Origin of the sequence: Stenotrophomonas sp. NRRL B-14846 (assembly GCF_050473585.1) — a bacterium.
GTDB lineage: Bacteria > Pseudomonadota > Gammaproteobacteria > Xanthomonadales > Xanthomonadaceae > Stenotrophomonas.
In genome coordinates this window covers 1,188,137-1,245,807 of sequence record NZ_JBFLUN010000022.1, presented here as the reverse complement: position 1 = coordinate 1,245,807, position 57,671 = coordinate 1,188,137, and the positions used below count along the sequence as shown (strand labels likewise).

The following is a 57,671-nucleotide window of genomic DNA, read 5'->3' as shown; positions in this document are numbered from 1 at the left end:
GTGTGCACCATTGTCTACATCATCGTCTGTGCCGTGCTGACCGGCATGATGCCGTACCACCTGCTGGGCACCGACAAGCCGGTGGCCACCGCGCTGGAACCCTACCCGACCCTGTCGTGGCTGAAGACCCTGGTCGAGATCGGCGCCATCGCCGGCCTGTCCTCGGTGGTGCTGGTGATGATGATGGGCCAGACCCGCATCGCCTACACCATCTCCCGCGACGGCCTGCTGCCGAAATTCTTCGGCAAGGTCCACGCCCGCTTCCGCACCCCGTACGTCGCCACCATCGTGGTCGGCGTGATCGCCGCCGCACTGGCCGGCCTGGTGCCGCTGAACGTGCTGGGCGAACTGGTCTCGATGGGCACCCTGCTGGCCTTCGCCACGGTCTGCATCGGCGTGCTGGTGCTGCGCTATACCAAGCCGGAGATCCACCGCCCGTTCCGCGTGCCGGCGGTGTGGATCATCTGCCCGCTCGGCGCAGCCACCTGCCTGTTCCTGTTCTGGCAGGCGTTCGTGGTGCACTGGCACCTGTTCGTCGGCTGGACGCTGCTTGGCCTGCTGATCTACCTGGGCTACGGCATCCGCAACAGCAAGCTGGCCAAGTCGCCCTGATCCGCCTACGGGCCGGCCTCGCGCCGGCCCGTCCGTTTTCCCCGCGCGCCGGTCATGGCGCGCTTCGACAAGACCACCACACATGTTCAAGCAACTGTGGGCCACCAAGCACCCGCATGCCGCCCATGAAGACGCCAACGGCCTGAGCCTGCGCCGCCACCTCGGCCCCTGGGGGCTGACCGCCCTCGGCATCGGCGCGGTGATCGGCGGCGGCATCTTCGTCATCACCGGCCAGGCCGCCGCCAACCACGCCGGCCCGGCGATCATGCTGTCCTTCGTGCTGGCCGCCATCTGCTGCGCCTTCTGCGCGCTGGCCTACGCCGAATTCGCCTCGATGGTGCCGGTTTCCGGCAGTGCCTACACCTATACCTACGCCACCTTCGGCGAGCTCTCCGCCTGGTTCATCGGCTGGATGCTGGTGCTCGAGTACGGCGTCTCCGCCTCGGCGGTCGCGGTCAGCTGGACCGGCTATTTCCTCAGCCTGCTCAGCCAGTTCGACATCCATCTACCGGCGGCGCTGGTCAGCGCGCCACTCGACGCGCAGCTGCGCCCGACCGGCGCGATCGCCAACCTGCCGGCCGCCGCGCTGGTACTGCTGCTGACCTGGCTGTGCTACGTCGGCATCAGCAAGTCCTCGGCGATGAACATGGCGATGGTGGTGCTGAAGACCGGCCTGATCGTGCTCGTCATCGTGGTCGGCTGGAAGTACGTGGACACCAGCAACTGGACTCCGTTCATTCCGGCCAATGAAGGCCCGGGCAAGTACGGCATGGAAGGCGTGCTGCGTGGAGCGGCGATGGTGTTCTTCGCCTACATCGGCTTCGAGGCGGTGTCGGTGGCGGCGCAGGAGTCGAAGAACCCGCAGCGCGACATGCCGTTCGGCATGATGCTGTCGCTGGTGATCTGCACCGTGCTGTACATCGCCATGGCCGCAGTGATGACCGGCCTGGTGCCGTTCCAGCTGCTGGGCACCGACGAGCCGGTGGTGACTGCCGTGGCGGCGCATCCGCAGTTGGGCTGGCTGCGCTGGGTAGTCGAGGTCGGCGCGCTGGTCGGCCTGTCTTCGGTGGTGTTGGTGATGATCATCGGCCAGCCGCGCATCTTCATGATCATGGGGCGCGACGGCCTGCTGCCGCCGGTGTTCACCAAGATCCACCCGAAGTACCGCACCCCGCACATCAACACGGTGATCACCGGCATCGGCATCGCGCTGCTGGCGGCGCTGTTCCCGCTGGACATCCTCGGCGAGCTGACCTCGATGGGCACGCTGATCGCATTCGCAGCGGTGTGCGCGGGCGTGCTGATCCTGCGCCGCACCCAGCCGGACCTGCCGCGTCCGTTCCGCATGCCGATGGCGTGGCTGATCTGCAGCCTGGGCGTGCTGAGTTGCCTTGCCCTGTTGTCGGCGATGACGATGCACAACTGGATGTTGATGGGCGTGTGGACGTTCGTCGGCTTCGTGATCTATTTCTGCTACGGGTTCAGGCACAGCCGCCTGCGGGTGAAGTAGTGTTTTTGCATTGCAGGGCCTGCGGCCCTGCACCCGCCGGAGCAACGTCAACAGCAACAGCTGGACTGAGGGTTTGGCGGGACGGGTTGGGTTCGCGGGGGACGCCGTGAACCCGTCCCTGGGGGCTTGGCCGCGGCATCCATGCCGCGGACACCCCCGCGAACCCAACCCGCCCCACCTCCGACAGTCTCCTGGCACGTCCAGTAGATCCACGCCATGCGTGGATGCATTCTGTCCGGGGAATGGATCTTCTGTAGAGCGGAGCCATGCTCCGCTCCGAGCAAGCGCAGCGAAGCGACCCGCTTTTGCCTTTCCTTCTTCACTCCCTGGCTGGCCGTACGCCGGAACCTGTCAGAGGCGGGGCGGGTGGACCGTGCAGGGGCGTTGGCGCCATGGATGGCGCCATCGAGCTTACATGGACGTACTTGCAGCGTCCCCTGCACGGCCCACCCGCCACGCCCCGCCCATGAACCGCTCTACACGACCCGCCACGAGGGGCTCAGCCGTTGGCCGAATCCAGTAAAATCCCCGGCATGACCACCCCCACCTTCCCCTACGACACCGCGCGCCTGAGCGAACTGGCCCAGCTGCTGATCGACAACGTCCGCGAACTGGCCCATGCCGGCTGGACCCCGGCCACCAGCAGCAACTTCTCCCACCGCCTGGACGACCGCCACGCCGCGATCACCGTCTCCGGCAAGGACAAGGGCCGCCTGATCGAGGACGACATCATGGTGGTGGACTTCGACGGCCTGGCTGTCGGCCGCCCGCTGCGCCCGTCCGCGGAGACCCTGCTGCACACCCAGCTGTACCGCCGCTTCCCGGAAATCGGCTGCGTGCTGCACACCCATTCGCCGGTGCAGACCGTCGCCTCACGCCTGTACGCGCCGCAGGGCCACATCCGCCTGGAAGGCTACGAGCTGCTGAAGGCCTTCGCCGGCAACAGCACCCACGAGATGGCCATCGACGTGCCGGTGTTCGCCAACACCCAGGACATGAACGTGCTTTCGAAGCAGGTCGATGACCTGCTCGACCGGCAGAACCTGTGGGGCTACCTGATCGACGGCCACGGCCTGTATGCCTGGGGCCGCGACATGGCCGAGGCACGCCGCCACCTGGAAGCGTTCGAGTTCCTGTTCCACTGCGAGCTGGAACTGCGCAAGCTGCGCGGCTGAACCCGCACGCAGGTGCAGATGCCGATCCGGAATCTGCACCTCGTGCCCACCCTGCTACCCTGTCTTCCCCCCGAGACGTTCAAGCTGCCGCCATGAGCCGACTGCGAATCTACGACGACACCCGCCCCGAATCGCCGCTGCTGGACACCCAGGACGGCGCGGTCATCGCTGCCGAGCTGCAGAAGATCGGCGTCACCTTCGAGCGCTGGCAGGCCACCGCACCGGTCGCACCGGGCGCCAGCCAGGATGAGGTGTTCGCCGCTTACCGCGTCGACATCGACCGCCTGGTTGCCGAGCGCGGCTTCAAGAGCGTGGACGTGGCCTCGATCGCCCCGGACAACCCGAACCGCGCCGAGCTGCGCAAGAAGTTCCTCGACGAACACTTCCACAAGGAAGACGAGGTGCGCTTCTTCGTCGCAGGTTCCGGCCTGTTCACCCTGCACGTGGGTGACAAGGTCTATGAGATCGAGTGCGTGAAGGACGACCTGATCGCCGTGCCCGATGGCACCACCCATTGGTTCGACATGGGCGACGAGCCCAGCTTCGTGGCGATCCGCTTCTTCACCGAACCGGATGGCTGGGTCGGTCACTTCACCGGCACCGACATCGCGCAGAAGTTCCCCCGTTACGTACCCACCCAGGCGTCCTGATCCATGCAGCCCCGCGTCATCCTGACCGACATCGAAGGCACCACCAGCAGCATCTCGTTCGTCAAGAACGTGCTGTTCCCCTATGCCCGCAAGGCGTTGCCCGCGTTCGTCGCCGAACATGGCCAGCAGCCGGAGGTCCGCCGCTGGCTGGATGCAGTAGCCACCGAGATCGGTGGCGCCTGCCAGGACAGCCTGGTAGCCGAGACGCTGCAGGGCTGGATCGACCAGGACCGCAAGCACACCGCACTGAAGGCGCTGCAGGGGCTGATCTGGGACGAAGGCTACCGCCGTGGCGACTACACCGCGCACTTCTACCCGGAAGTGGCGCCGGTACTGAGCGGCTGGCACGCCTCCGGCCTGCCGCTGTACGTGTACTCCTCCGGCTCGGTGCCGGCGCAGAAGCTGTTCTTCGGCTTCAGCGATGCCGGTGACCTCAGCCCGCTGGTGTCCGGCTGGTTCGATACCGAGATCGGTGGCAAGCGTGAGGCCGACAGCTACCGCCGCATCGTACAGGCCATCGGCGTACCGGCCGGCGAGATCCTGTTCCTGTCGGATGTGGTGGAAGAACTGGATGCTGCCCGCGAAGCCGGCCTGCAGACCCGGCTGATCGATCGCCTGGATGACTACCCGCTGCCGCGCACCGGCCAGGCCGCTAACGGCCACGAACGGGTCGAGAATTTCCAGCAGATCCAGCTGTAAGCAAGAAAAAGGGGACGGAGGGGATTAAGTCGTTTGTGCCCATGTGTGCCACAAACGACTTAATCCCCTCCGTCCCCTTTTTTGCTCAACGGTCGTTGAGGGTCTTCATCTTCAGCGCTTCGCGCAGGGTAACCAGATCCACCGGGCCGCGTACCGCGATATCGCGCGTTTCACCCGGTAGCAGGTCCAGCAGGTTGTCTTCGACCTGCACATCCAGCGCGCCGAAATCGATCCACGTCGCGCGCACATACGCCGTGCTTTCCAGCCGCAGGCGATAGTGGTCACCTTCGATGGACAGCGTGGCCTTCAGCGTCTGTCGCGGAAATACCTGGTCCTTGGCCTCGACGAAGCCAATCACCTGGCGCGCACTGACCTTGCCATCCTGCAGCAGTTCGAACACCACCACGGTGCGCTTCGGGTCGGCACCGGCCAACAAGTCGGCATCGCGGAAATCACCGATCGAGGTCACACCCGACGCCGCCAGCGTCACCGCTTCCTCGCGACGGCGCAGCACCTTCCCTTCCACGTCCATCACCCGCAGCCGCCAGCGTGCATCCAGTGCGGCACCGTCGTTGATCAGGCGCACCCGCGTGCTCCCCTCGTCGCGCAGCGCGGCCACCGTCACTGGCGCGAAGAAGCGCCGCGCGGCGAAATGCAGCGCCTTCCAGCGGCCGAAGTAATCCACGCTGGACCACGAGGCGCCCGGCCAGACATCGTTGAGCTGCCAGTACAGCGAACCCATCGTGTATGGCCGCGAGGCGCGATGATGCAGCGCCGCCAGCGCGATGCCATCGGCCTGCATCACTTGGCTGAGGTAGACGAAGTCCTCGAAGTCCTTCGGCGTGCCGTAGCCCAGTTCGATGTAGTGCAGCAGGCGGCTGTTGCCCTCGCCGGCCATGAACTTCTGGTGCGCGCGGATCACCGGGCTGTCGATGCGCTGCTCGGCGCGGGTGGCGATCTGGTCCACCGTCGCCACCGACGGCCACGCCTGCAGCCCATACTCGGACATGAAGCGCGGGGTCTCGCGCAGGTAGGCCTGCACCGGCAACGCCGGATTGCCCCAGACCTGCCAGTAGTGTTTGTCGCCACGCGTTGAATCGTTGGCCTTCTCGTCAAGGTCGTTGCTGGGCGAGCTGGACCAGTACGGTACGCCCAGCCCTTCCTCGCCCACCACCTGGCGCAGGTCGTTGCCGAACAGGTCGACGTAGCCCTGCCAGACCTTCGCCGCAAATGCCGGGTCGGCCGCCTTCAGGTCGCGGCCGTGGCCCCAGTCCTTCCAGGCGGTTTCTTCCTCGTTGTTGCCACACCACAGCACGATGCTGGGGTGATGACGCAGCCGGCGCACGTTGTCGCGTGCTTCAGCCACCACGCTTGCACGGAAAGCCGGATCGTAGCCCGGCTGCATGCCGCCGCCGAACATGAAGTCCTGCCAGACCAGCAGGCCCAGCTCATCGGCGATGTCGAAGAACGCATCGTCCTCGTAGTAGCCGCCGCCCCAGTTGCGCAGCATGTTCATGTTGGCGTCGCGCGCGGCGGTCAGCACCTGGCGCAGGCGTGCGGCATCGACGCGTGCGGGGAAGGCATCGAACGGAATGACGTTGGCGCCCTTGGCGAAGATCTCCACGCCGTTGATGACGAAGGCAAAGCCCTGCCCGCCCTTGCGGTCTTCTTCGCGGCGCAGTTCGACCGTGCGCAGGCCGATGCGCTGCTCGCGCGCCAGTGCTGCATCGGCGCCATCATCCAGGCGAGCCTGCACGGTATAGCGATCCTGCGCACCCTGGCCCACCGGCCACCAGCGCCGCGGCGTGGCCAGCTCAACCGGCAGCTCAACCGTGTTCTGGCCGGGCTTCAGCAGCACCGTGCGTTGCACCTGGGCCACGTTGCGGCCTTCCGGATCACGCACATCCACATTCACCAAGGCCGAACCCGCAGCAGCACCCTGCTCCACCTGCAGCAGCACCACCAGCTTCGCCTGCTCTGCACTCAATGCATCGGTTCGCACGGCAAGATCGGTCAGACGGTGCGCGTCCCAGGCCTGCAGGTCGACCCCGCGCCAGACCCCGGCGGTGACATAACGCGGGCCCCAGTCCCAGCCGAAGTGGTAGGCCGGCTTGCGCGCGAAGTTGCCGACCATCGCGTCCTTCGGCTCATCGCCATACGGCGACGGGTAATTGCCAGCGATCTTGTGCGGCATTGCCTGCACACTCGGCAGCAGGGTGCGGATCGGCGAACGGAACACGATCTGCAGTTCATTGCCCCTGGCACGCAACCGCCCGTCCACGCGTGCACGCCAGGTACGGTGTGCATTGTCCGCACGCAGCAGCGGCTTGCCGTTGAGGCTGACCTCGGCATAGGTATCCAGCCCGTCGAAGCGCAGCTCGGCATTCGGCTTGGCCAGCGTCGTGGCGTCCACGTCGAAGCGGGCGCGGTATTCCCAGTCAGCCAAGCCGATCCACTGCAGCTCGGCCTCGGGTGCACCGACATACGGATCACGGATCAATTCGTGAGCGAGCAGGTCGGTGTGCACGCTGCCCGGCACCTTCGCCGCACGCCATTGCTGAAGACCCGGATGCGCAGCGCCCTGCGCGTCACCCGGCAGCATGCGGAACTCCCACTGTGCCTGCAGAGGCGCTGCAGTTGCCGGGAAGGCGGAGGCTGCGACCAGCAGCAGGAACAGACGGACAACGAGGGAAAGGCGATGCACGTGATGCTCCTGTTTTTCCGCCGGGCTCGGCCCGGCGCTACCGATTCCGATTCATCATGCGTACGGCGACACGCGCCTCAACGCACCACGTTCAACACTTCGTAGCACGCGCCCATGGTGTGGTAATCCACCTTGCCGGCCGGGCTCTTCTCGTCGCTGTACTTGCGGTTGTCGGCATCGAGGATGCGGAACCAGGCGCCGTACTGGTGGTCGACGAAGTGCTCCCACGAATACGCCCAGATGCGCTCGTACCACTGCCAGTAGCGGTCGTCGCCGGTGCGCTTGGCCATCAGCGCGGCGGTCGCCAGCGTTTCGGCCTGCACCCAGAAGTACTTGTCGTCGTCGCAGACGAAGCTGTCGCCGCCGATCGGGGCGCCGTCCATGCCGGGCTGCCGGCGCGATTCCGGTGCGAAGCCGTAGTACAGGCCGCCCCGGGCGTCGTCCCAGCTGCGCGCCACGGCCACGTCGAACAGGTGCTGCGCGGTCGGCACCAGCCAGTCGGCCTGCACGTGGCGATCAAGGATCAGCAGCAGCTTGGCCCACTCGGTCTGGTGGCCAGGCTGGAAACCCCACGGGCGGAACAGATGCTTGGGATCGTCCAGGTTGTAGTCCCAGTCGATCTCCCAGTTGGAATCGTAATGTTCCCAGACCAGGCCACCGGCCTTGGCGGCCTGGCGGCGCGTCATGTTGTCGGCCAGCTGCAGCGCGCGCTCGACATAGCGCTGCTCGCCACTAGCCTCAAACGCGGCCAGCATCGCCTCGCACATGTGCATGTTGGCGTTCTGGCCGCGGTAGCCGGTGAAGTTCCACTGGCCGTCGGCTTCGTCCTTGTACAGGCCATGCTGCGGCTCCCAGAAGCGCGCTTCCAGCAGCTGCCAGGTCTCGTCCATCCAGTCGCGCGCCTGCTCGACACCGGCCTTCAATGCGCAGCTGTAGGCCAGCAGCACGAAGGCCACGCCGTAGCAGTGGTTCATGTCGTCCTCGACCTTGCCGTCGCGCAGGGTCCAGGCGTAGCCGCCGGTGGCCGGGTTGCGGTGCACCTCGCGCAGGTAGCGCACGCCGTGCTCGACGGCCTCGCGGTACTCGGCGTTGCCGAATTCGCGGTAGGCCATCGCATAGTTGAAGACGAAGCGGGTGCTGCTCACCAGGTGGCGGTGGCCGGCATCGTAGATGCTGCCGTCATCGCGGAAGTAGTGGAAAAAGCCGCCGTCCGCATCGATGCAGCGCGGGTGGTAGAACGCCATCGTATCGGCGATATGCGCGCGCAGGAACGCGGGCGAACGGAAATCGGGCGAGGTGCTCATGCGGTAATGTCCTGTGCCTGCAGCAGCTGCTGCACTTCATCAAGCGAGGGCATCGCGGCGAACGCGCCCTTGCGGGTAACAGCCAGCGCACCCACGGCGGCACCGAAGCGCAGCGTGGCGGTGATCGCCTCCGGGTCCTGGCAGAACGCAGCGAAACCAGCGCCCGCCCCACCCCGCTCCAGCAGGCCGACCAGCACGCCACCGACGAAGGCATCGCCGGCGGCCGTGGTATCGACCGTGGCCACGCGGAAACTGGTCACCGTGCCGTGGTTGTCGCGGGTGTACCAGTGCAGCGTGGCCGCGCCATCAGTGACGATCACCCAGCGCGCCTGCGCGGCCAACAGGCGCCGCAGCACCGCCGCCTCGCCATCGGCGCCCATCGGCGCGGCCAGGTAATCCAGTTCCTCGCGCGACAGCTTGACCAGGTCGGCGCGCTCCAGCGCCTGCCACAGGCGCGGCGTCGGATCGACGTCGGCGGGCCACAGTGCCGGGCGCAGATTCAGATCGAGGCTGACCACCGCACCGGCCGCGCGCGCACGATCCATGCCGGCGAAGGTCGCCTCGGCGATGGCCGGCTCGGTCAGGCTGTTGGAACAGACGTGGAAGCACTGCGCGCTGTCGAGGCACTCCGCCTGGAAGTCACTGTCACGGAACAGCAGGTCAGCCGCCGGCGGGCGGTAGAAACTGAAGCTGCGCTCGCCACTGGCATCCAGCGCGACGAAGGCCAGCGCAGTCTTGGCCGCGTCGGTGCGCACGATGTAATCCGTGCCCACGCCGTGCTCGACCAGGCTGCCGGCCAGGAAGTCACCGAACATGTCGCGGCCAAGCATGCCGACGAACTGGGTCTTCGCCCCCAGCCGCGCAGCCGCCACCGCGACGTTGGCCGGCGCACCGCCGGCGTACTGCAGGAACGCGCGCGGGGTGTCGGCCGAGGCCGGCGGCTGCGCTAGTAGATCGATCAAAATTTCGCCGAAGCAAACGATGGCACCCATTCCGGACTCAGCCTCCCTGCGTTGCGGAGGCCGGCGTACGCGCGCCGACCAGTCCGTAGAAAATGATGTAGCCGTAGCACAGCAGCGGCAGGATGAAGCTGGCCTGCACACCGATGTGGTCGGCCAGCACGCCCTGCAGGTACGGCACCACGGCACCGCCGACGATGGCCATGATCAGCAGGCTGGAGCCCTTGTTGGTCAGCGGGCCCAGGCGCTCGATGCTCAGCGCGAAGATGGTCGGGAACATGATCGAGTTGAACAGGCCGATGGCCACCACCGAGTACAGCGCGACGTTGCCGGAGCTCAGCATGGTCGTGACCAGCAGCCCCACGTTGACCAGCGCGAAGATCGCCAGCAGGCGGCTGGGCGAGAAGCGCGCCAGCAGCGCCGAGCCGGCGAAGCGGCCGATCATCGCCATCGTCCAGTAGGCCGACACGTAATGCGTGGCCTGCTGTTCGCTGAAGCCGCCGATGTTCGGCATCGACAGGTAGTTGACCAGGAAGCTGCCGATCGACACTTCGGCGCCGACATAGAAGAAGATGCCCAGCACGCCCAGCAGCAGGTGGCGCTTGCGCAGCGCATCCAGGTAGCTGTGGTGGTGGCCCTGGTCAGCCTGCTCGGTGGCATCACTCAGCGCCGGCAGGCGGAACAGGAACACGAACAGCGCCAGCAGCACCAGCGCCACCGCCAGGCCCACGTACGGGCCCTGCACGGCCTGCGCCTCGGCGGCACGGTAGGCCAGCTGCTCGGCGGCCGGCAGCGCCGCGATGTCATCGGCACTCTTGACCGTGTTGGACAGGATCAGCATGCCGCCGAAGATCGGCGCGATGGCCGTGCCCAGCGAGTTCAGCGCCTGTGCCAGGGTCAGGCGGCTGGAACTGGTCTGCTCCGGACCCAGCAGCGCCACGTAAGGATTGGCAGCGACCTGCAGCACGGTGATGCCGCTGGCCAGCACGAACAGCGCACCGAGGAAGGCGCCATACACGCGCAGCTCGGCCGCCGGCCAGAAGCCCAGCGCACCGATGCCGGCGATCACCAGGCCGGCCACGATGCCCTTCTTGTAGCCCAGCGCCGCCACCAGCCGACCCGCCGGCAGCGACATCAGGAAATAGGTGCCGAAGAAGGTGAACTGCACCAGCATCGCCTTGGCGTAGTTCAGCTCGAACACCGCCTTCAGGTGCGGGATCAGGATGTCATTGAGGCAGGTCAGGAAGCCCCACATGAAGAAGATCGTGGTGACGACAGCGAGCGCCTTGCCGTTGGTGACGGCGGGTGCGTTGCCCGAAGAACCCGATGGACGGGGCGTTGCGGAGATCGGCATGCGGTACGCGCCTCGATGCGCGGAAGGTCGTTGTTGCGTGGAAGGGGTGTATGGAAGGAATCAGTTCGGACGTGCGGCACTGCTTTCGCGGATGCGCAGCTGCACCGGCGCGACCGTGCGCCGTGGCGGCGCGTCCGGTTCATCCAGTCGTTGCAGCAGCAGCGCGGCAGCTTGCCGGCCCCGCTCGCGCGGGTCGGCGGTGAGCGTGGTCAACGGCGGCACCGCGACCGACGCCTCGGAAATATCATCGAAACCGGTAACGGCGAAGTCGCCACCCGGGCGGATGCCACGCGAGTTCAAGCCCAGCATCAGGCCCAGCGCGACGGTGTCGTTGTAGCAGACCGCCGCACTCGGACGATGGCCATCGGCAAACAGCTCATCGGTGCGCGCCGCGGCTTCCAGGCGGTTCGGTGCCGACTCGATCATCCAGCCCGGCGGCAGCGACAGACCCGCCTCGGCCAGCGCCTGCTGGAACCCGGCACGGCGTTGGTGGCACGAACTGGACGCGGCGTGGCCACCGAAGAAGGCGATCTGGCGATGACCACGCTCGATCAGGTGACGCGTGGCCAGATAGGCGCCGTGCTGGTTGTCCAGGGTCAGGAAGTCCCAGTCGGCCCCTTCCAGTTCACGGTTGAACAGCAGCACGTTGGCATTGGCGCCCAGCGCCTGCCGCAGCAGCGCGGTGTCACTGCCCTCGGCCGGCGACAGGATCAGGCCGGCGGGCGTGTGCTCCATCAACGTGGACAGCACCGCCTGCTGTCGCTCCGGCGATTCGCCGGTGCTGCCGAGCAGGGTCACGTAACCGCGTCCGCCCAGCGCCTCGTCCACGCCGGACGCGAATTCGGCGAAGAACGGGTTGGACAGATCGTTGATCACCAGCGCGATGCTCGACGAGGTCCGCCGGCGCAGGTTGGCCGCCGCGCGGTTGTAGACATAGCGCTGGCGACGCAGCTCGGCCTCGACCTTGGCGCGGGTATCGACGTTGACCAGCGGGCTGCCGCGCAGCACCAGCGACACGGTTGCCCGTGACACGCCGATCGCTCGCGCGATGTCGGTCACCGTCACCGCCTTGCCGGCGCGCTTGCTGGGACTGCTGCCGTTGTCGTTCATCGTCTTCCCGGACTCCGCTGGATGCTCAAGCCTAATGGATCAGGGCCCCGTCGTGCCGTGCCGTTCGCTGGGTCACCGCGAACGGCACAGTCCGGCTCAGCGCAGCTGGCTGCCCGGTGCCGCGCACCAGGACACCGGCAGGTCCTTCACCGCCGTACCCCAGCCCTGCTCCGGCGCCTTCGCGTCGAGCGCGAACTGCAGGCGCGGGCCCTGCTGCAGCTGGTTCCAGTCCAGCCACACCGGCGCATGCGCCTGGCCATCGACCTTCACGCCCTGCACGTACTGCAGGCGGCGGCCATCGGCGCCCGGCGCGTCGATGCGCAGCGTGCGGCCATTGCCCAGGTCCACTTCCACCTTGCTGAAGCGCGGCGTATGCAGCAGGAACTGGCCGCTGCCCGGCACCGCCGGATACACGCCGATGGCGCTGAACAGGTACCAGGCCGACATCGTGCCGAGGTCATCATTGCCGGTCACGCCGTTCGGCGCATTGGTGAACAACTGCTGCGCGGCACGCACCACCGCTGCGGTCTTCCACGGCTGGCCGATCAGCGTGTACAGCCACGGCGAGTGCAGGTCCGGCTCGTTGTTCGGGTTGTAGCGGAACTGGTTGTAGTAGCTGTACGGCCCGACCACCCACTCCTTGCGGGCGGCATTGAGCGGATCGGCCTGCAGCGCGTCCATCGCGAAGAACGCATCGAGGCGGCGACCGGCCTGCTCGCGGCCATCCATCGCTTCGACCAGGCCCGGCACGTCCTGCTGCGCCAGCCACTGGTACTGCCACGCCGTACCCTCATGGAAACCATGGTGCGAGCGTGGGCTGTAGTGGCCATCGGCCGGCGTGTACCACTGGCCGTCCTCGGTACGCGGGCGCGGGAAACCGGTGAAGCCAGTCTCTGCGTCGCGCACCTGCGGGTCCCACACCTTGCGCCAGTTGCGGCCGCGCTCACGCAGCGTCGCCGCGTCCTGCGCGTGGCCCAGGCCGTCGGCCATCTGCGAAAGCGCACAGTCGGCCAGCGCATACTCCAGCGTCGCCGAACCACCGTGATGCGGATCAACGTCCATGCCCTTGGAGGGGAACGCACGGTCGTAGACCACGTAGCCCTTGTCCAGGTAGGTCGGGTTGCCGGAACGGCCGGCCATTCGCGAGTTCAGCGGCGGCGTGCCGAACGCATTGCGGCGCAGCGCATCCCACGCCTGCGATTCACGGCCCTTGAGCGCACCGAAGCGCCACAGGTCGACCATGAACGGCGTGACCGGATCGCCGGTCATGATGTTGGTCTCGAAGTTGGCATAGCCCCAGCGCGGCAGCCAACCGCCCTGCTCGTCGATTGCCAACAGCGTGCGGCCGATGTCACGCGCCACGTCCGGGCGGGTCAGCGCCAGCCACTGGTTCTGCGCGCGATAGGTATCCCACAGCGAGAAGTACTCGTAATAGGTCCAGCCATCGGCGCGGTGGATGCCATCGTCGTAGCCACGGTAGCGGCCATCGGCGTCGTTACCGGTCATCGGCTGCAGCAGCGCGTGGTAGACCGCGCTGTAGAACACGGTGCGGTCATCAGCACTGCCACCCTGCACGCGCACCCGGCCCAGCTGATCGCGCCAGGACTGCTGCGACAACGCGCGCATGCGGTCGAAACCGAGCAGCGCCCCACCCTGCATGCCCTCCGCACGCAGGTTGGCGCGCGCACCTTCGGCATCCACATGCGAGATCGCGCTGACCGCCGTCACCGACTGGCCCTTGGCCAGGTCGAAGCTGAGCCAGGCACCGTTCGGCTTCTGCTCGCCTTCCATGCTGTGGCGCGCACCCGGCAGGCCACCGCCCTCGCCCCAGGTGCCATGCGCCTTGAACGGGCGGTCGAACTCGATGCGGAACCAGGTGGTGTACTGATGGCCGCCACAGAAACTCTTGGTGACCAGCTTGCCTTCAACCACACGGTCGCCGACCACATCGACCACGCTGCCGATCACCGAGTGGCGTTCGTTGGCCTGGCCGACGTTGACCAGCACGTGGCCCTCGCCGTTGCGCTGGCTGAAGGTGTAGCGCTCGGCCGCGGCACGGGTGCGCGCGGTCGCCTCGGCGTCGATGCCGCCGTAGCTGGTCAGCCGCACCTTGTAGTAGCCGGCCTGGCCGACCTCGCCGTCGTGGGTGTAGGACGCGGCATAGGCCTTGTGATCGAACTGCTTGGCGTTGCCGGTATCGAAATCGCCGCCTGGGCCGATCGAACCGGTCACTGGCAGCACCGACACCTGTCCACCCTGCTCCCAGCAGCCGGCGCCGGAAATGAACGAATGGCCGAAGCCACGGATCTTCTCGTCGTCGTAGCGCCAGCCCGAATAGTGGCTGCCGATCGGGCTGACCTGGATCAGGCCGAACGGCGCCGACGCGCCCGGGAACGTATTGCCATCGTCCTTGCTGCCGATGAAGGTATTGACCTCGCGTTCCAGCGCGGCCGGTGCGGCCTGCAGCAGCACCGGCACTGACGACAGCGCGAGCAGGCAGGCCAGGCGCACCAGCGGGCGCGAGGACAATGGGACGGCGGGAGCGGACGGCACTGGACGCATGTCGGGTTCCTGTAGTCGATGACGCGGAGGCAGACGGCCGGGGCCATCCGGCACCGTTCCGCTGAGCCCTGCCCTGACCTGCAGAGAGCTCCCCCTGGAATGACGCCCGACCCACCAGACCGTGAATTTAGATCGATTCAAGTAGAGCATGCAGGTTCAGCCGAATGCATTCTGCGGCGCAGCATGAGAGGGGTGTTCGGCAGGGCTGCGCCCTGCACCTGCCGAAGCCGAAGCCGAAGCAAAAGCCGGCTGTCCGTGGGATGGCGGGGTGGGTCCGGTTGCGGGGGACGCCGTAAATACGTCCATGTAGGCTCGGTCGCGCCATCCATGGCGCTCACGCCCCCGCAACCGGACCCACCCCGCCTTCGACAGATTTCCGCGATCTGTGAATCCACAGCATGCGTGGATGAATCTCTGTCAGATAACGAAATCAATTGGGGTCAGATCCGTTTTCCAAAGGAAAACGGATCTGACCCCACGACCCCATGTCGTTCCAGGATCAATCCAACCGTCACCTGGAAACTGTCGAAGGCGGGGCGGTGTCGGATTGCGGGGTGTCCGCGGCATGGATGCCGCGGCCAAGCCCCCATGGACGGGTTTACGGCGTCCCCGCAATCCGACACCACCCCGCCCAACCCACAGACAACCCAGAGCCGCTTTGGCTTTGGCTTTGGCTTTGGCTCTTGCCGGCCAGCGGCCGGCACTACCGCAGGTGCAGGGCGCCGCCCTGCCGGCCCACCCTTCCCTGCGCACGAAAACGATTTCACTGATTTCAGCAAACCGTCATCCCTTCGCCACGCCAGTACCATATTGCGGAGCAGCATGCGCCCAAGGGCGACCCATGCTAAAAATCGCCCGCCCATCGCTTAGATCGATCCAAGACGACGCTGCGATGGCCGGGAGTTGGGGGAGCAGCAACAGGACGTACCAGGCCACGCGCGCGGTGCTACTGCCACTGCATGGCGACAGCGACAAAGTCACTTCAAATTAGATCGATTCAAGTTGTCCGTGCCACGTCACCGGATCAATCCAGGAGAGAGGGAGAGATGGGAATGAAGCATTCAACACGCACGCATGGCCAGGACGCACTGGCGTTGGCCATCGCGCTGGCATTGGCCGCCGCCGTCATTCCGGCTGGCGCCGCCGCGCAGCAGGCCACGTCCACCGGCGCGCAGGATGCCACCACCCTGGACAGCGTCCAGGTCACCGGCTACCGCTACGCCATTGAAAAGAGCCTTGAGCAGAAGCGCGATGCCAACGCGGTGGTCGAAGTGATCACTGCCGAGGACGTCGGCAAGTTCCCCGACAAGAACGTCGCCGACGCGCTGCAGCGCGTGCCCGGCGTGGTCATCACCCGCAGCGGTGGCGAAGGCAAGAGTGTCAGCGTGCGCGGCCTTGCGCCAGACCTGACCCTGACCCAGTTGAATGGCAACTTCGTCGCCTCCTCGGAAACCAACAACGAAGCCACCCGTTCCTTCAACTACACCCTGCTGCCGTCGAACATGCTGTCCAGCGCCGAGCTGTTCAAGTCGCCGGAAGCGCGCATCGACGAAGGCGGCATCGGCGGCACGGTCATCCTGCATACCCGGCGCCCGCTCGACATGGAATCCAACTCCGGCTACGTGAACCTGGAGGGCACCACCTCCGACACCAGCCACGATGTCGATCCGCAGGTGTCGGCGCTGTACTCATGGCACAGCAAGGATGAGCGCTTCGGCGTGCTGGTCGGCGTGACCCAGCAGAACCGCACCACCCGCACCATGGAAGCCAGCACCGAGGACTACCAGTGGTACGGCAACGGCACCACTGCCCGCGATGCCAACGGCAATCTGCTGGAACAGGATGGCATTCACTACTGGTGGGGCCAGTCCGGCTTCAACAACCAGGCCGGCAAGAACTACAGCGAGTTCTTCATGCCGACCTCGGTGAACTTCGCAGTGAAGGAAGAGAAGCGCGAGCGCAAGGGCGGGCAGCTGACCTTCCAGTTCAAGCCGGTCGACAACGTCACGATGACGGCCAACTACTTCCGCTTCGAACTGCAGGGCGACTACACGCAGAACATGCTGAAGGTGCCGGAGTGGAACCTGGCCCGTTACAACCAGGACGGCAACTGGGCCGGCGGCCGCCTGCTCAACGGCCTGGACTTCGACCCAAGTGGCAGCATCGTTACTGGCGCGCAGTACCAGAAGCTGGCCGGAAAGACCTACTACTGCAGCGAGGATGAAGCGGCGGCCGCCGGCCTCAAGCCCGGCGGCTGGGGCCCGGACGACTGCACCATCCCCACTCCGCAGCTCACCGGCGGCTACAGCAAGGAGAAGGCGCTTTCGCAGACCGCCGACCTGACCATCGACTGGGACATCAGCCCGCTGTGGAAGGCCTCGTTCACCGGTGGCCGCACCTGGTCCGAAGGCGGCCCGTCGATGAACTTCCGCATGTCGGCCAAGCCGCGCCGCAAGGTCGGCAACCAGTGGCAGTCCGGCAACCAGTACACCGCGTGGGACCTCACCGGCACGCCGTCGGTGCAGTTCTCGCCGGACCTGCAGCAGCAGTTGATGGCTGGCGTCGCGGAAGTCGATACCGGCTCGACCGACTCGTCGTGGATGCAGACGGAGGTCAAGCAGAACTACTTCCAGGCAGACGTCACCAAACTGTTCGAGGCCGGCTGGCTGGACTCGATCCAGTTCGGTGCCAAGTACCGCGATGGCAAGGTCCACCGCAATACCGGCAACACCTACTGGGTATGCCCGGGCCTGGACCCCTCCGACTATGACAACAATCGCTACCAGGCCGGTTGCGATCCGACCGCAGGTGATGCGCAGCCGGGCTTCTTCCTGTCCAACCCGATCAGCAACATCACCGGCGCCTTCAACGCCAACGTGTTCCCGGGCATCAACTACCCGGCCTACATCGATTACCTGAACAAGACCTACGGCGGCTCGCACAATCGTACCGAGGAAGACTTCGTCTACGACGTCAACGAAAAGATCTACTCCGGATATTTCCAGGCCAACTTCCGCACCGAGCGCGTCCGCGGCAACATCGGCGTGCGCGTGGTGCGCACCAAGCAGTTCGCCCAGTCGAGCGATTCGGTCGAGCGCTTCAACGATTACTTCGTCGACAACGCCAGCGGCGCGCCGATGAGCTGCGATGATCCGGCCGCCGATCCGAACCTGCGCTGCCAGGGTGGCTTCGTCCGCCTCCCTGACCCCCAGGTACGCGACAAGGTGTACGCCCTGTCGTCGCTGGAAAAGACCTATACCGACGTGCTGCCCAGCTTCAACATCGCCTGGGACATCACCGACAACCTGGTGCTGCGCGGCGCGGCATCGAAGGTGGTCGCACGCCCGAGCTACACCAGCATCGCCTACCCCGGCGGCCTGCGTTACATCAGCGAGGAGTACGCCAACGACCGCCGTGTCACCGGCGGCACCGACACGCCCGGCTGGTACGGCTCGGGCAGCAACAAGGCGCTGGAGCCGTTCAAGGCGGTCCAGTTCGACCTTGGCCTGGAGTGGTACTTCAAGCCGGGCGCGGTCGCAGGTGTTTCGCTGTTCCGCAAGAACGTGGACAACTTCACCGTGCCGGTGGTGCGCGACCAGCAGATGAATGTCGGCGGGCAGTCGGTGACCGTGCAGAAGTACGAGACCCAGGCCAACGGCCGCGATGGCGTGTCGCAGGGTGTGGAACTGTATGGCCAGTACACGTTCGACTTCGGTCTGGGTGTGCAGGCCAACTACACCTACAACGACACCAACCTGGCCTCGATCGTGCTGGACGGCGAGGAAATCGGCTCATCGCCTCTGGTCGGCAGTGCCAAGAACCAGGCCAATGTGACCGTGTTCTACGAGAACGACAAATTCCTGGCACGTGCTTCGTACAACCGGCGTGGTGAAGTGGTCGGTGGCCTGAACAATGGCATGACCACCTACACCAAGCCGTACAGCCAGCTTGACCTGAACGTGGCCTACAACCTCACCCCGGACTGGACGGTAACGGCTGCCGTGCTGAACGCCACCAAGTCCGAGCTTCGCAGCTACATCGGCAACGACAGCCAGGCCCGCCTGCTGTCCAACCTGTACGCCGGCCGCCAGCTGTATTTCGGCGTGAACTGGAAGTTCTGAGCCTGTACCGGGTTGCCCGGGCCCGCCCCGGCGCAACCCACGCCCCGCCCCGGCGGGGACGTTCCTCCACGGCAGCCGCGCTGGTACAGGTGGCTGCCGTTTTCATTGGTGCGTGTTCATTGGTGCGTTTTCGTTGGTGCGTTGCCATTCAGTCCAGCGCTTGACCCTGCCATCGTTGGAAGGTGCACACTGGTCCCATCCCAAGAGCACCGAAGGAGCTACAGATGAAATTCCATGTCGACGGCATGACCTGCGGCGGCTGCGCACGCAGCGTGACCCGCGCGATCCAGCAGATCGATCCGAACGCCAGCGTGGTGGCCGATCCGCCGACCGGCCTGGTCAAGGTGCAGACCACCGCCTCGCAGGAACAGGTGTTCGCCGCGGTGAACGATGCCGGTTTCCCGCCGCGCACCGCCTGATTCCCTGCCCTGCGTCCACAACCAAGCCCGCCCCGTGCGCTGTCACAGGGCGGGCTTTTCAGTGCGTGCGATATCGATTCAATGCTTCTGCGCGCGCCGCCGCACCGCGCCGGTCTTCGCGGCAACGACCGGCACCGGAGCCTCATCGCCTTCGCCCAACCGCTCCAGGATCGGGCATTCCGGGCGCTCATCGCCCGCGCAGCAGCTGATCAGCGATTTCAACGTGTCGGCCATCTGCCGCATCTGCTCGATGCGCTGTTCCAGATCGGCGATGTGCTGTTCGGCCAGGTGCTTGACGTCGGCGCTGTGGCGCGAGGTGTCGTTCCACAGGCCCAGCAGATCGGTGATCTCGGCGACCTGGAAGCCGAGATCGCGCGCGCGACGGATGAAGCGCAGGCGGTGGATGTCCGCCTGCGAGTACGCCCGGTAGCCCGACTCGGTGCGATCAGCCGCAGGAATCAGGCCGATCTGTTCGTAGTAGCGGATCATCTTCGCCGACACGCTGGAGGCCTTGGCGGCTTCACCGATGTTCATGCGGTTCTCCTTCAATGGGTCGCGGAGGGGGCTTCCGCCATCGGCGGCTGGAAGCGGCGCAGGCGCAGCGCGTTGCCCAGCACGAACACGCTGGACAGCGCCATCGCACCGGCAGCGAATACCGGCGACAACAGCACGCCCCAGGCCGGGTACAGCACGCCGGCCGCTACCGGAATCAACGCGGTGTTGTAGGCGAAGGCCCAGAACAGGTTCTGCCGGATGTTGCCCAGCGTTGCCTTCGACAGCGCGATGGCATTCGGCACGCCCTGCAGGTTGCCCGACATCAGCACCACATCGGCCGACTCCACCGCGATATCGGTGCCGGTGCCGATGGCCAGGCCGACATCGGCCTCGGCCAGTGCCGGCGCATCGTTGATGCCGTCACCAGCGAAGGCGACGTGGCCGTGCGTGGCCTTCAGGCGGCGCACCGCTTCGACCTTGCCTTCCGGCAGCACCTCGGCCACGACCTCATCAATGCCGAGCTGGCGTGCGATCGCCTGCGCGGTGCCGGCATTGTCACCGGTGATCATCGCCACTTTCAGGCCCAGCTGATGCAGTGCGGCGATCGCCGCCGGCGTGCTCGGCTTGATCGGGTCGGATACCGCGATGATCGCGGCCAGGCGTCCATCGATGGCCGCGTACATCGGCGACTTGCCCTGCGTGCCAAGTTCGGCCGCAAGCGCCGCAAACGCGGTGATATCCACGCCCAGATCACGCATGAAGCGATCGGCACCGACCTCCACGCGTGCACCCTCGACACTGGCGCGCACGCCCATGCCGGTGACCGATTCGAAGTCGGCCATGGCCGGCAACACGATGCCCTGCCCGGTCGCAGCATCAACAATCGCGCGGGCGATCGGATGCTCCGAGCGCGATTCCACCGCGGCAACTGCCGCCAGCACCGTGTTGCGATCAAAGCCGGCAGCAATCTCCAGATCGGTCAGGCGCGGGCGCCCTTCGGTCAGCGTGCCGGTCTTGTCCACCGCCACCACCTGCGCGTCCTTCAACAACTGCAGCGCTTCGCCCTTGCGGAACAACACACCCATCTCCGCGCCGCGACCGGTACCGACCATGATCGAGGTCGGCGTGGCCAGGCCCATCGCGCAGGGGCAGGCAATGATCAGCACCGCCACCGCATTGACCAGCGCAAAGCTCAGCGCCGGCGAAGGCCCGAAGATCAACCAGACCGCGAAGGTTGCCAATGCAGCAAGCATCACCGCCGGGACGAACCACAGCGTGACCTTGTCGACCACCGCCTGGATCGGCAGCTTCGAGCCCTGCGCCTGTTCGACCATGCGGATGATCTGCGCCAGCATGGTCTGCGCCCCCACCGCCGTCGCGCGCACGGTCAGCGCGCCCTTCTGGTTGACCGTGCCGCCGACCACGCTGCTGCCCGGCTGCTTCTCCACCGGAATCGGTTCGCCGCTGATCATCGACTCGTCGATGTAGCTGCGACCTTCGACCACCTCGCCATCGACCGGCACGCGCTCGCCCGGACGCACTTCCACCACGTCGCCGCTCAGCACGTCATTGACCGGAACATCAATGCTGCGGCCGTCACGGACCACGTGGGCAACCTTGGCCTGCAGGTTGACCAGGCGCTTGATCGCCTCGGAGGTACGGCCCTTGGCCCGGGCTTCAAGGAAGCGGCCGAGCAGGATCAGCGCGACGATCACCGCCGCGGCTTCGTAGTAGACGTTCACTGTGCCCGCCGGCAACAGCTTCGGCAGGAATGTCGCCACCACCGAGTAACCGAAGGCCGCGGCGGTACCCACCGCCACCAGCGAGTTCATGTCCGGCGCACGCCGCAGCAATGCGGGCACGCCCTTCTGGTAGAAACGGCGGCCCGGGATGGCCAGCACCAGCGCGGTCAGCACGAACTGCAGGTACCAGCTGGCCTGCATGCCGAAGGTGGACATCACCCATTCGTGCATGCCGGGAATCAGGTGCGAGCCCATCTCCAGCACGAACACCGGCAGTGCCAGCGCGGTGGCCACGATCAGGTCGCGCTTCAGCTCGGCGCGCTCGGCATCTTTTTTTTCCGCGGCCTCGTCATCGGACTGCACACCCGCCTCGATCACGCGCGCGTCATAGCCGGCCTTGTCGATGGCGGCGACCAGCGCTGCAGCATCGGCCACGCCACGCACCGTGGCGCGCTCGGTGGCCAGGTTGACGCTGGCCTGGCTGACGCCTGGCACCGCCAGCAGCGCGCGCTCCACGCGACCAACGCAGGACGCGCAGGTCATGCCTTCCACTGCCAGCTCGATGGTGGCGGCGGGCACGTCGTAGCCCACCCGCTCCACCGCCTGGATCAGCGCGGCGCGATCGACCGGACCGGACGCACGGATGTCCGCCCGTTCGGTGGCCAGGTTGACCGAAACACTGCCCACGCCCTCGACCTTGGACAGCGCCGCTTCGACACGGCCGACGCAGCTGGCGCAGGTCATGCCCTCGATGGGCAGGCTGATGGTGGAGGGGCTGGCGGGGATTGCGGCGGCGCGGGGCGTGTTCATGATCGGATTCCCGGGGATTCCTTCTGGATGCGGACAGGCTAAACCTTGCCATCGTGGGAAGGTCAAATCCAGCCACCCCGGGGTTCATGAAAGGGTTCATCCACGCATGGCGTGGATCTACCGGGCGGACGGGGGCGCCTTGCGGATCAAGGCCCGACGCCCCCGCTGTCCGCCTCAGAAGGTGAACACATACTCCAGCGCGAATTCGCGGCCGACCGCGCCGAGCAGGCGGGTCGGGGCGAAGTCGTAGTCCAGCTTGTACGGGTCCTTGTGGTTCCAGCTGGCCGAATTGAACACGTTGTTGACGTAGACATTGACCTTGGCGTGCTCGGTCACCTGGTAGCCCACGTTGAAGTTCCAGGTGATGAACGGCCCGACGCGGCCAAAGTAACGCGAGGTCTGCTGGCCGGCGTTGGGGTTCGGGTTCACCGAACCATCCGGCAGCCGTGCCGGCTCCAGGCAATTCAGTGATGGGCTGTCACTGGGCACGTAGCCATCGGCGAACGGCAGGCAGCCACCGGGGTTGTCCAGGCGGTCGGTACCCCAGTGGTAGCGCACGCCCGGCACCGAACCAATGCGGTCGGCATAGACGTTGGCATTCCAGTTGCCGCGTTGCCAGGCCAGGCTTGCGCGCAGCTTGCTGCGCAGGTCGCGGTCGCGTCGTTCCGGGTTCGGGTCGGCGGCGTAGCGCTGTTCCTTGGTCGAGATCTGGTTGGTGTAGTTCACCCCCAGCTGGAAGCTGCCCCACTGCGCGGTCTCCAGCCGGTAGCGTGCGGTCAGGTCGATACCGCGCACTTCGCGGCTGGCCAGGTTGAACGGGCCGCGCTCGATCGACACCAGTCGACCGTTGCTGTCACGGTTCACGCGGGCCAGGATGCCGGCGCAGTACTCGCCGCCAGCCGGATTGGCCCACGGCGTGCCGTCCATGTTCTTGCCGGTCAGGCAGCCCGCTTCGCTGGCCAGCACCTCGTCGGCGCCGACGTCGACGATCATGTCTTCCAGCTTGATCGCCCAGTAGTCCGCGCTGACCGACAGGTTCGGCATCACGTCCCAGACGAAACCCACCGTCCACGAATCACCGGTCTCCGAACGCAGCAACGGCGTGCCACGCCGGTTCACGTCGAACGTGTACCAGACATCGGTGTTGCCCACGCCACAGTTGTTGACCAGGTAGGCACCACTCTGGATGCAGCGCAGGCGGTCATAGGTCTGTACTTCCGAACTGCTCGGCTGGCCCAGCAGGTAGTGCATGTCCGGTGCATGGAAGCTGGTGGCATAGGAGCCACGCACCAGCAGCGACTCCACCGGGCGCCATTCCAGGCCGACGTTCCAGGTGGTTTCCTTCTGGCTGCCGATGTCCAGCGCTTCGCTGCTGTCGTCGGCCTTGTAATTGCCATAGCGGTCATAGCGCGCGGCCGCGGTGGCGGTCACGCTCTCCAGTAGCGGAATCTTGAACTCGACGCCGGCCGAATAGCGGGTGCGCTCGCCGCCACCCCGATCGACGTTCTGCAGGTCGAAGTCGATGCCGGCGCGTGGGTCGGGGCTGAGGTGATAGCCCTGCTGCGCAACCTCGGCCACGGCGGCGAACGAGATCGGGCCGGCCCAGCCCTGGAACAGCTCGCCGGTGATATCCGCCGACGCCTGGTTGACCCACGACGCCGCGCGGTTCTTCGCGACGGTGCCCATCTGCCAATACTGGTCCGGCGTCAGCGGGTTCCACCAGCGCGATTCGTTCAACGCGTAGATCGCCTCGCCGTCAGCGGTGGTGCCCAGCTTCGGGCCGAGGAAATAGTCGTACGACTTCTGCTTGTCGACCACGTTCTGCCGCTCTTCCACGCGGTAGTAGGAACGCCCCACCGTGGCGCTCCAGTCGAAGCGGTCGGCCAGGCGCCCGCGCAGGCCGGCGCTCCAGTCCCAGGACAGTTCACGGTTGGTATTGCGCAGCGTATCCAGGCCACCCACCTCGTTCGGGGTGAACTGGCGCACGCCCAGGATCGGCCGGTTGCGGTTGGCATCCCAGTAGTAGCCGTTGTCATCGTCGATCAGCGACACGCCGGGCGGATTGGTGCCCCAGATCGCCTCGGAGCGGTACACCGCCAGGTTGGTCCAGGCCTGCAGGTCGTTGCTGAAGTCGAAGGTGGCGTACAGGTTGCCGGACACGTTCTCGGAACCTCCGGTGAGCAGCCAGTTGGCGTAGTCGGCGCTCATGCCGCACAGGCGGCCGGTGTTGCTGATGGTGTTGGCGGCGTAGTTGTAGACCAGCCGATCGGCGGTGTAGTACTCGCCGTTGAACTTCTCGCAGGTGCCCGCAGGTGGCGCCAGGCGCTGGCCGGTGGTCGGATCGATCAGCGCCAGGCCGGCGGTGGGACGGAACCCGACCTTGCGTTGTTCCATGTTCCAGGACGGGTACGGCGCATCATCGGCATCGTCCATCTGCGGGCGGTCACGGCCGAACAATGGATCGCGCTTGGTGTACTGCAGCGCGTAGGTCACGCTCCAGTTGTCGCCGGTCTTGCCGCCGGCCCAGGACAGATCCCAGGTATCGCGACCGCCTTCGGTGGAGGTGCCCCCACGCACGCGCACTTCGTCGCCGTCGTAGTTGGTCTTCAGGATGACGTTGACCACGCCCGCGATCGCATCCGAGCCATAGATGGCCGAGGCGCCACCGGTCAGCACTTCGATGCGTTCGACCGCCGCGGCCGGAATGTTGCCGTAGTTGGAGAAGTTGGTTTCGCCACCGTAGGGCAGCGGGTAGTCCGCTACGCGGCGCCCGTTGACCAGCAGCAGCGAACGGTTCGGGCCCATCCCGCGCAGGTTCAGGCCGCTGGCATTGGGCGTATGCGAGCCCCACTGCGAGGCGGCTTCAACGGTGCCGGTGGCTTCGGTTAGGGTCTTCAGCGCGTCGTACACGCTGACAAAGCCTTCCTTCTGGATCTGCGCGGCGGTGATCACGTTGACCGGCGCCGGGCCTTCGACGCTGGCGCGCTTGATGCGCGAGCCGGTGACGGTGACCGCGTCGAGATCCTTGGTGGACGAACTGGCGGTTTCCTGCGCACTGGCCGCCAGGGGCAACAGGGCCAGGACCAGGGCCTGGGACAGCAGGTGACGACGCTTGCGGACGATCTGAGCCATGGGTGGTTGCTCTTCGAAAGTGTGGACGCACGGACGGGTGGTGGCGCGGCACTACGGCTGATCCGGGCACCTGGATCGGTTCAAGACCGTCCCGACGCCCTCCCCTGTGGATCGATCCAAACTAAAGCACAGCTGAACCACGCCCGGCATGCGGCGGCGCAGCAACGTCCGGCGGAATGCCGCTATCGGCTGCCGGTATCCAGAACAATCAAAGGGTTGCGAAACATCGCTGAGAGAACAGCGCACGAAGTGATGACACGATTGCGACAGACGCGCGCGGAACGGTTTTGTCCGTGGCCGGTCCGCGTACCGGGTCGGATCCCTTCGCAGAAGGGCTCTGACCCCGGGCTTGCGGTCAGGCGTCCATCGCCTGCCGCAGCGCGGCCACGGTCGCGGTGGCGGTCTGGTTCCAGTCCGGGTCCAGGCCGCGCAGCGCCGGGTTCTGGAACTGCATCGCCGAGCGGCGCAGGCCCTTGGCCGAGGCGTGCAGCTCGGTACAGCCGCTCCGTCGTGCGACGGCGGCGATATTGGCCGGGCCCAGCCCCGCGCCGGCCATCACCGCGATACGCCCCGCCGCCTGGCTGACCAGGCCTGCCAGCACATCGGCACCCGCCTCGGCACTGACCTGACCGCCCGAGGTCAGCACGCGCTGGCAACCCAGCCCGATCACCTGCTCCAGCGCGGCCGGCAGATCGCGGGCGGCATCGAAGGCGCGATGGAAGGTCACCTGCAGCGGCCCGGCAGCCTGCACCAGTTCACGGCACAACGGCACGTCGATGCCGCCCTGCACATCCAGCGCACCGATCACCACGCCATCGCAGCCCAGCGCGCGGCACTGCGCGATGTCACGCAGCATCAGTTCGGTTTCCAGCGCGTCGTAGTGGAAGTCGCCCGGGCGGGGCCGCACCAGCACGAACAGCGGAATCGACAGGCGTTCGCGGGCCATCGCGATGCTGGCGAAGGACGGCGTGGTGCCGCCCTCGGCCAGGTTGTCGAACAGCTCGATACGATCGGCGCCGCCGGCCTGTGCGGCCAGCGCCGACGCCAGCGAATTGCTGGCGATCTCCAGGGTGAGCCGCGTGCTCACGTCTGGGTGCTCGTGTAGATCGATGGCGAGTCGCGCAGGTCATCCTGGCGCTGCCCATCGCAGACCGCGTAGACAAAGCCGCGATGCAGCGCGTAAGCGCCGACCTCGCCCTGCTTGTTCATGGCCAGGAAGCAGACCTGCAGTGTCTTGCTCGCTTCCGGGCGCTTGCGCACCACGCGGTCGATCGCTTCGCGGCAGGCCTGCGCCGGCGAGCGCCCCTGGCGCATCAGCTCGACCACCAGGAACGAGGCGGCGTTGCGGATCATCTCTTCACCCACGCCCGAAGCAGTGGCCGCGCCCACGTCGTTGTCGACATACAGGCCGGCACCGATGATCGGGCTGTCGCCGACCCGGCCGTGCAGCTTCCAGGCCATGCCGCTGGTGGTGCAGGCACCTGCAAGGTGGCCCTTGGCATCCAGTGCCAGCATGCCGATGGTGTCGTGGTTGTCGCTGTTGCCGGGAATACCGCGGCGCTCGGCATTGATCTGCGGCTGGTACTTCTCGGTCTTCAGCCACTCGCGCCAGGCCGCTTCGGCCTGCGGCGTCAGCAGGTGCCTGCGCTCGAAACCCTGCTGCACCGCGAACTGCTGCGCGCCCTCGCCCACCAGCAGCACGTGCGGGCTGTTCTCCATCACTTTGCGCGCCACCGAGACCGGATGCAGGATGTCGACCAGCGCCGCCACCGCACCACAACGGCCATCGCCGTCCATGATGCTCGCGTCCAGGCTCAGCACGCCGTCGCGATCCGGGTTGCCGCAATGGCCGACGGTGGGGTTGCACAGCTCGCTCTCGGCCCAGCGTGCACCCGCCTCCACCGCATCCAGCGCGCTGCCACCCTGCGCCAGCACCTTCCATGCGGCCTGGTTGGCCGGTACGCCGAAGTCCCAGGTGGAGACCACCCTGGCCCCCCCCTGCGTGCGCGCCTGCACGCCCGGCAATGCCGCCATGCCTGCGGCCAGTGCACCGGCCTGCAGGAACTGCCTGCGATCCACCATCTTCCCCTCCCAGTCTGCAATGCACGGCCGGCCCGATGCCGGCCGAGCCGATCAGTCGTGCGTGGGCTGCCGTGCGGCGTGCCAGACCGCTGCGCCGAGCACGCCCAGCTGGCCATGCTCCACGCGCCACACCGGCACCTGGCGCAGCACCTCGGTCAGCACGCCCTTGTTGAGGAAGCGCTCACGGAAGCGGCCATCGGCCAGGAAATCCTGCACATGCGCGGAAATGCCACCGGCCAGGTACACCGAGCGCGCGCCGACGGCGATCGCCGCGTCGCCGGCCAGGCTGCCCAGCCAGGCACAGAACACCTGCAACGTTTCCACCGCCAGTGCATCCTCGCCGCCACGCGCGGCGCCGATCAGCGCCTCGGTGCTGGTCCACACCGGGGTGACGCCGCGCAGTTCGCACAGGCACGGATACAGGTTCATCAGGCCACTGCCGGACAGCACCCGCTCGTTGTCCACGTGCGGCCAGCGCTGCAGCAGCTTGCCCAGCACCTGCAGTTCCAGCGCGTTGCCGGCGCCGAGCGCCGCATGGCCGATCTCGCTGGCCAGCACCGGACGCTCGCCATCGGCGAAACGCAGCGCGGCACCCAGGCCGGTACCGGCGCCCAGCACCAGCGCCGGGAACGCCTGCGCCGGATCGGCGTCGCCGTTCAGTGGCACCAGGGTTTCCGGCTGCAGGTACGGGATGGCCAGCGCCACCGCTTCGAAATCGTTGATCAGCTGCAGCTCGTGCAGCCCGGACTGCGCGCGGGTGGCCGACAGCGAAACCGTCCACGGCAGGTTCGAATTGATCAGCACATCGCCATCGAGCAGACCGGCGATGGCGACCACCGCGGTCTGCACCGGTTGGCCGAGGCCGGCGGTGAAATCGGCCAGGATCGCGGCCAGGCTGGGGTGCTCTGCGCAGGCATAGGTGCGATGGCTGCCCAGCAGCGGCGCCTGGCCGGGTTGGGTCTCAGCCAAGGCCAGGCGGGCGAAGGTGCCGCCGACATCGGCAACGACCAGATGGCGCGGAAGACCGCCGCGGGCGGAGTCGGAGGAAACCGGGGACGCTGCTGCGATGGTCACGCTGGCCTGCTTGGATCGATTGAATCGCCCCGATTCTCAGGCATCGGGGCGGCTTTGCCTAGCGCGCCGATGGTTCAGGTTGGCCTACATGCCTTCCTGTTCGGCCACCTGCACGCCATCCACCAGCACGCGCAGGCGCTGCGGGCGGAAGCCGGCGAACAACAGCGGCCGGGTGCGCTCGACCAGCACTTCGTGGCCGGCGATGTGACGCAGCCACGACTGTACCAGCGAGAACGAGAAGTGGGTGCCCGGATGCAGCGGGTGCTGCACCCAGACCTTCTCGGTGGCGCTCTGCAGCAGCATCGCGCCGGTGAACCAGTGGCGGCTGAGGGTCACCGGCGTGGTGCCGGCCATGAAGCGGATATCCATGCGGGGTCCTTTCGCTGGAGCGCTGGTGCGCGGGGTCAGGGCTGGGCAGTCTGCAGGCTGTAGCTGGTGGTGGCGGTGAACACTGCACCATCAGGCTGGGTGGAGCGTACTTCGACCTTGTGGCTGCCTGTTGCCAGGTCGGTCGGCAGCGCGCCCCGCCACAGGTGCGGCGACGCGGTGGCCTCCGGCGAACGGTCGTAGCCGCGCAGGCTGTTGGCCAGATCATCGGCCACGTTCTCCACCATCAGGCGCGGATCGGGCTGGCTGACCTGCTTCATCGGCTGCCAGGCGCCGCCATCGACGCGGTACTCGACCACGCTGGCGTCCTCACCCATGTAGACGTTGGCGTAGACACCCCACGCCGGATAGGCGCCCTGGCGCAGTACCTTCGGCGCGTGCAGGCCGATCTGCTCGCTGGCCGGCTTGCCGGCCACGCGGTACTGCAGGCGATAGCTGCCGTTGCCGGCCACGTCGAGCAATGCATAGCCCTTCGGCGTGCCATCGCTCATGGTGCTGTCCGGCACGCCAGCGGCGTTCTTGACGCCCGACCAGAACGCACCGCAGTTGGCACCGACGTTGTATTCGTGCAGCGGCTTGTCGCCGTTCCAACCCTCGGCCTTGCCGTGGTAGACGTGCTGCTGGGTGTGGCTGTGACCGCTGAGCACCAGCACGTTGCGGAAGTCCTTCAGCAGGTCGAACAGGCGCTGGCGGTCGGCGTGGCGGAAGGTCTCGCGCCCCGGCGCGGCGTCGAACAGCGGGATGTGCATGCCCAGCACCAGCAGGCGGTCCTTGTGCAGGCCTTTCAGGTAGCTGGCGAGGAAAGCGAACTGGTCTTCGCGCAGGCCACCGACGTACTTCGGCTTGGCCTTGGGGTCATACACCACGTCGTCCAGGAACACGAAACTGGCGCCACCCTCCTCCACCGCGTAGGTGTCCGGGCCGTAGATGTTGCGCCAGCTGTCCAGCGAATGCTCATCGCTGGCGGCATCGAAGTCGAGGTCGTGGTTGCCCGGCACGTGGAACCACGGCACGCCAAGCTGGGTAGTGACCTTGTTGATCTCCGGGTACAGGGCCAGGTCGTCGTTGACGATGTCGCCCAGGGTGGTGCCCATGCGCGCCTTGGTCTGGCCGACCAGCGGCGCCACGATCGACTGCTGGTAGTAGCCGATGTCCTTCAGGCTGGCGGTCTGCGAATCGGTGAACACCAGCATCTGGAAACCACGGCGGCTGTCATGGCGATCCGACTGCAGGGCGAAATCCCAGTTGCGGGTGACGTCGCTGGTCGCGGCGATGCCACCATACTTCAGTGCCGGTGAACCGTTCGGGCGGTAGTGGCGCCAGAACGAAGGCAGGCCATCGGCCGCCTTCGGGAACGAATACGCATCGGGCTTGATCACGAATACGGTCTGGCCGTCGCGCACCGGCAGGCTGTAGCTGCCGTCGGCGGCCGTCTTGACGATGGTCTCGCCGTTGGAAACCTGCACCCCGGCCAGCCCCGGATCGGTCGCACCGCGCCCGGGCCGGCCGTCGCGCTCCAGGTAGACCTTGCCGCTGACCACGGTATCCGCGGCCCAGGCCGGCGAGGTCAGCAACAGGCAGCACAGCCAGGCGGCAGGCAGTTTCATGGGCGGTCCGGGAAAGAAGAAGACCCCCTATTGTAGAGCCGAGCCATGCTCGGCTGCATTGCAGAGGTGGGTGCGGACCGTTGGTCCGCACGCCTTCCTCAACGATGACGCTTTTCCAGCACCGCCCGCGCATCATCCAGCGACAGCCCGCGCGCGCGCAGCAGCACCAGCAGGTGGTACAGCAGGTCCGAAGCCTCGCCGAGCAGCGCCTCATCATCCTGCGCCACGGCGGCCAATGCGGTCTCCACGCCCTCCTCGCCCACCTTCTGCGCGATGCGGCGGATGCCGCCCTCGAACAGGCTGGTGGTGTAGCTGCCCGGCGGGCGCTGCGCCTCGCGCATCGCCACCAGTTGGCCCAGCCCGCCCAGGAAGTCCTTCGGCGCCTGGTCGAAACAGCTCTCGGCCCCGGTGTGGCAGGTTGGCCCTGCCGGGCGTGCCATCACCAGCAGCGTATCGGCATCGCAGTCGACACGGATCGACTGCACCACCAGCACGTTGCCGGACTGCTCGCCCTTGGTCCACAACCGCTGCTTGCTGCGGCTGAAGAAGGTCATGTGGCCGATGGCCAGCGTGGCGGCCAGCGATTCGGCGCTGACATAGCCCAGCATCAGCACCTGCAGGGTATCGGCATCCTGCACCACGGCCGGCAGCAGGCCGTCGCCCTTGCCCCAGTCCAGCGCCTGCAGCGCATCCAGCGATGGCCTCACTTCAATAGACATCCCGCACCTCGATCTGCTGTCCGCGCAGGTAGCGCTTCAATTCCGGAATGGCGATCGCGCCGCTGTGGAACACGCTGGCCGCCAACGCGCCGTCGACGTCGGCCTGGTCGAAGGCCTCGGCGAAGTGTTCCATTGCACCGGCACCGCCCGAGGCGATCAGCGGCACGTGGCACAGGGCCCGCGCCTGCTGCAGCTGCACGACATCGTAGCCACGGCGCACGCCGTCGCTGTCCATGCAGTTCAGCACGATCTCGCCAGCGCCACGCCGTTGTGCTTCGACGATCCAGTCCAGGGTCCGCAGCGGTACCGCCTGGGTCTTGTCCGGGTCGCCACTGAAACGGCGTACCCGCCACTGGCCGTCCGCTTCGCGTACCGAGTCCACACCGACCACCACGCACTGCACGCCGAACTCATCTGCCAGCTCGGTGATCAGCTCCGGGCGGCCCAGCGCAGGCGAGTTGATCGACACCTTGTCGGCACCGGCGAACAGCACGCGGCGCGCGGTTTCCACGCTGTCGATGCCACCTGCCACGCAGAACGGAATATCGATCAGGCGTGCGATGCGCTCGATCCAGGCCACGTCCACCGAACGTGCCTCAGGGCTGGCGCCGATGTCATAGAACACCAGCTCGTCGGCACCCTGGTCGCGGTAGCGCTGCGCCAGCTCCGCGATGTCGCCCATATCGACGTGATCGCGGAAGCGCACGCCCTTGACCACGCGGCCATCGCGCACGTCCAGGCACGGGATGATGCGGCGGCTCAACATGCCAGCGCCTCGCTCAGGTCCATGCGCTGCTCCAGCAGGGCCTTGCCGAGGATGGCACCGCCGCAGCCGGCAGCACGCGCCTCGGCCACATCGGCCACGTCACGGATGCCACCGGAGGCCTGCACCGCCACGCCCGGCAGCAGCGCCGACAGGTGCTGGTAGAGGCTGATGTTGGGCCCGGCCAGCATGCCGTCGCGGGCGATGTCGGTGCACAAGAGGTGGCGCATGCCGGCACGCGCATAACGCTGGGCCAGGTCATCCAGGGTCACGCCGGCATTCTCGGTCCAGCCGTGCACCGGCAGCTGCCATTGGCCCTGGGCATCCTGGCGGGCATCCAGCGCGATGGTGATGCGCTCGGCGCCGAACTCTTCCAGCCAGCCGACCACTTCGTCGGGGCGACGCACCGCCAGCGAGCCGACCACCACGCGGCCGGCGCCGGCATCGAGGATGCGCGCCACGTCGTCGCGGCCGCGCACGCCACCGCCGGTCTGCACCTGCAGCGGCGTCTGCGCACGGATCGACGCCAGCAGCGGCGCAAGGGTATAGCCACCGGCACGCGCAGCGTCCAGGTCGACCAGATGCATCCATTGCGCGCCCTGCGCGGCGAAGGCCTGTGCGCGCGGCAGCGGATCGTCGCCATACGAGGTTTCCTGCGCGTAGTCGCCCTGGCGCAGCCGCACCACGCGGCCGTCGCGGATATCCAGCGCGGGATAGACGATGAAACTCATGCAGCAGTGCCCTCGAGGAAGTTGCGCAGCATCAGCGAGCCGGTCTCGCCGGAGCGCTCGGGATGGAACTGTGCGCCGTAGTAGCGCCCCTGCTCCACCACGGCGGTGAACAGGCCACCGTGGTCGCAGGCAGCGACGGTGTGGGTATTGAGCGGCGCCGCGTAGCTGTGCACGAAGTAGGCGCTGGCGCGCTCCGGCACACCGCGCAGCAGCAGCGATTCGCGCAGCGGGAGCAGGCGGTTCCAGCCCATGTGCGGCACGCGGATGCCGCAGGCCGGCACCAGCTTGCGCACGACGCCGGGAATCAAGCCCAGTGTCTCGACGCCGGCCTCCTCGGACCGCTCGAACAGCAGCTGCATGCCCAGGCAGATGCCCATCAGCGGCACTTCCAGTCGTTGCAGCGGCTCCACCAGGCCCTGCGCGTGCAGGCGCTGCATGCCGGGACCGGCGGCGCCGACGCCGGGCAGGATCACCCGCTGCGCACCGACCAGACCGTCGGCATCGCGCACCAGCCGCACCGTCGCGCCCAGGCGCTCCAATGCGTAGCGCACCGAGCCCAGGTTGGCACCACCGGCATCGATCAGCGCGACGTCGCTCACAACGCCCCCTTGGTACTCGGCAGTGCCGTGCCCTGGCGGGCCAATGCCGGGCGCAGTGCGCGCGCCAGTGCCTTGAAGCAGGCCTCAACCTTGTGGTGATCGTTGTCGCCCCGTACCTGCAGGTTGAGGTTCAAACCGCTGGCATCGCACAGCGAACGGAAGAAGTGCGGCACCAGCTCGGTCGGCATGTCACCCACCCGCTCGCGCTTGAACTCGCCCTCGAACACGAAATAGGGGCGGCCGCTGAAGTCCAGCGCAGCGCTGGCCAGGGTCTCGTCCATCGGCAGGGTGAAGCCGTAGCGGCCGATGCCGCGCTTGTCGCCCAGCGCCTCGCGCAGGGCCTGACCCAGCGCCAGCCCGGTGTCCTCGATGGTGTGGTGCTCGTCGATGTGCAGGTCGCCCTCGGCCTGGATGTCCAGCGCGAAGCCACCGTGCTTGCCGATCTGCTCCAGCATGTGGTCGAAGAACGGAAGGCCGGTGGAGATGCGTGCATCGCCCGCGCGATCCAGGTCCAGTTCGACGCGGATCTTCGTTTCCTTGGTGTTGCGCTGGACGACGGCAGTACGCGGCGCATCGGCCAGCGCATGGGCGATGCCCGGCCAGTCCCACTCGCCACCGAACTGTTCGGTGTGCAGCTGGAAGCCACGGATGTTGAGGTTGTCGGCGAACTGCAGGTCGGTGATGCGGTCGCCGACCATGCCCGAGCGCGCCCAGTCGATGCTGCGGTCCTGCAGGTAGGCGGTCATCAGGCCGATGCCCGGCTTGCGGGTCGGCGCGTTGTCCTGCGGCCAGCTGCAGTCGATCAGCACGTCACGGAAGGTGATGCCCTGGCTCTCGAAGATCTGCAGCATCAGGTCGTTGGGGCCATCGAAGCTGGCACGCGGGTAGCTGTCACTGCCGAGGCCATCCTGGTTGGTGACGATCACGAACTGGTAGCCGGCATCACGCAGCTTCAGCAGCGCCGGGATCACCTGCGGCACGAAGCGCAGCTTCTCGTAGGCGTCGATCTGGAAATCGGACGGCTCCTCGATGAGGGTGCCGTCGCGGTCGATGAACAGGATCGGGGTCATGCTGCGGCCCTCCGCGCCGACAGGGCCACAAGCACGCGGTCATTCTCTTCGGGGCTGCCGATGCTGATGCGCAGCGCATCACCCAGCTGCGGCGCGGCGCGCTGGTCGCGCACCACCACGCCCGCAGCCAGCAGCGTATCGAACGCGGCCTGGGCATCGGCGAAGCGGACCAGCAGGTAGTTGCCGGACGAGCGGTACACGCGGCGAACGCCGGGCAGGCCCGGCAGCGCCGCGAACAGGCGTTCGCGCTCGGCGATGACCGTGGCCACGCGCTCGGCGGTGCGTGCCAGCGTGGCCGGCTGCAGTGCCTGCACGGCCAGGTCCGCGCACGGCGTCGGCACCGGGTACGGCGCCTGGCAGCGACGCAGCACGGCAATCAGCTCCGGGGCAGCGATCAGGGTGCCAACGCGGGCGGCCGCGAGCGCGTGCGCCTTCGACAGCGTGCGCAGCACCGCCAGGTTGGCGTGCGCGGCCAGCAGCGTGGTCGCCGACGGGCGCTGCGCGTACTCGACATAGGCCTCGTCCACCACCACCAGCGCTTGCCCGCGCAACGCAACCGCCACGCGTTCGATCTCGCCGAGGGCGATGTCACTGCCAGCCGGGTTTGAAGGTGCGCACAGGAACACCAGCCTGGCATTGCGCGTCCTGGCGGTATCGATCACCGCATCCAGATCGGCGCGCAGGCCATCTTCGCTGTCCACCAGGGGCACCTCAATCAGTGCGGCACCCTGCAGGCGTGCGCAGACCGCGTACATGCCGAACACGGGCGGCGTGACCAGCACACCATCGCGACCCGGCACGCACAGGGCGCGCACCAGCAGATCAATGGCTTCGTCGCTGCCGCGGCCGATCAGCAGCTGCGGCGGCGTCACGCCGTACAGCGCCGCCAGGCCCGCACGCAACGCCAACGGCTGCGGTTCCGGATAGCGCCGGCTGTTGCCCGCCACATCAGCCGGATTGGCCCAGGCCGACTCGTTGGCGTTCAGCCAGACCTCGCCCTGCACCGCCGCGCTGCGCGCCGAACTGTAGCCGGCGAAGGCCTGCAGGTCCGGGCGCACCAGGGCCAGCACCTCATCGATAGCCGCGTTCATGCCGCCGCCTCCATGCGCAGGGCCACTGCACGCTCGTGCGCATCCAGGCCTTCGGCGCTGGCGATGATGCGTGCGCAGCCGCCGATTGCCGACAGGCCGGCAGCGCTGGCGCTCTGCACGCTGATCAGGTTCTGGAAGCTGGCCACGCTGACACCGCTGTAGGCACGCGCGGCACCGGCGGTGGGCAGTACGTGGTTGGTGCCGCTGCAGTAGTCTCCCAGTGCCTCGGGCGTGTAGTCGCCGAGGAACACCGAGCCGGCTGCCTGCACCTTGTCCAGCCACGCGCGCGGATCGCGCAGGGCCAGGATCAGGTGCTCGGGCGCGTAGCGGTTGCTGATCGCGAACGCCTCGGCCAGCGAATCGACCTGGATCAGGCGCGACGCCGACAGCGCCTGGCGCGCGATCTGCTGGCGCGGCAGCAGGGCCACCTGGCGCTCAACCTCGGCTTCAACCGCCGCCAGCATCACGGCATCGTCGGTCAACAGCAGCACCTGCGAATCCGGACCGTGCTCGGCCTGCGACAGCAGGTCGGCGGCAACGAACGCCGGATTGGCGCCGGCATCGGCGATCACCAGTACTTCGGAGGGACCTGCCGGCATGTCGATGGCGGCGGCGCCGTCCTGTGCGACCTGCTGCTTGGCTTCGGTGACGAAGCTGTTGCCGGGCCCGAACAGCTTGTCGCAGGCCGGAATGCTGGTCGTGCCATAGGCCATCGCGGCGATCGCCTGCGCGCCGCCCAGCTTGAACACGCGCTGCACACCAGTCAGGCGCGCGGCCACCAATACTGCCGGATCGGCGCTGCCATCGGCGCGCGGCGGCGTGCACAGCACCACCTGCGGGCAACCGGCCAACTGCGCCGGAACGCCCAGCATCAATGCGGTGGACGGCAACGGCGCGCTGCCAGCCGGAACGTACAGGCCCACCCGGCCGATCGGACGCAGCATGCGTTCGCAGACCACGCCCGGCGCGGTTTCAACTGCATAGCCTTTGCCCATGCCGGCGGCGTGGAAGCGCGCGATGCGCTCGGCGGCGTCCACCATCGCCTGGCGCAGTTCGGCGGGCACGGCCGCTTCAGCAGCGGCGAATTCGACTTCGGAAACTTCAAACGAGGCCAGCTCGACACCATCGAAGCGCGCGGTGATCGCACGCAGCGCATCGTCGCCCTGTGCACGCACCTGCGCGATCAGGGCCGCCACGGCATCGCGGGTCTGCTGCGCCACGGTCTGCACCGGGCGGGTCAATGCCGCGCTGCGCGCAGCTTCATCAAGTCGGGACCAGATCAGACGGTTCATGCCAGCGACCGCTCCACGCTCAGTACCATCAAGCCCTGCGCACCTGCGCGCTCGAGTTCCTCCATGCGCTGCCAGCTCAGCGGCCCAGGGCACATGGTCTGCAGGCGCAGCGCGCCGCCATCGGCAGGCAACCGCACCAGCGGCTCGGCATCGGCCAGCAGCTGCGCCAGCGCGTCGACGCGATCCTCGCTGGCACGGAACATCAGCAGCTTGCGGTCCTGGCGCTGCACCACGCCGTCGAGGCGGCGCAGCAGCATCGCGCGCAGCGATGCACGTGCGTCATCCGGCACGCGCACCGCGCCGGCCAGCACCGCCTCGCTGTCGAGCAGGTTATGCACCGGGGTCAGCTGATTGGCGCGCAGGGTGGCGCCGCTGGACACCAGATCGCAGATCAGGTCGGCGGTGCCCAGGCGCGGAGCGATTTCCACCGAACCGGACAGCTCGACCACCTGTGCGTCCACGCCCTGCTCGGCCAGCCACTGCTTGAGGATGGCCGGGTAGCTGGTCGCGATGCGGGTGCTGGCCAGCTGCGCCGGACCCTGCCACTGCCATTCCTCGGGCACCGCCAGCATCAGCCGGCACTGGCCGAAGCCCAGCCCGCGCAGCGCCTGGTAGGCGTCAGGCAGGCCGATCTGACGGCGTGCCGCAGCCTGTTCGTCCAGCTCGTTGCGGCCGACGATGCCGAGGTCGCAGACGCCGTCGGCGATCAGGCCGGGGATGTCGTCGTCGCGCACCAGCAGCAGGTCCACCGGCAGCGATTCGCCGTAGCAGAACAGCTTGTCGCGGCTCTCGCGCCAGCTCAGGCCGCAGGCGCTGAGCAGGTTGCGGGCGGGTTCGGCCAGCCGGCCACTCTTCTGGATGGCGATACGCAGCCGGTCTCGTGCCGGCGCTGCTTGGGTTGCACTCATGGGGGAAGTCTCGAAGTTCGGAACGGGGCGCGGATCAGCGCGAAGCAAGGCGGTCGATGGCGGCGGCATAGCCTCGATGGCCATGCTCGAGCGTGCGTGCCACCCGTCCGGTGGTGGTCACGCTGACGCCAGTGCGCTCGTGGATCTCGCGGTACGGCACGCCCTGCTGCAGCAGAGGCACCACCTTCCAGCGGTCAGCCATGGCTTCCAGCTCGGCCGGGGTGCACAGGTCACGCAGGAAGGCCTCCACCTGTTCCGGCTCGCGTAGGGCGGCAAAGGCTTGGGCCAGGGCTTCCAGGTCGGCCTTCGGGTCTTTGGCGGCAATCTCGGGGCGGGCTTTCACGGGGTCGTATCCATGCATCAATGTAATAGCGCGTTAGTACATTAGCGCATTCTTGCGCAGTGCGTCAAATCGAGGATTGAGGGGATGGCAGGGCTGCTGCCCTGCACCCGCCAAGAGCCAGAGCAAAAGCAAATGCTGATTTCCTGAGCGTTGGCGGGGAGGGTCCGGTGGCAGGGGACGCCGTAAACCCATCCGTGGGGGCTTGGTCGCGGCATCCATGCCGCTCACACCCCTGCCACCGGACCCTCCCCGCCTTCGACAGTTGGCCGCGGTCTGCTGGATCTCGCTGGGAAAGTGATCGAGAACGGCTTTTGTAGAGTCGAGCCATGCTCGACTGCGCTTCGTCCGGAAACGCAGAACGCCCACCAAAGGGTGGGCGTTCTTCTTTCAAATCAACAACCTGGCCCGACTCAGGGCAGGCAGTGCACCTCGGCCTGCAGCGCCCCGCGCCGCAGGCATTCGCCGAAGAGGCTGCCCTGCCGGCTCGGCAGGGACTGGATGTTCTGCAACGCCCCTGCGCCCGCCGGGCACTTCCGCAAAGCCAAGGCCTGCAGGTCAGCCTCAAGCTGCGCACGGTCGATCACGTGGCAGCGGTCAACCTGCAGCCGGTACTGTGCCGGGCCCATCCGGGCACTGCGCAGCACCGGGTCACTCTGGCAGCCCGCCAGCAGGAGCACGGTGAGTACCCCTGCGGCGGCCGGCTTCACACCATCGCCTTGGACTGCTCCAGCTCCACCAGCAGGGTGCTGGCCAGCTCGTCGCGCGACACTTCGAACTGCTGCTCGCGCAGCAGGTCCTTCACCGCCACCACGCCACGCGCCAGCTCGTCTTCACCGGCCAGCACCACGAAGCGGATGCCGGCCTTGGCCGCGTACTGGAACTGCTTGCCGATCTTCTTCGGCTCCATCTGCACTTCGGTGTTGATGCCACCGGCGCGCAGGCGGCGCGCGATGTCCAGCGACTGCGGCATGCCCTGCTCGTCCATCAGCGCCACCAGCGCCTGCACGCTGCTGGCTTCAATGCCGTCGATCAGGCCGGCCTCGCGCAGCTGCCAGAACAGGCGCGACAGGCCGATGGAGATACCCACACCCGGCAGCTTCGACTTGCTGTAGTGGCTGGCCAGGTCTTCGTAACGGCCGCCCGAGCAGATCGACCCGATCTGCGGGTGGTCGGTCAGCGTGGTCTCGTAGACAGTGCCGGTGTAGTAGTCCAGGCCGCGCGCGATGGAGAAGTTCAGGCAGTACGCGCTTTCCGGCACGCCCAGCGCCTGCACCAGCTGCAGCACTTCGCGCAGTTCGGCGACGCCGGTACGCAGGATCTCCGAAGAACCGGCGTCGGCTTCCAGCGTGGCCAGCTGCGCCAGCGCATCGGCATGGCCCTGCGAACGCACGGCGACGAACGCCAGGATCTTCTCGACCTGTTCTGCCGGGATGTTGAAGCCCTCGCCCACCAGCGTCTCGCGCACATAATCGGCGCCGCGCTTGTCCAGCTTGTCCACTTCGCGCAGCACCGCCAGCTGGCGCTCGCCTTCGGCCACGCCCAGGCTCTCGAAGAAGCCGCGCATCAGCTTGCGGTTGTTCAGCTGGATGCTGAAGTCACCGATGCGCAGTTCCGAGAACACTGCATGGATGACCGCCAGCACTTCAGCGTCGTACCGCACGCTCAGGCTGTCCTTGCCGATCACATCGATGTCGCACTGGTAGAACTCGCGGAAACGGCCGCGCTGGGCGCGCTCGCCACGGTAGACGCGCTGCATCTGGTAACGGCGGAACGGGAAGGTCAGTTCGTGTTCGTGCTCGGCCACGTAGCGTGCCAGCGGCACGGTCAGGTCGAAGCGCAGCGCCATTTCCGGCAGCGAACGGTCGCCCGATTCGGCCGCGTTCGCCAGCGCGCCGGTGGACTGCACGAAGTACACCTGGCGCTCGGTCTCGCCGCCGGACTTGGTCAGCAGCACGTCGGACAGCTCGAACACCGGCGTCTCCACCGGCAGGAACCCGAAGCGCTCGTAGTTGCGGCGGATGACGTCCAGCATGCGCTGGAACGCAATCTGCTCGCGCGGCAGCAGTTCAAGGGTGCCGGGCGGGGTACGGGGCTTGATCACGGGCGGAACTCCTGCTGGAACGGGACGTGGGAGGGGGCGACATTCTAGCGCCCCCGCCTCGGGCAGGGTCGAACGGCCGCTTGAAGTATCATAAGGCCCTCCCCGCCCGCGATACGCCCCCCGCAACATGTCACGGCCTTCCGGCGCTCCGCCCGCCACCAACGATCCCGCCTCGCCGTCCTGCACCACGCTGGACTGCCTGCACTGCTCGGTTCGCCACCTTGCGGTGTGCTCGGCGCTGTCGCCCGATGAAGTGCAGGCGCTGGAACAGGTCACCGTCTCGCAGCAGGTCAGCATGGGCAGCACGCTGGCCCGCACCGGCGAAGAGCGCGACCATGTCTATACATTGACTGCCGGCGCACTGCGCCTGGTGCGCACCCTGGCCGACGGCCGCCGCCAGATCAACGGCTTCGTGCTGCCCGGCGACTACCTGGGCCTGAGCGGCAGCGACCACCACCGCTACGATATCGAGGCCATCGCCGACAGCCGCGTATGCCGCGTCGCGCTGCCACAGATGAAGGCCCTGCGCAGCCGTTTCCCGCACCTGGAGCGCAAGCTGCTGCAGCGCGCCTGCCAGGAACTGGATGCCGCACAGGATGCTGCGCTGGCGCTGGCTCGCCTGCAGCCGGCCGAGAAGCTGGCTGATTTCCTGCTGCGCCTGGCCGCGCGCGAGGCCAAACTGGGCGGCGACGGCCTGCGCGTATCGCTGCCGATGGGCCGCGGCGATATCGCCGACCATCTGGGCCTGACCATGGAAACGGTCAGCCGCACCTTCACCAAGTTGCGCCAGCAGGGGCTGATCGCCCTGCCCCACCTGAACGTGGTGGAGATCCTCGACGAGGATGGGCTGCGCACGCTGGCCGGTGAAGGGTTGATCTGACCGCATCGCGGTCCGTGGGGTTGCCGGCCAGCGGCCGGCACTACCCGAATGCATTTCCCTGGTAGTGCCGGCCGCTGGCCGGCAACCGCGTCCCTCTCCGATCAGCGCAGCAGTACCTCACGCAATGCCGTGTAATCGGCCGCCAACGGTTCGGCGTGCGCCGGCCGCTGCAGCAACGCATCCAGTGCAGGCGGCACCGCCACCGTTTCGCCGATCAGCGGCTCGACCACGGCTTCGAACTTCGCGGGGTGCGCCGTGGCCACCACCGCCCAGTCGCCCTTGGCACCGCGCGCGCGCAGGTCCTGCAACACCTTCACCGCCGTCGCCGTGTGCGGGCAGAACAGCTCGCCACTACTGGCATGCGCTGCCGCAATCGTTGCGCGGATGGTCACGTCATCCACCGCGAACGCGCGGAATGCCGCGCGCAGCTCTGCATCATCTCCGTGGTAAAGCCAGCGCAGGCGTTCGAAGTTGCTTGGCGCACCCACATCCATTGCATTGGCCACCGTGGCCACACTGGCCTGCGGCTGGTAGTCGCCGCCACTGAAGTACGCTGGCAGCACCGCATTGGCATTGGTGGCCAGCACGATCTGACCGATCGGCACACCCAGCGCGCGCGCCAGCACCGCTGCCATCGCATTGCCCAGGTTGCCGGTCGGCACCACCAGGTTGAGCCGGCGGCGATGCACCGCGTAATGGGTCAATGCCGCATGTGCGTAGTAACTCATCTGCGGCAGCAGTCGGCCCAGGCTGATGCTGTTGGCCGAGCTCAACGGCACCTGTGCCTGCAGTTCGCGGTCAGCCAGTGCCTGCTTGACCATCGCCTGGCAGTCGTCGAATGCGCCCGCCACACGCAGGGCCTGGATGTTGTCGCCGAAACAACCGAGCTGGTGCGCCTGGCGCGGAGATACGCGGCCATCCGGATACAGCACCACCACGCGCACGCCCGGCTGGCGATGGAAGGCCGCCGCAACGGCGGCACCGGTATCGCCGGACGTGGCGACGACGATCGTCAGATCGCGGTCCTTGCCGGCCTGCAGCCGCGACAGCGTACCGGCCAAGAAGCGCGCGCCGATATCCTTGAACGCTGCGGTCGGCCCATGGAACAGCTCCAGCACGTGGTCACCGTCGCCGAGCGCACGCAGCGGCACCGGGAAGTCGAACGCTTCGCGGCAGATCGCCGGAAGCGCAGCCTCAAGTGCATCATCAGCGAAGAACGGTGCCAGCAGATCGGCGGCGGTATCGGCCAGGGTCGGCCCAGCCTGCAGTTCGCGGGCTGCCGGCAGACGCTCGGGGACATACAGCCCGCCATCGGGTGCCAATCCGGCGGCGATTGCCGCGCTGAGGCCAACGGCTGGAGACTGGCCGCGGGTCGAAACAAATTGCATGGGTTCGGTATCCAGTAATGGGGAAGGATTCAGCACAGCCGGGCTCCCGGTGCATCCAGCGGCGATACCCAGGCGTCACTGTCGAAGCCGGCCGCAGCGAACGCTGCCTGCACCGGCGCCGCAGCGGCACGCGCCTGGTCGGCATCCTCGAACCAGGCGAACACGCTGGGTCCGGCACCTGAGATGCCCGCGCCCATTGCATGGGACGACAGCGCCGCATCACGGGCGGCCTCGAAGCCGGCAATCAATCCGGCCCGTCGCGGTTCGACCAGCACATCGCGCAGGCCCGCGCGTACCAGCGCCGCGTCACTGCGATGGCAGCCACTGAGCACCAGCGCGAGGTTCGCGCTCTGTGCCACGAACTCGCCCAGCGCATAGCTGCCCTGCAGGGCCTGGCGGGCACGGCGCGTTTCCAGCACCGCTTGCGGATGCACCAGCAGGCTGTGCCAGCTGGCAGGCACCGGGATCGGCAACAGGCGATCGGCCGTACACAACGCCAGGCCACCCAGCAGCAGCGGGCCGACGTTGTCACCGTGGCGGCCGCCACTGGCCACCGCCTCACCGTCCAGCGCAAACGGATACAGCGCCTCGCGCGACAGCGGCACATCCAGCAGCGCGTTGGCGGCAACCAGCGCCGCGACACTCGACGCGGCCGATCCGCCCATGCCGGAACCGAACGGAATGCCCTTGTCGATCTCGACCGCGAAACCGAAATCCAGGCCCAGGCCTTCGCGCAGCGACATCAGCGCAGCCCCCGCGGTGTTGCCGGCGGCGTCCAGCGGCAGCGCGACGGCACTGCCACGGATCGCATCGATCCGCACCACCGGCTCATCGATGCGGCGCACGCTCACGGTATCGCCGATACCGGCAATGGCATGGCCGAGAATGTCGAAGCCCACTGCCACGTTGGCCACCGAAGCGGGCGCGAACGCACGTGCGATCACAGCCGCGCCCCTTCACCGGCGGCGACCCGCAGCAGGTCCGCGAACACACCCGCTGCCGTCACTTCCGGACCCGCACCCGGCCCCTGCACCACCAACGGGTTGTCGCAGTAGCGACGGGTGCGGAACTGCACCACGTTGTCGGTCAGCCGCAGGTTGGCGAAGGCATGATCGGCCGGCAGTTCCTGCAGGCCGACCGAGGCGCCATCGGCACCCAGCTGTGCCACATAGCGCAGCACCGCCCCCCGCGCCCGCGCGTCCTGCAGGCGTTGCAGCAGGCTGGCGTCGGACTCACCCAGCCGCGCCATGAAGTCATCCACGCCGCCCTCGCGCAGCAGCGCCGGCACCAGGCTTTCCACGTCCACCTGCTCAAGGCTGAGCGCGTGGCCGGCTTCGCGGGCCAGGATCACCAGCTTGCGCGCCACGTCCACGCCCGAAAGATCATCGCGCGGGTCCGGCTCGGTGTAGCCCATCGACCGCGCCTGCGCGACCAGCTGCGAGAACGGCTGGCTGCCATCGAAGCGGTTGAACAGCCAGGCCAGCGTGCCCGAGAAGATGCCTTCGATGGCCAGCACCTCGTCACCGGTGTCGACCAGGTCACGCAGCGTGGTGATCACCGGCAGGCCCGCGCCAACGGTGGCCTCGTAGCGGAAACGCGCACCACTGGCCGCCGCAGCCGCGCGGATGCGCTGGTAGCGTGGCAGCGGCCCGGCGCCGGCCTGTTTGTTCGGGGTGACCACGTGGATGCCGGCTGCCAGCCAACCCTCATAGCGCTCGGCCACCTCGGCACTGCCACTGCAGTCGATCACCACCGCATGCGGCAGGCGCGCGGCCAGCAGGTGTTCGGTGAAGCGATCAAGATCGCTGCTCTCACCCGCTTGCTGAAGGGCTTCGCGCCAGTCGGCATGCAGCCCATCCGCATCCAGGCGCATGCGCGAACGCGAGGCCAGTGCGCGCAGGCGCAGGTCGACATTGGCCTTGGCCAGCAGCTGCGGGCGCGCGGCCAGCAGCTGGTCCAGCAGCGCGGCACCGACGTTGCCCGGCCCGATCACACCCACCGCGAAGGTCTGCGGCGACAGCCAGAACCCAGCATGTGCAGCGCGCAGCGCGCGGGTGGCATCGGCACTGTCCACCGCCACCGAGATGTTGCGTTCGGACGAACCCTGCGCGATCGCCAGGATATTCACCTGCGCACGCCCCAGTGCCTCGAACAGGCGCGCCGCCACACCCGGTTGACCGGCCATGCCGTCACCCACCGCCGCCAGTACGCTGACGCCCTCGCTGACCTGCACGCGCTGCACCTGGCCCACCGACAACTCATGCGCGAACGCATGCAGCAGCGCCTCGCGGCCGCGCGCAGCTTCGGCGGCGCGTACCACGCAGCAGATCGAATGCTCCGACGAACCCTGCGAAATCATCACCACCGACACCTGCGCCTGGCGCAGGGCGGCGAATACGCGCTCTGCAGTGCCCGGCACGCCGATCAGACCGGTGCCTTCCAGGTTCAACAGGGCCAAGCCGGGGCTCAGGGTCAGGCCCTTCACCGGCCCTCGCGGCGAGCGCTCGGCACTGATGCGCGTACCCGGATGCGCCGGCTGGAACGTATTGCGGATGAAGATCGGCAGGCCGAGGCGGATCGCCGGCGACATCGTCTGCGGGTGCACCACCTTGGCGCCGAAGTAGGCCAGTTCGCAGGCCTCGTCGTAGCTGAGCGATTCGAGCTGCACGGCTTCGGGCACCAGCCGCGGGTCGGCTGACAGCACGCCGTCGACGTCGGTCCAGATGTGCAGTTCATCGGCGTTGAACAGCGCGGCGAAGATCGCACCGGAGTAGTCGCTGCCGTTGCGGCCAAGCGTGGTGATGCGGTCATCGCGATCACGCGCGACGAAACCGGTGGCGACCAGGCGCGGCTGCGGATGCTGCAGCCGCCACTTGGCGAGGCGGTCGGCGCTGGCTTCCCAGTCGACATCGACGCCCAGTTCGCCATGCCCGACCACCAGCACCTCGCGCGCATCGAGCACCGCACAGTCTTCGCCCAGGGCCCGCAGGTGGGTACCGAGCAGTTGCGCGGAGAACACTTCGCCCAGGCCCTGCACGCGGTCCAGCACCTCGCGCGGCAGCTCGCCGATCACCGCCAGCGCCGCCAATACTTCAGCCAGCTGATCGAAGCGGGCGTCGATCCACTCGACGGTCTCGCCCACCTGTTCGCCCAGCAGCGCCACGGCGGCGCCGCGATGGCGCGCGCGCAGCGCATGCCAGGCCTCGCGCCAGCCTTCATCGCCCTTGGCCGCCAGCTGCGCCAGTTCGATCAACGCGTCGGTGACCCCCTTCATCGCAGAGACAACAGTGACCTGCAGCGATTCGGGGCGGGCCAGCAGCAGGCCGGCAACATGGCGATAGCGTTCGGCATCGGCCACCGAGGTGCCGCCGAACTTGTGCACGACAGTGGACGGTGCAGCCAGATCGGCCGGGGCAACGGGATGGGCGGGGGCGTGGGAAGACATGCAGACCTCGGTAGGAGGCCCCGTCGCATGCAGGTGTCGAGTTTCCCCGCCACCTGGATGGTGCGGGGCCGTGGTTTTCGGGAGTTACACGAAGACGACGGGCCGCACCAGGGCAGTGGTGACGGTGGTGGTGGTAATGGTGGTGGTGGCGACCGGCGCAGTCGAACGGCCCGCGGTGGCGGGGGCGATCAGGCTGGCGTGGGCGGCATCAAGAACCATGACGCACAGAAAACACCGTGCGCCGGGCCGCTGTCAAGTGCTGCGATGCAAAAAATCGTTGCCGCGATCATCGGCCAACGTGCCGACATTTGGTTGCATCTGAGACCAAGCGGCCATCAGTACGCTTGACGGCCGCATTCAGCCAGCATGTTCGGCGATCGCCCGTGGCGTGCGATGCGCATGCGCGCACAGCATCACGCCGGCCACCAGGAACACGATCGCCAGCGCTTCCAGCAGCGAGGGCCAGCGCTGCTGCCAGGCAAAGGCATACAGCAGCGCGAACAGGGTTTCGAACACGATCATCTGCCCGGTCAGGGTCAACGGCAGCAGGCGGCTGGCGCGGTTCCAGAACGCGTTGCCGAGGATCGAGGCCACCACAGCCACGCCCGCGCTGATCGCCCAGAAGCCCCCCCACTGTGCCGCCGTGTGGGCGCCGCTGTGGCCGATGAAGGCCATCGGTACCAGCAGCAGGGCCAGGCCGCCGGTGGTGACGCCGGTCAGCAACGACCAGTCGTGGCTGGACAGGTCCGGCCGGCGTGCCAGCCAACGACTGTTGCCGATCGAGTACAGCGCCCATGAGAACAGCGCACCGAATGCACAGAGCAGGCCGATCAGGCGCTGCCGCCACGGTGTTGCGAGGTGTTCGGACATCAGGGCTTCCCAGCCCACCAGCGCCACGCCGAGCACGCACAGGCCCAGCGCCGGCAGCAGCTGCTTCAACGGCACCGCGCCCTGCTCGCGCACGCCGACCAGGGTGACCACCACCGGAATCAGGCCGACGATCAGCGATGCCGCCGCGCCACCGGCCCACTGCACGGCCGTGGCCAGCAGCAGGAAATACACCAGGTTGCCGGCCAGGCTCAGCCACAGCAGCCCGAACCATTCGGCACGGCCCAGCCGCGGTGCCAACCGCTTCCAGCGCGGCAGCAACAGAGCGACGGCAATCAGGCCATAGACCAGGTAGCGACCGGCCGACAGTTGCAACGCATTGAACGACTGCAGCACGGCGGGCGCGAGAAAGACCACGCCCCACAGCGCGCCAGCGGCAACGCCATTGGCGATGCCCAGGGCCATCGGGTTGTTGCGCATTCGGGTTCTTCGGGGGGAGAGAACAGGCCGCGCAGTGTAAGCGCTCGCCGCTGGACGCTCTTGACCGAGGCTACTGCCCTCCCGCCTCTGTAGAGTCGAGCCATGCTCGACTGCCGTTCGCGAGGTGGTCGGTGCAGAAGCACTCGAGCCTGGCTCGACGCTACAGTCCGGCGCTCCTGCGCCAGGCGGCCGGCGTCTGCCCGCACTCACGACGCAGCGCGCGGGTCAGTGCACTCTGCTCGGAATAGCCTGCGGCCAGTGCGATATCGCTGATCGGCGCCGCGCTGGTACGCAGCTGGTGCTTGGCCCAACGCAACCGGCTTGCACTGAGCCAGGCCTGAGGACTCAGCCCGAACTCCCGCTGGAACAGCGCATGCAACCGGCTCTCGCTGACGCCGACGAAGGCGGCCATGCGTACTACCGGCCACGCCTGGCCCGGATCGACCTGCACCGCCGCGCACAGGCCCTGCATGCGCGCACCACTGCCCGCCGGTGCGAACACCTGGAGCAGCTGCGGCAGCAGGGCCGGCAACGGTTGGCCCTCACGCACCTGCGCCAGGCGCTGCCGCAGCGCCAGTGGCAGATGCAGCCAGCGCTGGCGGCACAGGTGCTGCTGGGTATCGTCATCGAGCACACCGGGCGCGCAATCGACAATCACGAAACCATTGGGACCGTCGGCCATCTGGTCATGCGCTTCTCCGGCTGCAACGAACGCCCCCTGCAGCAGGTCCAGGCGCCCACCGCGCCCCTCCATCTCGAACTGCAATTCGCCCTGCAGCGGCAGCACCCACTGCGCATAGTCGTGGCGGTCCAGGCCGGTAGCCTGGCCGTAGTGCCGCAGGTGGAAGATCGCGCCCATGTGACGAGTGTGCGCGTGCTGACATTTCCCTGCAACGCAGCCCCGGCACCGGCCATGCTATGTTCCAGCCGGTTCCAGACGCAGGGATGGCAGGATGAACAGCATGATCCGATTGCTTCCGCTGGCACTGGCCAGCGTCTTCCCCCTGGCCGCCCTGGCCCAGGCTCCATCCACGCCACCGGCCGCCGAGCGCATCGCACCTGCACCGCACTGCCTGGACGCACGTGACGTACGCCAGGTCGAGCAGGAGACGCCGACCGCCATCGCGGTCCGTGACGGCAAGGGCCAGGCCTACCGCATCGATTTCAGCGCAGCCTGCCCGGGCGTCAACGAAGCCAGCGCACTGCGGCTGGAGGCACCTTCGGGCTGGGCCTGCGGCCGTCCCAGCGAACAGGTGATGGTGGATGGCCGCCGCTGCGGCGTCGGCAGTGTCACCCCCATCGACAACCGGGAGTTCGCCAGCACCGCACGCCAGAGCAGCCGCCTGTACGCGGCCACCCTGCCGCGGGTGAACGTGACCGCCACGGGCAAGTCCAGCCGTGGCGGCAGCAGCCCGCGCCATACCTTCCAGGCCTCGCCAGCATTCTGCTTCGCCACCCGCCATGTGCGCAGCTGGAACGAGGATCCCCAGGGCGTGGTGGTGGAGACCAATCCGCGCCGCAATGGCGGCAACCGCTACTACCGTGTCGAACTGGCCGGCAGCTGCTCGATCCTGGCCGGGGCCACCTCGGTGGAATTCCAGTCCGGGTTCCAGAACGGCCTGATCTGTGGCAACCCGGGCGATCGCATCGTGGAGACGCCGTCCGGGATCCCCGGCGACATGCGCGCCAGCACGCCGCGCTTCGCCCGCCCGGGCTGCAGCGTGCTGGCGGTCTATCCGAAGGACGCGCCGGACCAGGCCTCGCGCTAGCCGTCGACGCCGAGGAAGGCGAACGGTGCACTGGGTACGAAGTGGCCCAGTGCATCGCCGGCGAACGTATTGCGCTGGTCCTTGCCAAGGTCGAGCTTGAGCACCTGCCCGCCGAAATCGACCTTGTTCAGATCGACCCAGAAGGTGTTGGGGGTCAGCGCCGATTCGAAGAAGTACAACCGCCGCTTGTGGTCGGCCACCGTGCGCCAGCGCGTCGATGAGATGTTCGGCTCGCCCGGCGTGGTGATGCCGTACGGCACCGACGCATTGCGGATCACGCTGAACACGCTGGCCAGCGCTTCCACCGGATCCTCGGCCTTGGGAATGGCGTTGATGTAGAACGACGCACGCGCGAAGCGGTCGGACGAGCGGTTGGTACCCGGCAGCATCACCGTGCCACCGATCTGCTGCCAGTAGCTGTTGAGTGCCAGCTGCTGCTCGAAGATCGGCGAGTTGGTCATCACCTGGTAGCGCCGGTCATGGTGGATCACCTGGCGACCGCCGATGTACTCGACGATGGCGCTGTCGCCGGTTGCGTCGGACAGCGACAGGTGCAGCGTTGCCTGGCGGTCCTCGCCCGGTACCTTGTCGGTGACGATCGAGTACGGCTCACGCTTCAGCGCCGCCACCGCCTCGTCCACGGTCGCGAAATTGTCCAGCACATACTGGGCCCACAGCGAGATCGCCAGGCCCGGCTTGTTGCCGCGCTGCTGCGGATACTCCGATTCGACCAGCCACAGCAGGTTGGCCACCAGGCCTTTCTCGTTCATGCCATCGGTGGTCGATACGTCGTAGCCGGTGGCCACCACCGAACCATAGCGCGCCGTCCAGGCCAGCGACTTCGGCCCCGCCTGGCCGGTGCGCGCGATGCCACGCGGCAGCACATAGAGGTTGGTCGCCACATCGACCTTCCAGTCCATCGAACGCGCGGTGATCACATCGCCGTTGTCGCCCAGGTACACCGCGCGCGTGCAGGCCAGCGCCGGTGCCACCGCAGCGGCCAGTGCGACCGCCAGCATTGCCCTGCCCGTCCACTTCATCCGAACCATGTCGTTGTGCTCCTTTCCCCGTGAACCCTGGATCTGACCGCACGCAGGGTGACACAGGGGTGAAGCCTCAGCGTACGACGCGATCGTGCAGCCAGAAACCTGCAAGCATCGCAGGCACGAACCACAGCGCTTCACGCGATGCGACTGCCAGCCCGGCGATGGCCGGTCCCGGGCAATAGCCCGCCCATCCCCAGCCGATACCGAACAGTGCGGCACCCAGCAGCAGGCGAGCATCGACATCACGCGCACTGGGCAGCTGGAAGCGCACTGCGAACCACGGCTGCGCGCGGCGCAGCACCCAGCGCTGCCCGACCGCACTGACCAGCAGCGCCGAGCCCAGCACCCACATCAGGGTGGGATCGAAATCACCCGCGATGTCGAGGAAGCCGAGTACACGGCGCGCGTCGGTCATCCCCGAAAGCGCCAGCCCCGCACCAAACAGCGCACCCGCCACCACCGCGGCGCCTGTCGCGCGGCTCATGCCAGGCCTCCGCCGTGGCGGATGAGGAAGGTGGTCAGCATCGCGCAGGCCATGAACACCAGCACCGCCAGCAGCGAGCGCTTCGAGCCGCGCGCCATGCCACAGACGCCGTGGCCACTGGTACAGCCACTGCCCAAGCGGGTGCCGAAGCCCACCAGCAGGCCGGCACCGACCAACTGCCAGGCAGGCAAGGCGTCGCGCAGCAGTGCCCGCGGCGACGCGTCGGGCAGCGACTGCCACCACAGCACCAGCCCGGCCGCTGCAAGCAGGCCGGACAGGAAGGCCCAGCGCCATCCGCGCTCGCCTTTCGCTGCGCGCAGGCTGCCTGCGGCGATCCCGCTGATACCGGCCACGCGGCCGAGGGTGGCGAGCAACAGCACTGCGGCGGCGCCGATCAGCGCCCCGCCAGCCACCGCAGTCCAAGGCAGGTTCATGCCCTGCCCTCATTCACGCCATTCATGGGATTGCCCCTTTGTTTAGATTTATCTAAATTAGACACTTCTAAACAAAAAGGTCAACCATGCCCAGCTCCCCGCTCGACAGCGCCGCGATGGCCGAACATGCCGCACAGGCCGCTGCGCTGCTCAAGCGCCTGGCCCATCCTGCCCGCCTGCGCGTGCTGTGCCGCCTGGTCGAAGGCGAAGCGCCGGTACCGGAACTGCAGGCGCTGACCGGATTGAGCGCGTCCGCGCTGTCGCAGCACCTGGCCGTACTGCGCGAACTGGACATCGTGGCGACCCGGCGCGAAGCGCAGGCCATCCACTACCGCATGCAGGAAGGGCCCGCATTGGGCGTGCTGCAGGCGCTGCATGCCGCCTATTGCGGCGGCGGTACCTCGCGCTGACGCTCAGCCGGCGTGCAGCGCTGGCTGCACAACGTTGTCGAGCAGATCCACCGGCGTCGGTGCGGAGCGATCGCCCTGCAGGGTACGGGTAAAACCCGACCAGTCACTGGATGACAGCTGGCGCAACAGCGCCTCCTCCACCGGCAGCGCGCGCATCGACCAGTACGGAAACTGGCGCTGGCCCAGGCGGCCGCGCGCCAGTTCAATGATGTCGATATGGCTGCCGGCCTGCAGGATGCGTTCGTAGACCGAGTCGATGCCATCCGGCGGCCCTTCGATGTACTGCAGGAAACGCCCGCCATCGTGCAGCAGCACGCCGGTCACCCCGGCCATCTTGTTGAAGCGGGCCGCATCGTCGACCAGCGCCTGCAGCCGTCCAGCGGAAAGATCCGGCAGCGCCCGGCTGACATAGGCGATCGCACGCAGTGGCATGGTGCTTCCTTGGCAATATGTACCGCCACGGTAACAGTTGCGGACGAGCCCGTCTCAGATCCACGCCACGCTTGCTGAAGAATTCAGCTTGCTGCGGTTCCCGGGCTTTCAGAGCGCCGTGGCAGCGTCGCCTCGAACACCACCTGCCCCGCCTCGTTGCGCGCGCCGATGCGGCCGCCGTGGGCGCGGACGAACTGATCAACGATGTACAGGCCCAGCCCCAGGCCATTGCTGGGGTGGAAACTGGCCTTGAACGGCTCGAACAATCGCGGCAGCAGCGCGTCGTCGATCCGCCCGGCGTTGCTCACCCGCAGCAGCACGCTGCGCGGATCACGGCCGTCCACCTCCACCCTCGCCTCGCTGCCGTGGGTGAGCGCATTGCCGACCAGGTTCGCGGCGACCTGGCCCAGCCGATCCAGATCACCCTGCAGGCGGGTATCGCCCTGCATGTCGAGATGGACCCGCGCGTGGCCGTGGGCGCTGCCCGCTTCGGCCACCACTGCCCGCGTCACCTCCGCAAGATCGCAGGCACTGGCCTGCAGGCGCAGGCCGCCGCTGCGGATCCGCGAAAAGTCCAGCAGCTGCTCGACCATCCGCGCCATGCGCAGGGTGCTGGCTTCCAGGTACTTCAGGGTCTGCTGCGCACCGGCATTGTCCCCGGGAAGCTCCAGCGCCAGCTTGTCGGCACACAGCAGGATCGCCGACAGCGGCGTGCGCAGGTCGTGGGTAAGCACGGCCGCCATCGTCTCGTTGAGCTTGAGCGAACGCTCCAGCGCCTCGTTGCGTGCCTTCAGCAGCTGGCGCTGCTGGTAGAGCTCGATGAAGACGTTGACCTTGCTCAGGATCACCTGCGGCGCGACCGGCTTGTGCAGGAAATCGACCGCGCCGGTTTCGTAGCCCTTGAAGGCACGCACCGGGTCATCCGGCGAGGCGGTCAGGAAGATGATCGGCACATCGCGGCTGCGGTGCGAACCGCGCATCAGCTCGGCCAGGGTGAAGCCATCGATCTCCGGCATGTGCACGTCCAGCAATGCCAGCGCCACCTCGTGCTCCAGCAGCAGCTCCAGCGCCTGCGCACCCGAGCCCGCAAGCAGCAGGTTCACGCCCTCGCGCTGCAGCAGCGCCTGCATGGCTACCAGGTTCTGCGGCACGTCATCGACGATCAGCAGGTTGACCGGGGTCTGCGACTGCGCAGGGTCCGGTGGCAGCAGGTTCATGCAAACAACTCCTTCAGGCGACGGCACATCAGTTCAAGGGGCAGCACGGCATCGGCGCCAGCGTGCTGCAGGGCGGAGGCCGGCATCATCGATGCCTCGGCCTCCTCGGGACATTGCAGCCAGGCGCGGCCGCCAGCGGCGCGCACGGCGGCCACCCCTTCGCTGCCGTCACTGCTGGCACCGGTCAGCAGCAGGGCCAGCACCTGCGCGCCGAACACCGCCGCTGCCGACTCGAACAGCGGATCGATGGCCGGGCGCGAAAACAGCACCGGGGCGTCGACCGACAACGCCAGCGAACCGGCGTCTTCCACCAGCAGGTGATAGTCCGGTGGCGCGAAGGTCACCGTGCCACGCTGCAGCGGCTGCTTGTCCTCGGCCTCGCGCACCGGCAGCGCGCAGTACGGCGCCAGCACTTCGGCGATGCGGCTGCTGCGGTCCCGCGGCAGGTGCAGCACGGCCAGCACCGGCGCGGGCAGCGTCGCCGGCAGCGCGCCTAGCACCGCCTGCAGGGCCGCGACCCCACCGGCAGAGGCGCCGATCACCAGCACGGCCGGGCGTGTCGGCAACGCCATCAGGCAACCTTCCGGTACAGGCGATGCTCGCGCGAGCAGACCTCGAACGCACCGTGGTGGCGACCGAACTGCAGCGATTCCTTGCTGCCCAGGCCAAGGAAGCCGCGATGCACCAGTGCTTCGCGGAACAGGCCCACCGCACGGTCCTGCAGGTCGCGGTTGAAATAGATCAGCACGTTGCGGCACGACACCAGGTGCACTTCGGAGAACACGGTGTCGGTGGCCAGGCTGTGGTCGGCGAACACCACGTTGCGGCGCAGCTGGCGGTCGAACACCGCGCCATCGTAGGCCGTGGCGTAGTAGTCGGAGAGCGAAGCGGTGCCGCCCGCCGCCAGGTAGTTGCGGCTGAACTGGGCCATGCGGTCGATGCCATAGGCACCGGCTTCGGCGGTGGCCAGCGCTGCCGGATTGATGTCGGTGGCATAGACGATGCTGCGCTCGAGCAGGCCTTCCTCGTGCAGCAGGATCGCCAGCGACCACACTTCCTCGCCCGTACTGCAACCGGCTACCCACAGCTTCACCGAGGGATAGGTGCGCAGCACCGGCACCACCTGTTCGCGCAGCTCGCGGAAATAGGCCGGGTCACGGAACATCTCCGACACCTGCACGGTGAAGAACTGCATCGCCTGCGCGAACAGGTCCGGCTCGTGCAGCAGGCGGTGCTGCAGGTCGGCCAGCCGTTCGCACTCGTAGCGCTGCATGGCCTGGCGGATGCGCCGCCGCAGCGACGACACCGCGTAGCTGCGGAAGTCGTAGTGGTAGCGCTGGTACAGCGCTTCCAGCAGCACTTTCAACTCCAGGTCGAACAAGGCCTGCTCGTTCATTGCCGCGAGCACCAGACCCGGCACAGCGAGACCAGCTTGTCGACATCGATGGGCTTGGCGATGTAATCGTTGGCACCGGCCTGCAGGCAACGCTCACGGTCGTCCGGCATCGCCTTGGCGGTCAGCGCGATGATCGGCAGGTCCTGCAGGTGGCGCTGCGCGCGGATCTCGCGCATCGCGGCCAGGCCATCCTTCTCCGGCATCATGATGTCCATCAGCACCAGATCGACTTCGCGCTCGGCCAGGCGATCGACCGCTTCCTGGCCATTGCGTGCGATCTCCAGCGTCACGCCGAGGGGTTCGAGCACGCTGGACAGCGCGAAGATGTTGCGGACATCGTCTTCGGCCAGCAGCACGGTACGGCCGTCGAGCACGGTGTCACGCCGGCGCGCCTCGCGCAGCAGGCGCTGCTGGTCGGTGGGCAGGCTGGCCTCGACGCTGTGCAGGAACAGGGTCACTTCGTCCAGCAGGCGTTCGGGCGAGCGCGCGCCCTTGATGATGATGCTCTTGGAATAGCGGCGCAGGCGCTGCTCTTCCTCGCGGCTGAGCGCGCGGCCGGTGTAGACGATCACGGGCGGGAAGCCGACGTCATCGTTGCCGGCCATGTGCTCGAGCAGGTCGTAGCCACTGCCGTCCGGCAGCGACAGGTCCATCACCATGCAGTCGAAGGTAACCGTGCTGAGCTGTTCCAGCGCGCCGGCCAGGGTGCCCACGGCGACGATCTGCAGCTGCTCGCGGCCCAGCAGCAGTTCCAGGTTGTGGCGCAGCTCGCTGTCGTCCTCGACGATCAGCAGGCGCCGCATGTCGCGCTGGCTGGTCTGTTCCAGCTGCTCGATGGCCGTGACCAGCCGCTCGCGCGTGGTCGGCTTGATCGCGAAGCCGATCGCGCCCAGCTCGCGTGCGACCTGGCCGCGCTCCATCGCCGAAACCACGTGCACGGGGATGTGGCGGGTGTCCGGATTGCGCTTCAGGCGCTCCAGCACGCTCAGGCCGGACACATCGGGCAGGCCGATATCGAGCAGGATGCCGTTCGGGCGCAGCTCGCTGGCCAGTGCCAGCGCTTCTTCCGCCGTACTGGCCACCACGCAGTCGAAGTCCAGCTCGTGGGCCAGCACCACCAGCGCTTCGGCGAAGGTGGCATCGTCTTCCACGGCCAGGATCAGCCGGCCTGCGCGCTGGCGCCGGCCACGGTCGTCGGCCACGCTGGCCGCAGCCGTGACCGCGCCGGACGCAATCACCGGCGCCGCGGATGCGGGTACATGCACAGGCGCAACCGCTGGCGCCGCGACGGCAGCAGCGGGCGCCGCATCCGCTTCAAGCGCAGGTGCCCCCTGCAGCGGCAGCTCCAGGATGAAGCAGCTGCCACGGCCCGGCTCACTGTCGACCTGGATGGTGCCACCCATGCGCTCGGCCAGATCGCGCGAGATCGACAGGCCGAGGCCGGTGCCGCCGTAGCGACGGCGAGTGCTGCCGTCAGCCTGGCGGAAGGCCTCGAAGATCACCTGCAGCTGCTCGCGGGCAATGCCGATGCCGCTGTCGCAGACCTCGAAGCGGACACGGCCATTGCCCCCTGCACGGACCTGCAGGCTGACCTTGCCGTGCTCGGTGAACTTCAGTGCGTTGGCCAGCAGGTTCTTCAGGATCTGCTGCAGGCGCTGGTTGTCGGCCACCAGCTGGCTGGGTGCCAACGCATCGGCTTCGATCTGCAGGATTAGGCCCTTCTGCCGCGCCATCGGCTCGAACGTCTCGCGCAGGCGCTGCAGCACGCTGTCCACCACCACGACTTCGTCGGCCAGCTCGACATGGCCGGCCTCGATGCGCGACAGGTCCAGGATGTCGTTGATCAACGCCAGCAGGTCGTTGTTGGACGACAGGATCGCGCGTGCGTACTTCACCTGCTCCGCGGTGAGCGTGCCGTCCTTGTTGTCGGCCAGCAGCTTGGCCAGGATCAACGAGCTGTTCAGCGGCGTGCGCAGCTCGTGCGACATGTTGGCCAGGAATTCGGACTTGTAGCGCGAGGTGGCAGCCAGCTCGTTGCTGTTGCGCACCAGCTGGCCCTGCGCGACCAGCAGCGCCTGCTTCTGCGCTTCCAGCTCGTGGGTGCGCTCTTCCAGCTGCACGTTGCTCTGTTCCAGCTCGGCCTGCTGCTGCTCCAGGTGTCCCTGCGACTGCATCAGGCTGCGGCTCTGCTCTTCCAGTTCCTCGTTGGCCACGCGCAGCTCTTCCTGCTGCGCCTGCAGTTCCTCGCCCTGGCGCTGCGATTCCTCCAGCAGCACCACCAGCTGCGCGCGCAGCAGCGAGGCACGCAGCGCCATGCCGATCGTTTCGGCGCAGCGCTCCAGCAGTTCGTCGTCGAGGTCGCGCTGCGCGCCGATGCGCGCGCGGCCCAGTTCGATCACACCGACCACGGCGCCGTCGCTGCTGATCGGCGCCAGGATGCGCTCGCGCACCGGCACACGCCCGAGGCTGGTCTGCAGGTCGAGTACCGCGGCGTCATCGCCATACAGGTGGCGGATCCGCTCGTCACGCGCCACCTGCCCGGCCAGCCCTTCCTGCAGGGCCAGCGACGCTGGCGTGCCAGAAGGCAGGGCCATGCCACCGGTCAACTGCAACCGTCCGCCTTCCAGGCGATAGACCGCCCCCACGTCCGCATCCAGCTGGCCGGCCAGGTGCGTTGCCGCCGCTTCGGCAATCTGCTCCGGCCCGAGGTCGCCGCGCAGGCTCATCGCCACCGCGTTCTCGGCTTCCTGCAGCCAGAGGGCGCGCATCGCCTGGCGCCGGGCCTGGATCGCGCGCGAGACGATCAGCGCGATCATCAGGAAGGCGCAGCCACCGATGGTGCGGTTGACGAACGAGAACGACGAGTTGTTGCTGGCTGGCGCCACGTTGAAGCCGATCACCAGCAGGACACAGGCGATCATCGCGACCACGAACGGCGCGCGCGCACTGCGCTGGAACACCGTGACGCCCACGGCCAGGAAATAGGCCAGCCAGACCGCGTATCCCAGCGGCACCACCAGTTCCAGCGCGATGGTGAAAGCCAGCAGTACGGCAGAGGTCATCCAGATCCAGCGGTCACGCGTAGTCGCACCAGGACGCATGCAGGTCGGTTCCAGAAGACAAAGGGTGGGTGATGGTACTCCCTGTCGTATTCAGCCGCACAGGACCAATGGCACGTGCCTGCCGTGCACGCATCCTTCACGCTGCACTGCCTAGCTTCACGTCCCTCTCAGGGGTAACACTTATTTCCACGTGGACGCTGCCGCTTCTACGACGTCCGTGCTGACGGACCCTTCCCGACAACTGCGACTGTTGATCGACAGCGTGCGCGACCATG

General features: G+C 67.5%; 50 protein-coding genes (2 of these 50 running past the window's edge). 12 read left to right on the top strand and 38 right to left on the bottom strand.

Translation table 11 applies throughout. From position 1 onward, the window contains the following. From AB1281_RS08050 to mtnC, 5 genes are all read left to right on the top strand, one after another. Positions 1–612, top strand: the 3' portion of a protein-coding gene (locus AB1281_RS08050) for an amino acid permease (RefSeq protein ID WP_430345538.1). The gene continues 864 nt to the left of window position 1, outside the view; only the last 612 of its 1,476 coding nucleotides appear in the window; its start codon lies off the left edge, out of view; its stop codon occupies positions 610–612. A gap of 82 nt (positions 613–694) precedes the next feature. Continuing rightward, positions 695–2,122, top strand: a complete 1,428-nt coding sequence (locus AB1281_RS08045; RefSeq protein WP_049424691.1) for an amino acid permease — start codon at positions 695–697, stop codon at positions 2,120–2,122. Between the two features lie 533 nt (positions 2,123–2,655). Then, positions 2,656–3,297 carry a methylthioribulose 1-phosphate dehydratase gene (locus AB1281_RS08040; protein ID WP_119006184.1) on the top strand — a complete coding sequence of 214 codons (642 nt, stop codon included), beginning with the start codon at positions 2,656–2,658 and terminating at the stop codon, positions 3,295–3,297. A 92-nt stretch (positions 3,298–3,389) separates the two neighbouring features. Continuing rightward, a complete protein-coding gene (locus tag AB1281_RS08035; RefSeq protein WP_430345537.1) occupies positions 3,390–3,947 on the top strand; it encodes a 1,2-dihydroxy-3-keto-5-methylthiopentene dioxygenase in 558 nt (185 codons plus the stop codon). A 3-nt stretch (positions 3,948–3,950) separates the two neighbouring features. Further along, positions 3,951–4,646, top strand: a complete 696-nt coding sequence (gene mtnC, locus AB1281_RS08030) for an acireductone synthase (protein WP_049444925.1) — start codon at positions 3,951–3,953, stop codon at positions 4,644–4,646. Between the two features lie 85 nt (positions 4,647–4,731). On the opposite strand, the gene AB1281_RS08025 is transcribed toward mtnC, so the two are convergent. The 6 genes from AB1281_RS08025 to AB1281_RS08000 all read right to left on the bottom strand — a co-directional run bounded on the left by AB1281_RS08025 (position 4,732) and on the right by AB1281_RS08000 (position 14,639). Next, on the bottom strand, positions 4,732–7,350 hold the full coding sequence (locus AB1281_RS08025) for a beta-mannosidase (protein WP_430345536.1): 2,619 nt from the start codon (positions 7,348–7,350) through the stop codon (positions 4,732–4,734). A 77-nt stretch (positions 7,351–7,427) separates the two neighbouring features. Then, on the bottom strand, positions 7,428–8,654 hold the full coding sequence (locus AB1281_RS08020; RefSeq protein WP_430345535.1) for an AGE family epimerase/isomerase: 1,227 nt from the start codon (positions 8,652–8,654) through the stop codon (positions 7,428–7,430). Continuing rightward, on the bottom strand, positions 8,651–9,646 hold the full coding sequence (locus AB1281_RS08015) for a carbohydrate kinase family protein (protein ID WP_430345534.1): 996 nt from the start codon (positions 9,644–9,646) through the stop codon (positions 8,651–8,653). Before AB1281_RS08015 ends, AB1281_RS08020 begins: the two co-directional genes overlap by 4 nt. 7 nt (positions 9,647–9,653) lie before the next feature. Beyond that, positions 9,654–10,967, bottom strand: a complete 1,314-nt coding sequence (fucP, locus tag AB1281_RS08010) for an L-fucose:H+ symporter permease (protein ID WP_008265126.1) — start codon at positions 10,965–10,967, stop codon at positions 9,654–9,656. Between the two features lie 60 nt (positions 10,968–11,027). Continuing rightward, complete coding sequence (locus tag AB1281_RS08005; protein WP_014037023.1) at positions 11,028–12,077, bottom strand: LacI family DNA-binding transcriptional regulator; 1,050 nt, start codon at positions 12,075–12,077, stop codon at positions 11,028–11,030. A gap of 96 nt (positions 12,078–12,173) precedes the next feature. Then, entirely contained in the window at positions 12,174–14,639 is a 2,466-nt protein-coding gene (locus AB1281_RS08000; protein WP_430345533.1) for a GH92 family glycosyl hydrolase, read from the bottom strand. 1,046 nt (positions 14,640–15,685) lie between these two features. On the opposite strand from AB1281_RS08000, the gene AB1281_RS07995 reads away from it, so the two are divergent. Both AB1281_RS07995 and AB1281_RS07990 read left to right on the top strand, forming a co-directional pair. Then, the gene (locus AB1281_RS07995) at positions 15,686–18,760 is read left to right on the top strand and encodes a TonB-dependent receptor (protein WP_188489381.1); all 3,075 of its coding nucleotides are present in this window, start codon (positions 15,686–15,688) and stop codon (positions 18,758–18,760) included. A 224-nt stretch (positions 18,761–18,984) separates the two neighbouring features. Further along, entirely contained in the window at positions 18,985–19,179 is a 195-nt protein-coding gene (locus AB1281_RS07990) for a heavy-metal-associated domain-containing protein (RefSeq protein WP_430345532.1), read from the top strand. A gap of 78 nt (positions 19,180–19,257) precedes the next feature. On the opposite strand, the gene cueR is transcribed toward AB1281_RS07990, so the two are convergent. The 19 genes from cueR to hisS form a co-directional block, all read right to left on the bottom strand. Next, complete coding sequence (cueR, locus tag AB1281_RS07985; protein ID WP_430345531.1) at positions 19,258–19,713, bottom strand: Cu(I)-responsive transcriptional regulator; 456 nt, start codon at positions 19,711–19,713, stop codon at positions 19,258–19,260. 11 nt (positions 19,714–19,724) lie between these two features. Further along, positions 19,725–22,226 (bottom strand): heavy metal translocating P-type ATPase, encoded by a 2,502-nt coding sequence (locus tag AB1281_RS07980; protein ID WP_430345530.1) that lies wholly within the window; start codon positions 22,224–22,226, stop codon positions 19,725–19,727. A gap of 174 nt (positions 22,227–22,400) precedes the next feature. Next, positions 22,401–25,358: a TonB-dependent receptor plug domain-containing protein gene (locus AB1281_RS07975; RefSeq protein WP_430345529.1), complete on the bottom strand. Its 2,958-nt coding sequence runs from the start codon at positions 25,356–25,358 to the stop codon at positions 22,401–22,403. 355 nt (positions 25,359–25,713) lie between these two features. Continuing rightward, positions 25,714–26,445, bottom strand: a complete 732-nt coding sequence (locus AB1281_RS07970) for a copper homeostasis protein CutC (RefSeq protein WP_430345528.1) — start codon at positions 26,443–26,445, stop codon at positions 25,714–25,716. Then, complete coding sequence (locus AB1281_RS07965) at positions 26,442–27,440, bottom strand: N(4)-(beta-N-acetylglucosaminyl)-L-asparaginase (RefSeq protein ID WP_430345527.1); 999 nt, start codon at positions 27,438–27,440, stop codon at positions 26,442–26,444. The genes AB1281_RS07970 and AB1281_RS07965 overlap by 4 nt, the downstream gene beginning before the upstream one ends. A 51-nt stretch (positions 27,441–27,491) precedes the next feature. Next, positions 27,492–28,514, bottom strand: coding sequence for a glucokinase (locus AB1281_RS07960; protein ID WP_430345526.1), 1,023 nt, complete (start codon positions 28,512–28,514; stop codon positions 27,492–27,494). Between the two features lie 84 nt (positions 28,515–28,598). Then, positions 28,599–28,883: a hypothetical protein gene (locus tag AB1281_RS07955; protein WP_005409434.1), complete on the bottom strand. Its 285-nt coding sequence runs from the start codon at positions 28,881–28,883 to the stop codon at positions 28,599–28,601. Positions 28,884–28,918: 35 nt separating this feature from the next. Further along, positions 28,919–30,508, bottom strand: coding sequence for a calcineurin-like phosphoesterase C-terminal domain-containing protein (locus AB1281_RS07950; protein WP_430345525.1), 1,590 nt, complete (start codon positions 30,506–30,508; stop codon positions 28,919–28,921). A gap of 98 nt (positions 30,509–30,606) precedes the next feature. Beyond that, a complete protein-coding gene (gene hisIE, locus AB1281_RS07945) occupies positions 30,607–31,227 on the bottom strand; it encodes a bifunctional phosphoribosyl-AMP cyclohydrolase/phosphoribosyl-ATP diphosphatase HisIE (protein ID WP_075674606.1) in 621 nt (206 codons plus the stop codon). Continuing rightward, positions 31,217–31,993, bottom strand: a complete 777-nt coding sequence (hisF, locus tag AB1281_RS07940; RefSeq protein WP_430345524.1) for an imidazole glycerol phosphate synthase subunit HisF — start codon at positions 31,991–31,993, stop codon at positions 31,217–31,219. The genes hisIE and hisF overlap by 11 nt, the downstream gene beginning before the upstream one ends. Beyond that, the gene (gene hisA / locus AB1281_RS07935; RefSeq protein WP_014037010.1) at positions 31,987–32,721 is read right to left on the bottom strand and encodes a 1-(5-phosphoribosyl)-5-[(5-phosphoribosylamino)methylideneamino]imidazole-4-carboxamide isomerase; all 735 of its coding nucleotides are present in this window, start codon (positions 32,719–32,721) and stop codon (positions 31,987–31,989) included. The genes hisF and hisA overlap by 7 nt, the downstream gene beginning before the upstream one ends. Then, a complete protein-coding gene (gene hisH / locus AB1281_RS07930; RefSeq protein ID WP_024956882.1) occupies positions 32,718–33,320 on the bottom strand; it encodes an imidazole glycerol phosphate synthase subunit HisH in 603 nt (200 codons plus the stop codon). The genes hisA and hisH overlap by 4 nt, the downstream gene beginning before the upstream one ends. After that, positions 33,317–34,390, bottom strand: coding sequence for a bifunctional histidinol-phosphatase/imidazoleglycerol-phosphate dehydratase HisB (gene hisB / locus AB1281_RS07925; RefSeq protein ID WP_430345523.1), 1,074 nt, complete (start codon positions 34,388–34,390; stop codon positions 33,317–33,319). The genes hisH and hisB overlap by 4 nt, the downstream gene beginning before the upstream one ends. Continuing rightward, on the bottom strand, positions 34,387–35,481 hold the full coding sequence (gene hisC / locus AB1281_RS07920; protein ID WP_430345522.1) for a histidinol-phosphate transaminase: 1,095 nt from the start codon (positions 35,479–35,481) through the stop codon (positions 34,387–34,389). The genes hisB and hisC overlap by 4 nt, the downstream gene beginning before the upstream one ends. Beyond that, entirely contained in the window at positions 35,478–36,773 is a 1,296-nt protein-coding gene (gene hisD, locus AB1281_RS07915) for a histidinol dehydrogenase (RefSeq protein WP_430345521.1), read from the bottom strand. The genes hisC and hisD overlap by 4 nt, the downstream gene beginning before the upstream one ends. Then, on the bottom strand, positions 36,770–37,681 hold the full coding sequence (gene hisG, locus AB1281_RS07910) for an ATP phosphoribosyltransferase (protein ID WP_430345520.1): 912 nt from the start codon (positions 37,679–37,681) through the stop codon (positions 36,770–36,772). Before hisG ends, hisD begins: the two co-directional genes overlap by 4 nt. A 34-nt stretch (positions 37,682–37,715) precedes the next feature. Continuing rightward, positions 37,716–38,024: a YerC/YecD family TrpR-related protein gene (locus tag AB1281_RS07905; protein WP_088025802.1), complete on the bottom strand. Its 309-nt coding sequence runs from the start codon at positions 38,022–38,024 to the stop codon at positions 37,716–37,718. Between the two features lie 410 nt (positions 38,025–38,434). After that, complete coding sequence (locus AB1281_RS07900) at positions 38,435–38,731, bottom strand: hypothetical protein (RefSeq protein ID WP_430345519.1); 297 nt, start codon at positions 38,729–38,731, stop codon at positions 38,435–38,437. Beyond that, a complete protein-coding gene (hisS, locus tag AB1281_RS07895) occupies positions 38,728–40,125 on the bottom strand; it encodes a histidine--tRNA ligase (protein ID WP_049424742.1) in 1,398 nt (465 codons plus the stop codon). Before hisS ends, AB1281_RS07900 begins: the two co-directional genes overlap by 4 nt. 127 nt (positions 40,126–40,252) lie before the next feature. On the opposite strand from hisS, the gene AB1281_RS07890 reads away from it, so the two are divergent. Next, positions 40,253–41,005 carry a Crp/Fnr family transcriptional regulator gene (locus AB1281_RS07890; protein WP_010482595.1) on the top strand — a complete coding sequence of 251 codons (753 nt, stop codon included), beginning with the start codon at positions 40,253–40,255 and terminating at the stop codon, positions 41,003–41,005. A 101-nt stretch (positions 41,006–41,106) separates the two neighbouring features. Here the strand turns inward: AB1281_RS07890 and thrC are convergent, their stop codons facing one another. Genes thrC through thrA form a run of 3 tightly spaced genes read right to left on the bottom strand, consistent with a single transcriptional unit; the run spans position 41,107 to position 45,838 of the window. Then, positions 41,107–42,393 (bottom strand): threonine synthase, encoded by a 1,287-nt coding sequence (thrC, locus tag AB1281_RS07885; protein WP_430345518.1) that lies wholly within the window; start codon positions 42,391–42,393, stop codon positions 41,107–41,109. A 29-nt stretch (positions 42,394–42,422) separates the two neighbouring features. Then, positions 42,423–43,337: a homoserine kinase gene (locus tag AB1281_RS07880; protein ID WP_430345517.1), complete on the bottom strand. Its 915-nt coding sequence runs from the start codon at positions 43,335–43,337 to the stop codon at positions 42,423–42,425. Next, entirely contained in the window at positions 43,334–45,838 is a 2,505-nt protein-coding gene (thrA, locus tag AB1281_RS07875; RefSeq protein ID WP_430345516.1) for a bifunctional aspartate kinase/homoserine dehydrogenase I, read from the bottom strand. Before thrA ends, AB1281_RS07880 begins: the two co-directional genes overlap by 4 nt. 27 nt (positions 45,839–45,865) lie before the next feature. Here thrA and AB1281_RS07870 point away from each other — a divergent pair, with 27 nt between their 5' ends. Next, a complete protein-coding gene (locus AB1281_RS07870; protein WP_430345515.1) occupies positions 45,866–46,186 on the top strand; it encodes a hypothetical protein in 321 nt (106 codons plus the stop codon). 9 nt (positions 46,187–46,195) lie between these two features. On the opposite strand, the gene AB1281_RS07865 is transcribed toward AB1281_RS07870, so the two are convergent. Together AB1281_RS07865 and AB1281_RS07860 are read right to left on the bottom strand one after the other, a co-directional pair. Next, positions 46,196–47,146: a DMT family transporter gene (locus AB1281_RS07865; protein WP_430345514.1), complete on the bottom strand. Its 951-nt coding sequence runs from the start codon at positions 47,144–47,146 to the stop codon at positions 46,196–46,198. A 160-nt stretch (positions 47,147–47,306) separates the two neighbouring features. Next, on the bottom strand, positions 47,307–48,005 hold the full coding sequence (locus AB1281_RS07860; RefSeq protein WP_430345513.1) for an AraC family transcriptional regulator: 699 nt from the start codon (positions 48,003–48,005) through the stop codon (positions 47,307–47,309). Between the two features lie 103 nt (positions 48,006–48,108). Between AB1281_RS07860 and AB1281_RS07855 the strand changes: the two genes are divergently transcribed. Further along, a complete protein-coding gene (locus AB1281_RS07855) occupies positions 48,109–48,915 on the top strand; it encodes a DUF6491 family protein (RefSeq protein ID WP_430345512.1) in 807 nt (268 codons plus the stop codon). Here the strand turns inward: AB1281_RS07855 and AB1281_RS07850 are convergent. The 3 genes from AB1281_RS07850 to AB1281_RS07840 all read right to left on the bottom strand — a co-directional run bounded on the left by AB1281_RS07850 (position 48,912) and on the right by AB1281_RS07840 (position 50,879). Continuing rightward, positions 48,912–49,964: a linear amide C-N hydrolase gene (locus AB1281_RS07850; RefSeq protein WP_014036995.1), complete on the bottom strand. Its 1,053-nt coding sequence runs from the start codon at positions 49,962–49,964 to the stop codon at positions 48,912–48,914. The genes AB1281_RS07855 and AB1281_RS07850 overlap by 4 nt on opposite strands. 67 nt (positions 49,965–50,031) lie before the next feature. After that, positions 50,032–50,445, bottom strand: a complete 414-nt coding sequence (locus AB1281_RS07845; protein WP_101765363.1) for a DUF6691 family protein — start codon at positions 50,443–50,445, stop codon at positions 50,032–50,034. Next, positions 50,442–50,879: a YeeE/YedE family protein gene (locus tag AB1281_RS07840; protein ID WP_430345511.1), complete on the bottom strand. Its 438-nt coding sequence runs from the start codon at positions 50,877–50,879 to the stop codon at positions 50,442–50,444. The genes AB1281_RS07845 and AB1281_RS07840 overlap by 4 nt, the downstream gene beginning before the upstream one ends. Positions 50,880–50,965: 86 nt before the next feature. Here AB1281_RS07840 and AB1281_RS07835 point away from each other — a divergent pair, with 86 nt between their 5' ends. After that, entirely contained in the window at positions 50,966–51,289 is a 324-nt protein-coding gene (locus AB1281_RS07835; RefSeq protein WP_430345510.1) for an ArsR/SmtB family transcription factor, read from the top strand. Between the two features lie 3 nt (positions 51,290–51,292). Here the strand turns inward: AB1281_RS07835 and AB1281_RS07830 are convergent, their stop codons facing one another. The 5 genes from AB1281_RS07830 to AB1281_RS07810 all read right to left on the bottom strand — a co-directional run bounded on the left by AB1281_RS07830 (position 51,293) and on the right by AB1281_RS07810 (position 57,435). Further along, positions 51,293–51,721, bottom strand: a complete 429-nt coding sequence (locus AB1281_RS07830; protein ID WP_014036991.1) for a BLUF domain-containing protein — start codon at positions 51,719–51,721, stop codon at positions 51,293–51,295. A gap of 83 nt (positions 51,722–51,804) precedes the next feature. Beyond that, positions 51,805–52,938 carry a hybrid sensor histidine kinase/response regulator gene (locus AB1281_RS07825; RefSeq protein ID WP_049445868.1) on the bottom strand — a complete coding sequence of 378 codons (1,134 nt, stop codon included), beginning with the start codon at positions 52,936–52,938 and terminating at the stop codon, positions 51,805–51,807. After that, positions 52,935–53,510, bottom strand: a complete 576-nt coding sequence (locus AB1281_RS07820; protein ID WP_135967570.1) for a chemotaxis protein CheB — start codon at positions 53,508–53,510, stop codon at positions 52,935–52,937. Before AB1281_RS07820 ends, AB1281_RS07825 begins: the two co-directional genes overlap by 4 nt. Further along, positions 53,510–54,334: a CheR family methyltransferase gene (locus tag AB1281_RS07815; RefSeq protein ID WP_014036988.1), complete on the bottom strand. Its 825-nt coding sequence runs from the start codon at positions 54,332–54,334 to the stop codon at positions 53,510–53,512. Before AB1281_RS07815 ends, AB1281_RS07820 begins: the two co-directional genes overlap by 1 nt. Next, positions 54,331–57,435, bottom strand: coding sequence for a response regulator (locus tag AB1281_RS07810; RefSeq protein ID WP_430345509.1), 3,105 nt, complete (start codon positions 57,433–57,435; stop codon positions 54,331–54,333). Before AB1281_RS07810 ends, AB1281_RS07815 begins: the two co-directional genes overlap by 4 nt. Positions 57,436–57,586: 151 nt before the next feature. Here AB1281_RS07810 and AB1281_RS07805 point away from each other — a divergent pair, with 151 nt between their 5' ends. Continuing rightward, positions 57,587–57,671, top strand: partial view of a two-component system sensor histidine kinase NtrB gene (locus AB1281_RS07805; protein WP_430345508.1) — the start only. Its footprint extends 1,079 nt past the window's final position; only the first 85 of its 1,164 coding nucleotides appear in the window; its start codon is at positions 57,587–57,589; the stop codon falls past the right edge of the window.

Bases quoted from the DNA above. Each gene is read 5' to 3' on its own strand.
- AB1281_RS08015 (WP_430345534.1), bottom strand. From the start codon at position 9,646: ATGGGTGCCATCGTTTGCTTCGGCGAAATTTTGATCGATCTACTAGCG.
- AB1281_RS08040 (WP_119006184.1), top strand. From the start codon at position 2,656: ATGACCACCCCCACCTTCCCCTACGACACCGCGCGCCTGAGCGAACTG.
- AB1281_RS07845 (WP_101765363.1), bottom strand. From the start codon at position 50,445: ATGAGCCGCGCGACAGGCGCCGCGGTGGTGGCGGGTGCGCTGTTTGGT.
- AB1281_RS07835 (WP_430345510.1), top strand. From the start codon at position 50,966: ATGCCCAGCTCCCCGCTCGACAGCGCCGCGATGGCCGAACATGCCGCA.
- hisG (WP_430345520.1), bottom strand. From the start codon at position 37,681: ATGAGTGCAACCCAAGCAGCGCCGGCACGAGACCGGCTGCGTATCGCC.
- hisIE (WP_075674606.1), bottom strand. From the start codon at position 31,227: ATGTCTATTGAAGTGAGGCCATCGCTGGATGCGCTGCAGGCGCTGGAC.
- AB1281_RS07855 (WP_430345512.1), top strand. From the start codon at position 48,109: ATGATCCGATTGCTTCCGCTGGCACTGGCCAGCGTCTTCCCCCTGGCC.
- AB1281_RS07850 (WP_014036995.1), bottom strand. From the start codon at position 49,964: ATGGTTCGGATGAAGTGGACGGGCAGGGCAATGCTGGCGGTCGCACTG.
- AB1281_RS07990 (WP_430345532.1), top strand. From the start codon at position 18,985: ATGAAATTCCATGTCGACGGCATGACCTGCGGCGGCTGCGCACGCAGC.
- thrA (WP_430345516.1), bottom strand. From the start codon at position 45,838: ATGTCTTCCCACGCCCCCGCCCATCCCGTTGCCCCGGCCGATCTGGCT.
- hisB (WP_430345523.1), bottom strand. From the start codon at position 34,390: ATGACCCCGATCCTGTTCATCGACCGCGACGGCACCCTCATCGAGGAG.
- AB1281_RS07865 (WP_430345514.1), bottom strand. From the start codon at position 47,146: ATGCGCAACAACCCGATGGCCCTGGGCATCGCCAATGGCGTTGCCGCT.
- AB1281_RS07840 (WP_430345511.1), bottom strand. From the start codon at position 50,879: ATGAACCTGCCTTGGACTGCGGTGGCTGGCGGGGCGCTGATCGGCGCC.
- AB1281_RS07995 (WP_188489381.1), top strand. From the start codon at position 15,686: ATGGGAATGAAGCATTCAACACGCACGCATGGCCAGGACGCACTGGCG.
- AB1281_RS07950 (WP_430345525.1), bottom strand. From the start codon at position 30,508: ATGAAACTGCCTGCCGCCTGGCTGTGCTGCCTGTTGCTGACCTCGCCG.
- AB1281_RS07820 (WP_135967570.1), bottom strand. From the start codon at position 53,510: ATGGCGTTGCCGACACGCCCGGCCGTGCTGGTGATCGGCGCCTCTGCC.
- hisA (WP_014037010.1), bottom strand. From the start codon at position 32,721: ATGAGTTTCATCGTCTATCCCGCGCTGGATATCCGCGACGGCCGCGTG.
- AB1281_RS07810 (WP_430345509.1), bottom strand. From the start codon at position 57,435: ATGCGTCCTGGTGCGACTACGCGTGACCGCTGGATCTGGATGACCTCT.
- AB1281_RS08000 (WP_430345533.1), bottom strand. From the start codon at position 14,639: ATGCGTCCAGTGCCGTCCGCTCCCGCCGTCCCATTGTCCTCGCGCCCG.
- AB1281_RS07815 (WP_014036988.1), bottom strand. From the start codon at position 54,334: ATGAACGAGCAGGCCTTGTTCGACCTGGAGTTGAAAGTGCTGCTGGAA.
- AB1281_RS07890 (WP_010482595.1), top strand. From the start codon at position 40,253: ATGTCACGGCCTTCCGGCGCTCCGCCCGCCACCAACGATCCCGCCTCG.
- thrC (WP_430345518.1), bottom strand. From the start codon at position 42,393: ATGCAATTTGTTTCGACCCGCGGCCAGTCTCCAGCCGTTGGCCTCAGC.
- AB1281_RS07975 (WP_430345529.1), bottom strand. From the start codon at position 25,358: ATGGCTCAGATCGTCCGCAAGCGTCGTCACCTGCTGTCCCAGGCCCTG.
- hisC (WP_430345522.1), bottom strand. From the start codon at position 35,481: ATGAACGCGGCTATCGATGAGGTGCTGGCCCTGGTGCGCCCGGACCTG.
- AB1281_RS08005 (WP_014037023.1), bottom strand. From the start codon at position 12,077: ATGAACGACAACGGCAGCAGTCCCAGCAAGCGCGCCGGCAAGGCGGTG.
- AB1281_RS08035 (WP_430345537.1), top strand. From the start codon at position 3,390: ATGAGCCGACTGCGAATCTACGACGACACCCGCCCCGAATCGCCGCTG.
- mtnC (WP_049444925.1), top strand. From the start codon at position 3,951: ATGCAGCCCCGCGTCATCCTGACCGACATCGAAGGCACCACCAGCAGC.
- AB1281_RS08020 (WP_430345535.1), bottom strand. From the start codon at position 8,654: ATGAGCACCTCGCCCGATTTCCGTTCGCCCGCGTTCCTGCGCGCGCAT.
- AB1281_RS07965 (WP_430345527.1), bottom strand. From the start codon at position 27,440: ATGGTGGATCGCAGGCAGTTCCTGCAGGCCGGTGCACTGGCCGCAGGC.
- hisD (WP_430345521.1), bottom strand. From the start codon at position 36,773: ATGAACCGTCTGATCTGGTCCCGACTTGATGAAGCTGCGCGCAGCGCG.
- AB1281_RS07980 (WP_430345530.1), bottom strand. From the start codon at position 22,226: ATGAACACGCCCCGCGCCGCCGCAATCCCCGCCAGCCCCTCCACCATC.
- AB1281_RS07860 (WP_430345513.1), bottom strand. From the start codon at position 48,005: ATGGGCGCGATCTTCCACCTGCGGCACTACGGCCAGGCTACCGGCCTG.
- cueR (WP_430345531.1), bottom strand. From the start codon at position 19,713: ATGAACATCGGTGAAGCCGCCAAGGCCTCCAGCGTGTCGGCGAAGATG.
- hisF (WP_430345524.1), bottom strand. From the start codon at position 31,993: ATGTTGAGCCGCCGCATCATCCCGTGCCTGGACGTGCGCGATGGCCGC.
- AB1281_RS07830 (WP_014036991.1), bottom strand. From the start codon at position 51,721: ATGCCACTGCGTGCGATCGCCTATGTCAGCCGGGCGCTGCCGGATCTT.
- fucP (WP_008265126.1), bottom strand. From the start codon at position 10,967: ATGCCGATCTCCGCAACGCCCCGTCCATCGGGTTCTTCGGGCAACGCA.
- AB1281_RS07870 (WP_430345515.1), top strand. From the start codon at position 45,866: ATGCAGGTGTCGAGTTTCCCCGCCACCTGGATGGTGCGGGGCCGTGGT.
- AB1281_RS07955 (WP_005409434.1), bottom strand. From the start codon at position 28,883: ATGGATATCCGCTTCATGGCCGGCACCACGCCGGTGACCCTCAGCCGC.
- AB1281_RS08045 (WP_049424691.1), top strand. From the start codon at position 695: ATGTTCAAGCAACTGTGGGCCACCAAGCACCCGCATGCCGCCCATGAA.
- AB1281_RS07825 (WP_049445868.1), bottom strand. From the start codon at position 52,938: ATGAACCTGCTGCCACCGGACCCTGCGCAGTCGCAGACCCCGGTCAAC.